Source organism: Streptomyces sp. NPDC127190, from assembly GCF_042672505.1.
In the GTDB taxonomy this organism is placed as follows: Bacteria; Actinomycetota; Actinomycetes; order Streptomycetales; family Streptomycetaceae; genus Streptomyces.
On sequence record NZ_JBHXVE010000039.1, the window covers coordinates 1 to 43,200 of the forward strand.

General features: G+C 72.1%; 41 protein-coding genes. 20 read left to right on the top strand and 21 right to left on the bottom strand.

Annotated features, from left to right (window positions below; all coding sequences use genetic code 11):
• Positions 1–91: 91 nt before the first annotated feature.
• From ACFVIU_RS36035 to ACFVIU_RS36050, 4 genes are read right to left on the bottom strand one after another with little or no spacing between them, the layout of a single operon-like run.
• A complete protein-coding gene (locus tag ACFVIU_RS36035) occupies positions 92–667 on the bottom strand; it encodes a hypothetical protein (RefSeq protein WP_385847788.1) in 576 nt (191 codons plus the stop codon).
• A 60-nt stretch (positions 668–727) separates the two neighbouring features.
• Positions 728–1,138, bottom strand: a complete 411-nt coding sequence (locus ACFVIU_RS36040) for a RidA family protein (RefSeq protein WP_385847789.1) — start codon at positions 1,136–1,138, stop codon at positions 728–730.
• A complete protein-coding gene (locus ACFVIU_RS36045; RefSeq protein WP_385847791.1) occupies positions 1,135–1,896 on the bottom strand; it encodes an IclR family transcriptional regulator in 762 nt (253 codons plus the stop codon). Before ACFVIU_RS36045 ends, ACFVIU_RS36040 begins: the two co-directional genes overlap by 4 nt.
• Positions 1,893–2,960: a sugar kinase gene (locus ACFVIU_RS36050; RefSeq protein WP_385847793.1), complete on the bottom strand. Its 1,068-nt coding sequence runs from the start codon at positions 2,958–2,960 to the stop codon at positions 1,893–1,895. The genes ACFVIU_RS36045 and ACFVIU_RS36050 overlap by 4 nt, the downstream gene beginning before the upstream one ends.
• A 129-nt stretch (positions 2,961–3,089) precedes the next feature.
• On the opposite strand from ACFVIU_RS36050, the gene ACFVIU_RS36055 reads away from it, so the two are divergent.
• Together ACFVIU_RS36055 and ACFVIU_RS36060 are read left to right on the top strand one after the other, a co-directional pair.
• Positions 3,090–4,361: an amino acid deaminase gene (locus ACFVIU_RS36055; RefSeq protein WP_385847794.1), complete on the top strand. Its 1,272-nt coding sequence runs from the start codon at positions 3,090–3,092 to the stop codon at positions 4,359–4,361.
• 40 nt (positions 4,362–4,401) lie between these two features.
• Positions 4,402–6,018: an amidohydrolase family protein gene (locus ACFVIU_RS36060; protein WP_385847796.1), complete on the top strand. Its 1,617-nt coding sequence runs from the start codon at positions 4,402–4,404 to the stop codon at positions 6,016–6,018.
• A 14-nt stretch (positions 6,019–6,032) separates the two neighbouring features.
• Here the strand turns inward: ACFVIU_RS36060 and ACFVIU_RS36065 are convergent, their stop codons facing one another.
• Together ACFVIU_RS36065 and ACFVIU_RS36070 are read right to left on the bottom strand one after the other, a co-directional pair.
• Positions 6,033–6,866: a serine protease gene (locus tag ACFVIU_RS36065; RefSeq protein WP_385847797.1), complete on the bottom strand. Its 834-nt coding sequence runs from the start codon at positions 6,864–6,866 to the stop codon at positions 6,033–6,035.
• 144 nt (positions 6,867–7,010) lie between these two features.
• Positions 7,011–7,766 carry a hypothetical protein gene (locus tag ACFVIU_RS36070; RefSeq protein WP_385847799.1) on the bottom strand — a complete coding sequence of 252 codons (756 nt, stop codon included), beginning with the start codon at positions 7,764–7,766 and terminating at the stop codon, positions 7,011–7,013.
• Between the two features lie 336 nt (positions 7,767–8,102).
• On the opposite strand from ACFVIU_RS36070, the gene ACFVIU_RS36075 reads away from it, so the two are divergent.
• Both ACFVIU_RS36075 and ACFVIU_RS36080 read left to right on the top strand, forming a co-directional pair.
• Complete coding sequence (locus ACFVIU_RS36075) at positions 8,103–9,314, top strand: pyridoxal phosphate-dependent aminotransferase (protein ID WP_385847801.1); 1,212 nt, start codon at positions 8,103–8,105, stop codon at positions 9,312–9,314.
• A gap of 97 nt (positions 9,315–9,411) precedes the next feature.
• Positions 9,412–9,837 carry a hypothetical protein gene (locus ACFVIU_RS36080; RefSeq protein WP_385847803.1) on the top strand — a complete coding sequence of 142 codons (426 nt, stop codon included), beginning with the start codon at positions 9,412–9,414 and terminating at the stop codon, positions 9,835–9,837.
• 246 nt (positions 9,838–10,083) lie between these two features.
• On the opposite strand, the gene ACFVIU_RS36085 is transcribed toward ACFVIU_RS36080, so the two are convergent.
• A complete protein-coding gene (locus tag ACFVIU_RS36085) occupies positions 10,084–11,904 on the bottom strand; it encodes a phosphoenolpyruvate carboxykinase (GTP) (RefSeq protein WP_385847804.1) in 1,821 nt (606 codons plus the stop codon).
• A 288-nt stretch (positions 11,905–12,192) separates the two neighbouring features.
• Between ACFVIU_RS36085 and ACFVIU_RS36090 the strand changes: the two genes are divergently transcribed.
• From ACFVIU_RS36090 to ACFVIU_RS36100, 3 genes are all read left to right on the top strand, one after another.
• Positions 12,193–12,906 (top strand): hemolysin III family protein, encoded by a 714-nt coding sequence (locus tag ACFVIU_RS36090; RefSeq protein ID WP_385847805.1) that lies wholly within the window; start codon positions 12,193–12,195, stop codon positions 12,904–12,906.
• A gap of 100 nt (positions 12,907–13,006) precedes the next feature.
• Positions 13,007–13,651, top strand: a complete 645-nt coding sequence (locus ACFVIU_RS36095; protein ID WP_385847807.1) for a TetR/AcrR family transcriptional regulator — start codon at positions 13,007–13,009, stop codon at positions 13,649–13,651.
• 33 nt (positions 13,652–13,684) lie between these two features.
• On the top strand, positions 13,685–14,407 hold the full coding sequence (locus ACFVIU_RS36100; protein WP_385847808.1) for a Mut7-C RNAse domain-containing protein: 723 nt from the start codon (positions 13,685–13,687) through the stop codon (positions 14,405–14,407).
• 16 nt (positions 14,408–14,423) lie between these two features.
• Here ACFVIU_RS36100 and ACFVIU_RS36105 read toward each other — a convergent pair whose 3' ends face one another.
• From ACFVIU_RS36105 to ACFVIU_RS36130, 6 genes are all read right to left on the bottom strand, one after another.
• The gene (locus ACFVIU_RS36105) at positions 14,424–16,820 is read right to left on the bottom strand and encodes a galactose oxidase-like domain-containing protein (RefSeq protein WP_385847809.1); all 2,397 of its coding nucleotides are present in this window, start codon (positions 16,818–16,820) and stop codon (positions 14,424–14,426) included.
• Positions 16,817–17,995 carry a glycosyltransferase gene (locus ACFVIU_RS36110; RefSeq protein ID WP_385847810.1) on the bottom strand — a complete coding sequence of 393 codons (1,179 nt, stop codon included), beginning with the start codon at positions 17,993–17,995 and terminating at the stop codon, positions 16,817–16,819. Before ACFVIU_RS36110 ends, ACFVIU_RS36105 begins: the two co-directional genes overlap by 4 nt.
• Complete coding sequence (locus ACFVIU_RS36115; RefSeq protein WP_385847812.1) at positions 17,992–19,638, bottom strand: ArnT family glycosyltransferase; 1,647 nt, start codon at positions 19,636–19,638, stop codon at positions 17,992–17,994. Before ACFVIU_RS36115 ends, ACFVIU_RS36110 begins: the two co-directional genes overlap by 4 nt.
• Positions 19,635–20,903 (bottom strand): glycosyltransferase, encoded by a 1,269-nt coding sequence (locus tag ACFVIU_RS36120; protein ID WP_385847813.1) that lies wholly within the window; start codon positions 20,901–20,903, stop codon positions 19,635–19,637. The genes ACFVIU_RS36115 and ACFVIU_RS36120 overlap by 4 nt, the downstream gene beginning before the upstream one ends.
• A 256-nt stretch (positions 20,904–21,159) precedes the next feature.
• Positions 21,160–23,193 carry a thioredoxin domain-containing protein gene (locus ACFVIU_RS36125; protein ID WP_385847815.1) on the bottom strand — a complete coding sequence of 678 codons (2,034 nt, stop codon included), beginning with the start codon at positions 23,191–23,193 and terminating at the stop codon, positions 21,160–21,162.
• Positions 23,171–23,764, bottom strand: coding sequence for an ArsR/SmtB family transcription factor (locus ACFVIU_RS36130; RefSeq protein ID WP_385847817.1), 594 nt, complete (start codon positions 23,762–23,764; stop codon positions 23,171–23,173). Before ACFVIU_RS36130 ends, ACFVIU_RS36125 begins: the two co-directional genes overlap by 23 nt.
• 152 nt (positions 23,765–23,916) lie before the next feature.
• Here ACFVIU_RS36130 and ACFVIU_RS36135 point away from each other — a divergent pair, with 152 nt between their 5' ends.
• The gene (locus ACFVIU_RS36135; protein ID WP_385847818.1) at positions 23,917–24,333 is read left to right on the top strand and encodes a hypothetical protein; all 417 of its coding nucleotides are present in this window, start codon (positions 23,917–23,919) and stop codon (positions 24,331–24,333) included.
• A gap of 124 nt (positions 24,334–24,457) precedes the next feature.
• Here the strand turns inward: ACFVIU_RS36135 and ACFVIU_RS36140 are convergent, their stop codons facing one another.
• The gene (locus ACFVIU_RS36140; protein ID WP_385847819.1) at positions 24,458–24,706 is read right to left on the bottom strand and encodes a hypothetical protein; all 249 of its coding nucleotides are present in this window, start codon (positions 24,704–24,706) and stop codon (positions 24,458–24,460) included.
• Positions 24,699–25,580, bottom strand: a complete 882-nt coding sequence (gene mca / locus ACFVIU_RS36145; protein WP_385847821.1) for a mycothiol conjugate amidase Mca — start codon at positions 25,578–25,580, stop codon at positions 24,699–24,701. Before mca ends, ACFVIU_RS36140 begins: the two co-directional genes overlap by 8 nt.
• A 103-nt stretch (positions 25,581–25,683) precedes the next feature.
• Here mca and ACFVIU_RS36150 point away from each other — a divergent pair, with 103 nt between their 5' ends.
• Entirely contained in the window at positions 25,684–26,082 is a 399-nt protein-coding gene (locus ACFVIU_RS36150; protein WP_385847822.1) for a DUF4307 domain-containing protein, read from the top strand.
• Positions 26,083–26,282: 200 nt separating this feature from the next.
• Positions 26,283–26,783, top strand: a complete 501-nt coding sequence (greA, locus tag ACFVIU_RS36155) for a transcription elongation factor GreA (protein ID WP_385847823.1) — start codon at positions 26,283–26,285, stop codon at positions 26,781–26,783.
• A gap of 141 nt (positions 26,784–26,924) precedes the next feature.
• Here the strand turns inward: greA and ilvA are convergent, their stop codons facing one another.
• Entirely contained in the window at positions 26,925–28,154 is a 1,230-nt protein-coding gene (gene ilvA / locus ACFVIU_RS36160) for a threonine ammonia-lyase (RefSeq protein ID WP_385847825.1), read from the bottom strand.
• A gap of 162 nt (positions 28,155–28,316) precedes the next feature.
• Here ilvA and ACFVIU_RS36165 point away from each other — a divergent pair, with 162 nt between their 5' ends.
• From ACFVIU_RS36165 to ACFVIU_RS36175, 3 genes are all read left to right on the top strand, one after another.
• Entirely contained in the window at positions 28,317–28,823 is a 507-nt protein-coding gene (locus ACFVIU_RS36165) for a MarR family winged helix-turn-helix transcriptional regulator (protein WP_385847859.1), read from the top strand.
• 167 nt (positions 28,824–28,990) lie between these two features.
• Positions 28,991–29,494, top strand: a complete 504-nt coding sequence (locus ACFVIU_RS36170; protein WP_385847826.1) for a sigma factor-like helix-turn-helix DNA-binding protein — start codon at positions 28,991–28,993, stop codon at positions 29,492–29,494.
• Between the two features lie 58 nt (positions 29,495–29,552).
• Positions 29,553–29,801, top strand: a complete 249-nt coding sequence (locus ACFVIU_RS36175; RefSeq protein ID WP_385847827.1) for a hypothetical protein — start codon at positions 29,553–29,555, stop codon at positions 29,799–29,801.
• Positions 29,802–29,857: 56 nt separating this feature from the next.
• Here the strand turns inward: ACFVIU_RS36175 and ACFVIU_RS36180 are convergent, their stop codons facing one another.
• Positions 29,858–31,012: a cystathionine gamma-synthase gene (locus tag ACFVIU_RS36180; protein WP_385847828.1), complete on the bottom strand. Its 1,155-nt coding sequence runs from the start codon at positions 31,010–31,012 to the stop codon at positions 29,858–29,860.
• 201 nt (positions 31,013–31,213) lie between these two features.
• On the opposite strand from ACFVIU_RS36180, the gene ACFVIU_RS36185 reads away from it, so the two are divergent.
• The 3 genes from ACFVIU_RS36185 (at position 31,214) to ACFVIU_RS36195 (ending at position 34,091) form a co-directional block, all read left to right on the top strand.
• On the top strand, positions 31,214–32,332 hold the full coding sequence (locus tag ACFVIU_RS36185) for a hypothetical protein (RefSeq protein WP_385847830.1): 1,119 nt from the start codon (positions 31,214–31,216) through the stop codon (positions 32,330–32,332).
• A gap of 117 nt (positions 32,333–32,449) precedes the next feature.
• The gene (msrA, locus tag ACFVIU_RS36190) at positions 32,450–33,115 is read left to right on the top strand and encodes a peptide-methionine (S)-S-oxide reductase MsrA (protein WP_385847831.1); all 666 of its coding nucleotides are present in this window, start codon (positions 32,450–32,452) and stop codon (positions 33,113–33,115) included.
• Between the two features lie 109 nt (positions 33,116–33,224).
• Complete coding sequence (locus ACFVIU_RS36195) at positions 33,225–34,091, top strand: hypothetical protein (protein ID WP_385847833.1); 867 nt, start codon at positions 33,225–33,227, stop codon at positions 34,089–34,091.
• Between the two features lie 13 nt (positions 34,092–34,104).
• On the opposite strand, the gene ACFVIU_RS36200 is transcribed toward ACFVIU_RS36195, so the two are convergent.
• The gene (locus ACFVIU_RS36200; RefSeq protein ID WP_385847834.1) at positions 34,105–34,458 is read right to left on the bottom strand and encodes a MerR family transcriptional regulator; all 354 of its coding nucleotides are present in this window, start codon (positions 34,456–34,458) and stop codon (positions 34,105–34,107) included.
• Positions 34,459–34,559: 101 nt separating this feature from the next.
• Between ACFVIU_RS36200 and ACFVIU_RS36205 the strand changes: the two genes are divergently transcribed.
• Entirely contained in the window at positions 34,560–35,360 is an 801-nt protein-coding gene (locus tag ACFVIU_RS36205) for an amidohydrolase family protein (RefSeq protein ID WP_385847836.1), read from the top strand.
• Between the two features lie 74 nt (positions 35,361–35,434).
• The gene (locus ACFVIU_RS36210) at positions 35,435–36,163 is read left to right on the top strand and encodes a hypothetical protein (RefSeq protein WP_385847837.1); all 729 of its coding nucleotides are present in this window, start codon (positions 35,435–35,437) and stop codon (positions 36,161–36,163) included.
• A 49-nt stretch (positions 36,164–36,212) separates the two neighbouring features.
• On the opposite strand, the gene ACFVIU_RS36215 is transcribed toward ACFVIU_RS36210, so the two are convergent.
• Positions 36,213–37,256 (bottom strand): NAD(P)-dependent alcohol dehydrogenase, encoded by a 1,044-nt coding sequence (locus tag ACFVIU_RS36215; protein WP_385847838.1) that lies wholly within the window; start codon positions 37,254–37,256, stop codon positions 36,213–36,215.
• A 172-nt stretch (positions 37,257–37,428) separates the two neighbouring features.
• Between ACFVIU_RS36215 and ACFVIU_RS36220 the strand changes: the two genes are divergently transcribed.
• Positions 37,429–38,310 carry a helix-turn-helix domain-containing protein gene (locus ACFVIU_RS36220; protein WP_385847839.1) on the top strand — a complete coding sequence of 294 codons (882 nt, stop codon included), beginning with the start codon at positions 37,429–37,431 and terminating at the stop codon, positions 38,308–38,310.
• A gap of 3 nt (positions 38,311–38,313) precedes the next feature.
• On the opposite strand, the gene ACFVIU_RS36225 is transcribed toward ACFVIU_RS36220, so the two are convergent.
• On the bottom strand, positions 38,314–38,826 hold the full coding sequence (locus ACFVIU_RS36225) for a hypothetical protein (RefSeq protein ID WP_385847840.1): 513 nt from the start codon (positions 38,824–38,826) through the stop codon (positions 38,314–38,316).
• A 37-nt stretch (positions 38,827–38,863) separates the two neighbouring features.
• On the opposite strand from ACFVIU_RS36225, the gene ACFVIU_RS36230 reads away from it, so the two are divergent.
• A complete protein-coding gene (locus ACFVIU_RS36230; RefSeq protein WP_385847842.1) occupies positions 38,864–39,487 on the top strand; it encodes a hypothetical protein in 624 nt (207 codons plus the stop codon).
• Between the two features lie 66 nt (positions 39,488–39,553).
• On the opposite strand, the gene ACFVIU_RS36235 is transcribed toward ACFVIU_RS36230, so the two are convergent.
• Entirely contained in the window at positions 39,554–42,862 is a 3,309-nt protein-coding gene (locus ACFVIU_RS36235; protein WP_385847843.1) for a S8 family serine peptidase, read from the bottom strand.
• Positions 42,863–43,200: the final 338 nt, after the last annotated feature.

Consider the following 43,200-nt stretch of genomic DNA (forward strand, 5'->3'; position numbering starts at 1 on the left):
TAACTCACCCCGGAGCCGTTCCACTTCCCTCAACCTCATGCAGGAAAGCTGCCCACCACCAGGCGAGAACACCCGACGTAACGAAGCACTACTAGTCCCCGTCCTCGAAGTACGCGTCCAGGACCGCGTCCAGCTGCTGGTCCCACTCCGCGAAGCGGGACCGGGCCGGGGCCTCGATCTCGATGGGATACCAGCGGCGGTCGGGGGTGTGCACGGTGATCGTGAAGCGCTTGCCGAAGCGGGCGGACTCCGTCTCGACGGCCGCGATCTCGTCCCAGCGGAACTCGCAGGCCTCCTCGTCCAGGCTGAGGCGGACGCCCTTGCGGTCGGCCACGATCCGCGCGCGGCGGTCGGACGCCTCGAAGACCGGGCCGTCGGCTCCGGCCTCGTCGTCGGCCTCGTCCGTGTCTTCGACGGATTCGGCGGATTCGGCGGCTCCGGCGCCTTCGGTGTCCTCCTCCCGTTCCGCCTCCGCCTCCGGCTCCGGCCGGGCGTCCTCCGGTCCGGCGTCGGCCTGTTCGGCGTCCGCCCGCTCGGCGGGCTTGGCCGGGGCCGGGACCGTGATGCCCGGGATGTAGGCCGGGTCGAAACCGGCGCCGGTCACCGGCTCGGTCGTCAACGGCTCGGCCTCGGACGGCTTGCTGCTCGCTCCTATGCGCTGCTCCACGGCGGCAGTATGGACGACTTCCCTGTGCCGGAACCAGTCAGCCCGCCCGTCCCGCAGGCATCAGCCGAGGACCGCGAGCGCGTCGATCTCGATGAGGAGGCCGGGCGGCAGGCCGACGTACACCGTCGTGCGGGCGGCGGGCGGCTGGGTGAGGGACTGCTCCGCGAAGTAGGCGTTGTAGAGGTCGTTCATCTCGGCGAAGTGGTCGACGTCGGTGAGGTAGACCCGGATCATCATCACGTCGTCCCAGGTCGCGCCGCCCTCCTCCAGGACGGCCTTGACGTTGGCGAGGGCCTGGAGGGTCTGCTCGCGCAGCGTCGGGCCGGCGGGCGTCGGCGGCTTGCCCTCCTCGGCCGGCAGGAAACCGACCTGCCCGGCGACCTGGAGGATGTTGCCCTTCCTCACACCGTGGGAGAACCGCGCGGGCGGGGTGGTGTGGGTCTTGGGAGTGAGGGCGGTCTTGTCCGTCATACGGGGTCCTTTGCTGGGGTTCTGCCGGAGTACTCGCCGCTGACGGCGTCGGCCGTACGGCGTACCAGCGGGAGCAGGGCGAGGAGTTCCTCGGCGGTGACGACCACGTTCGGCGCGGAGAGGGACATCGCGGCGACCACCCGGCCGTCCGCGCCGCGCACCGGCGCCGCGACGCAGTTGATGGACTCCTCGTGCCCGCCGAAGTCTGTGGCCCAGCCCTGCGCGCGCACCCGCTCCAGCTCCCCGAGGAACGCGGCGGCGTCCGGCGTCGAACGGGCCGTGTAGCGCGGGTAGTCGAGCTTCTCCGCGACCGCGCGGCGCTCGGCCTCGGGAAGGTCGGCGAGGAGGAGCTTGGCGACAGCGGCCACCGTGATGGCGACCGGTCTGCCGATCCGGGAGTACATCCGGACCGGGTAGCGGCTGTCCACCTTGTCGATGTAGAGGACCTCGCCCTCCTGGTACACGGCGAGATGGACGGTGTGACCGCACTCCTCGTTCAGCCGGACCAGGTGGGGGTGGGCGATCTCGCGGACGTCCAGGTTCTCCATCGCCTCCTGGGCGAGGGCGAAGAGCCGGGCGCCGAGGCGGTAGCGCTGGTCGGACTGGCGGTAGACCAGCCCGTGTTCGTGCAGGGTGCGCAGCAGGCGCAGGGCCGTGGACTTGTGCACCCCGAGCGCGTCGGCGACCCGGCCCAGGTCGGCGGGGCCCTCGGCGAGCAGCGGCAGGACGCTCAGGGCGCGGTCGACGGACTGGCTCATGGGGTGCTCGTCTCCTCCTCGGCCGCCCCGGCCCGGGTCCAGCCGGGGCCGAGTCGCAGTCTGCCCCATGCGGCCGGGGAACGGGCGGCGAGCCGGTCGGCGTGCCCGCGGGAGGGCGGTTCGGCGAGGTCGCCGGGGGCGGTGAGGGCCGCGGCGGCGAAGAGGTGGCCGTGCCGCAGCCGGGTCTCGGCCGGCAGCCCGCGCAGGGTCGCGGAGAGGAAACCGGCGGCGAAGGCGTCGCCCGCGCCGGTCGCGGCGACGACATCGACGCGGGGGGCGGGCACAGAGGTGGCCACGTCCTGGGTGTCCGGCCGCCTGGCGAACGCCGTCGCCCCGGCGCTGCCCTGCTTGACCACCACCTCTCCCGGTTCCGGCAGCGCCGCCCGCACGGCGCGTGCGCCGTGCAGTCCCCAGAGCTGCCCCGCCTCGTCGGCGCCGACGAACACGATGTCGGCCCGGCGCGCCAGTTCCCGCAGCACGCGCGGGCCGTCCGCGTGCCGCCACAGCGCGGGCCGGTGGTTGACGTCGAAGGAGATCAGCGGGCGGCCGGGGCGGGGCGCGGTCAGCTCGTACAGCAGGCGCCGGCAGTCCTCCGAGAGGGCCGCGGTGATCCCGGACAGATGCAGCACCCGGGCCGCGAGGACCGCGTCCAGGTCCAGGTCGGCCACCGACATCGCGGAGGCCGCGGAGCCCGCCCGGTAGTACGCCACCTCGTGCCCGGCCGTCGCCCGGTCCTGCGCCGTACGGAAGTACACGCCCGTCGGCCGCACCGGATCGCGGCGCACATACGTCACGTCGACGCCGTGGGCCGCGATCGCCCCGACCAGATGGTCGCCGAAGCCGTCCGCGCCGACCCGGCCGACCCAGCGCACCGAGTGCCCGAAGGCGGCCAGCGCGCAGGCCACGTTGGACTCGGCGCCGCCGATGGCGCGGTGGAAGGCGGGCACGTCCGCGAGGCGGCCGGGCCGGGCGGGCAGGAAGGTCACCATGGACTCGCCGAGCGTCACCACGTCCACCACCCGCGGTGGGGCTGCAACGGCCGGGGCGTCAGCAGCGTCGTTCATGATGGCTCCTGTTGGACTCGCGGGTCCGGGGGCCGTTTCCGTTGACCCTGGGTCGGCGAGATGCTAGACACCGGTAGCAGTGTGCGCAACGACCGTTGCAGAGAGTGCAACGAGGAGAGGGGCGGCTCGATGAGCGGCGAAGCGCTCGCCCGGCTGGGCGAGGAACGGATCGACCACCGCTTCAAGGGCCTCCCGCCGGACGCCGACGGCCTGACCGTCGCCGAGCTGGCCGCCCAGCGCCGGAACCTCTTCCGCGCGGACGACGGCTTCACCACCCCGGTCCTCGCGCTGTCCGCCGAGCGCCTGGCGCACAACCTCGCGCTCATGGAGTCGTACACCGCCCGGCACGGCCTCGCCTTCGCCCCGCACGGCAAGACCTCCATGGCCCCACAGCTCTTCCACCGCCAGATCGAGCACGGCGCCTGGGGCATCACCCTCGCCCTGCCCCACCAGGTGCGGGTGGCCCGGGCGTTCGGGATCCGGCGGATCTTCCTCGCCCATGAGCTGGTGGACGCCGCCGCCCTGCGCTGGATCGCCGCCGAACTCGCCGCCGACCCGGAGTTCCGGTTCATCGCCTACGTCGACTCCGTGCGCGGGGTCGAGCTGATGGACGCGGCCCTGCGCGGCACCGCCCGGCCGGTGGACGTGGTGGTGGAGCTGGGCGCCGGCCCGGGCGCGCGGACCGGGGCGCGGACGGACGCGGCGGCCCGGGACGTCGCCGAGGCGGTGTCGCGCACCGGGACGCTGCGGCTGGTGGGCGTGGCGGGGTACGAGGCCCAGGTGCCGGACGCGGACCCGGAGCGGGTGCGGGACTGGCTCACGCGGCTGGTCGCGCTGGCCGTGGAGTTCGACCGGGCCGGGCTGTTCGAGGCGGCGGACGAGATCGTGCTCAGCGCCGGGGGCAGCGAGTGGTTCGACGCGGTCGCCGAGGTGTTCGCGGGCGTCCCCGGGCTGTCCGCGCCCGTGCTGAAGCTGCTGCGCTCCGGGGCGTACGTCTCGCACGACGATGTGCACTACCGCCGGCTGACCCCGTTCAACCGGGTGCCCGAGGAGGGCGCGCTGGAGCCCGCGTTCCGGCTGTGGGCCCAGGTGGTGTCCCGGCCGTCCCCCACGGAGGCCTTCGTCAACGCGGGCAAGCGGGACGCCGCCTACGACCTCGGCCTGCCGGTCGCGCACGTGGTCCGCCGGGCGGGCGCCGAGCACCCGGCGGCGGGGATCGAGGTGACCGCCCTGTCCGACCAGCACCTCTGGCTGCGCACCGGCCCCGAGGCGGACGTCGAGGTCGGCGACTGGGTCGGGTTCGGGCTGTCCCACCCGTGCACCGTCTTCGACAAGTGGCAGCTGATCCCGGTGGCCGAGGCGGACGGAACGGTGGTCGACTACATCCGGACCTTCTTCTAGACCGCCCTTCCAGACCACTCTCGCGGAGGAGGCACCGGCGGTGGAACAGCTCGTCATCCGGGACGCCGACGTCGTGGACGGCAGCGGCGCCGACTCCTACCGCGCCGATGTCGTGGTCGACCGCGGCCGGATCGTCTCCATCGTCAAGGAGGCCGCGGCGGCGGGGTGCCAGCGACCGCGGGCGATGCGGGAGCTGGACGCGGAGGGCCTGGTCCTCTCCCCCGGCTTCATCGACATGCACGCCCACTCCGACCTCGCCCTGCTGCGCGACCCCGACCACAGCGCCAAGGCCGCGCAGGGGGTCACCCTGGAGGTCATCGGCCAGGACGGGCTGTCGTACGCGCCGGTGGACGACCGCACCCTGGAGGAGGTGCGCCGGGCGATCACCGGCTGGAACGGCTACGGCGACGACCTCGACGGCGGCTTCGACTGGCGGACGGTCGGCGAGTACCTGGACCGGCTGGACCGGGGCATCGCGGTGAACGCCGCGTACCTGGTCCCGCAGGGCACCGTCCGCGCCCTCGCCGTCGGCTGGGAGGACCGCCCGGCGACCCCCGGCGAGCTGGACCGGATGCGGCGGCTGGTGGCCGAGGGGCTGGAGCAGGGCGCGGTCGGCCTGTCCTCGGGGCTGACCTACACCCCGGGCATGTATGCGCCGGACGCCGAACTCACCGAGCTGTGCCGGGTGGTGGCGTCGTACGGCGGCTACTACTGCCCGCACCACCGCTCCTACGGCGCCGGCGCCCTGGCCGCCTACGCCGAGATGATCGAGGTGGCACGGGAGGCGGGCTGCCCGCTCCATCTCACCCACGCCACCCTGAACTTCGACGTGAACAGGGGCCGGGCACCGGAGCTGCTGGACCTGCTCGACCGGGCCCTGGCCGCGGGCGCGGACATCACGCTGGACACCTACCCCTACACCTCCGGCAGCACCACCCTGGCGGCCCTGCTGCCGAGCTGGGCGGGCGAGGGCGGCCCGGAGGCGCTGGCGGCCCGGCTCGCCGCCCCGGCGACGGCCGAGCGCATCCGGTACGCGCTGGAGGTGACCGGCTCGGACGGCTGCCACGGCGTGCCCGTGGACTGGGGGACGGTCGAGATCTGCGGCGTCGCCGACCCCGCCCTCGGGGACCTCGTCGGGTGCACCGTGCGGGAGGCGGCGGACCGGCGCGGCGAGACGCCATGGACGACGGTCCGCCGGCTGCTGGCCGAGGACCGGCTCGGTACGACGGTCCTCCAGCACGTCGGCCACGAGGAGAACGTCCGCGCGATCATGCGGCACCGCGTGCACACCGGCGGCTCCGACGGCATCCTCCGGGGCGCGAAGCCGCATCCGCGCGCCTACGGCACCTTCCCGCGCTATCTCGGCCACTATGTGCGGGAGTTGGGGCTGCTGTCCCTGGAGGAGTGCGTCGCCCGGCTGACCTCCCGGCCGGCGGCCCGGCTGCGGCTGCCGGACCGCGGGCTGGTGCGCGAGGGGTACCGGGCCGACCTGGTGCTGTTCGACCCGGCCACGGTGGCGCCGGGCGCCACCTTCGCCAAGCCGCGCCGGCTGCCGACGGGGATCCCGTACGTCCTGGTCGACGGCCGGTTCGTGATCGAGGACGGCAGGCGGACGGACGTCCTCGCGGGCCGCTCCGTCCGCCGTACGCCCTGCTGACCCCTCGCCCCTCGTTACGGCTTGGGCAGGGTGCAGCCGGACGCGCCGAGGTTCAGCTTGTTGCCGGTCGTGAAGCAGGCCGGGATCTGGTAGGTCTCCTCGGCGTAGTTGGTGCCCTGGTGGACCGTGACGTTGCCGTTCTGGTCGACCTCGCACGGGTTGTTCTCGGTGCAGCGCTCACCGTCCTCGTTGCCCGTGTTGTTCACGGCGACCACCTTGCCGGTGGCGGTGTCGACGACCGGGGAGCCGGAGGTGCCGGGGATGGTGTTGCAGGCGGAGGTGTAGCGGACCGAGTCCTTCCAGGTCCAGTCGCTCTCCTGGAGGCGGTAGACGAACCCGTCGATGGAGCAGCTGTAGGTCCGCTTCCAGTAGCCGGAGGGGATCTTGATGGTGGTGCCGGCCGTGGGGTGGGTGTCCTGGACGGTCAGCGCGCTGATCCCGTACGCGCTCTTGATCTGGGCGTAGGTGGTGGTCAGCCGGTAGATCGTGACGTCCGTGTCGGTCATGGTCGAGTAGACGACCTGGTTGGCGCGCAGGGTGGCGACCTTGCTGCCGGAGGAGTTCAGCAGGCCGAAGGAACGGCTGGAGGACTGGCCGGTGACGACCTCGCCGGGCGCCGTGAAGCCCGTCTCCAGGCAGTGGCCGTTGGTCAGGACGAGCGCCGGGTCGGTGTCCGCGGAGTTCGCGAAGCGGACGAGGGAGCCGGAGCAGTCACTGAGCGAGACGGTCCCGGCGAAGTCGACGGTGACGGCGGCGGTGCGCGGGGCGTGCGGTACGGCGAGAGCGGGAGCCGCGCCCAGGCCCACCAGGGCCAGGGAGGAGAGAGCGGCAAGGAGAGGCTTGTTCATGTGGGGGTCCCCTCGTGTGTGATTGTCATGCACATCTTCAACGCGGCGGAGGGGCGGGAACAAGGACCCGGGCCGGATGGTAGGGGTTTCCCTCTGTCGGCCAACCGGGCGAGAGCAGGCGGGAGTTGGACCAGCCGGGCGCGATCAGTGGGGCCGCTTGGTCGCGCCGCGACCGTGGCCGCGCGTGGGGAACGTCGGCGCGGTGGTGCTCACGGTCGGGGCCGCACTCGTCACCGTCGGCGCGGGCGCACCGGTCGTCGCACCGGTCACGGCGGAGGCAGAGGGCGCGGCACTCTCGCTCGGCGCGTCCGTGGCCGCCGCACTGGACGCGGGCGCCGAGGACGGGCCGGTGGAGCGGGGCGGCGAGACGGTCACGGAGGTACTCCGGGAGCCGGCCGAACCGGTGGCGGACGGAGCCCCCGTGCCGGCCGTCGGCGCCTCCACGGCCGTACCGCCGCGGTCGCTGCCGCTGCCGGCGGGCCGGGAACCGCCGTCCGGCGAGCCCGAGCCGGAGCCCGCCACGGCGGCAATCACCGCGACGGCGCCGACCACGCCGGCGACCCCGGCGACGACCCCGATCCGGCGGCGCCCGCTCGCCCGCCGCCGCTCCTCCCGCCGCCGCCCGGCCCGCCCCGCACCCGGCTCGACGGGCACCACCTGCGGGGCCGTCTGCAAGGTCTCGCCGTAGGCGTCATGCCAGCCGTGGGCGGCGGCGGGGTCGGCGTACTCGTCGTACGCCGGCGCGGCGTCCGACTGGGGCAGGTACACGTTCGGCACGGCGGGGTCCGCGTGCGGCGCGGGGGCGGGATAGGGCGCTGCGGCGGCTGTGGGGAACGGCTGGGTGAGGTCGGCGTGCGACACGGCCGAGGGAAGCGGCTGGGTGAGGTCGGCGTGCGACACGCCCGGCGGAAGCGGCTGCGTGAGATCCGCTTGCGACACGACCGGCGGAAGCGGCTGCGTGAGATCGGCATGCGACACGCCCGGCAGGGGATGGGTGTGACCCGGGGGCATGCCGCCCGGTCTGTCCCCGCCGTCCGGTATCTGTCCGCCGTCCATCCCCATCCCTCTGTGCCTCCCCGCCCCGCCCAGGACCCCCGCGCCCCGACGCGGCGCACCGCATTCTAGGGAGGCGAGTGACCGCCGAGACACCCAGCTCGGATATCGGGGCAAACCGATCTGTCTCACGTGTCGGAAAACACGACCCATGAGGCGTTACCGAGCCGTAAGCTCACGTGCATGCAGGTGATCCAGTCGACCAAGCTCGCCAACGTCTGTTACGAGATCCGGGGCCCGGTGCTCGAGGAGGCGATGCGGCTTGAGGCGGCAGGGCATCGGATCCTCAAGCTGAACACCGGCAACCCGGCGGCGTTCGGCTTCGAGTGTCCGCCCGAGATCCTGGAGGACATCCTCCGCAACGTCTCCACGGCGCACGGCTACGGCGACGCCAAGGGCCTGCTCGCCGCCCGCCGCGCGGTCGTCATGCACAACCAGACGCTCGGCATCGAGACGGACGTCGAGCACGTCTTCATCGGCAACGGCGTCTCCGAGCTGATCGTGATGGCGATGCAGGGCCTGCTGGACGACGGCGACGAGGTACTCGTACCGTCCCCGGACTACCCCCTGTGGACGGCGGCCGTCTCCCTCTCCGGCGGTACGGCGGTGCACTACCGCTGTGACGAGCAGTCCGACTGGATGCCCGACCTCGCCGACATCGAGCGCAAGGTCACCGACCGGACCAAGGCCATCGTCGTCATCAACCCGAACAACCCCACCGGCGCGGTCTACGACGAGGCCGTGCTCAAGGGGCTGACGGACATCGCCCGGCGGCACAACCTGCTGGTCTGCTCCGACGAGATCTACGACAAGATCCTCTACGACGGCGCCACCCACACTCCGACCGCGAAGGTCGCCCCGGACCTCCTCACCCTCACCTTCAACGGCATGTCGAAGGCGTACCGGGTGGCCGGGTACCGCGTCGGCTGGATGGCGATCTCCGGGCCGCGCGCGCACGCCGACTCCTACATCGAGGGCCTGACGATCCTCGCGAACATGCGGCTGTGCGCCAACATGCCGGGCCAGCACGGCGTGGTCGCGGCGCTCAGCGGCCGGCAGACCATCAACGACCTGGTGCTGCCGGGCGGCCGGCTGAAGGAGCAGCTGGACACGGCATACGAGCTGCTGACGCAGATCCCGGGCGTGAGCTGTGTCCGGCCGAAGGGCGCACTGTACCTCTTCCCGCGCCTGGACCCGAAGGTCTTCAAGATCAAGGACGACCGGCAGATGGTCCTGGACCTGCTGCGGCAGGAGAAGATCATGGTCGTCCAGGGCACGGGCTTCAACTGGCCGGAGCCGGACCACTTCCGGGTGGTGACCCTGCCGTCGGTCGGCGATCTGCGGGACGCGATCGGCCGGATCGGCAACTTCCTCGAGGGCTACGGCCAGCCGTAGCGGAGCGAGCCCCCCGGACTTCATTCCGTGACTCGACTCAACTTTAGACGAAATCCAAGCTAGGATGGTTTCCTGTCAGCGCACAGGAGGCCATCCCATGTACGAACCGATCCGGACCAAGTCGGTCCACAGCACGATGGCCGGCCCCACCTCCGACTTTCCCCACCGGTCGCGCGAGGAGGAGCTGGACATCCAGCTCGCCGGCCACCTCGCCGCGCTCCTCGCGGTCACCGACGAGCTGTGCGCCCTGACGCCCTCCCCCGACCTGGACACCGCCGCGGAGCGCCTCGCCGCCCAGGTGGGCCGGCTGCGCGGCGGCCGTACGCCGCTGCGCGCGACACCGGACCCCGACCCGGCCGGTGACCCGGCGGCCCTGCACCGGCGCGCCCACGCGCTCGCCGGGCGCGCCCTGGTGGTCGCCGCGTCCCGCGCGGACACGGCCGCGGCGATCCTCGCCGCCGAGCGGATGGACGCGCACACCGCCGCCCTGGCCGACCCGAAGGAACTCAGCGCGGCCCACTGACCCCACCCGGGGTCCCCTCGACGGCCCCGGTCCGCGTGCACCCACCGAGACGCGCGGACCGGGCGCCCCACACCCGAAAAGGGCGAAGGCCCGCCGCGATTCGCGTCCGTCGGGGCAGACGGAAGCACATCGCAGCGGGCCCTGGCCACGCACGCCGTTGTGCGCGGCCTCGCCATCCGCACCGCGGCCGGCCGTGACGATCACTGGTCAGGGCGCATCCCAACCGGCCGCGGAGTCCGTACGGGCTCAGCCCAGGCGCTCGACCAGCGCCTGGTACTGCTCCCACAGCTCCTTCGGCGTGTGGTCACCGAAGGTGTTGAGGTGCTCGGGGATCAGCGCGGCCTCCTCGCGCCAGACATCCGTGTCGACCTTGAGCAGGAAGTCCAGGTCGGACTCGGACAGTTCGAGGCCGTCCGTGTCCAGCGCCTCCTTGGTCGGCAGGATGCCGATCGGGGTCTCGACGCCCTCGGCCCTGCCGTCGAGCCGCTCCACGATCCACTTCAGGACGCGGGAGTTCTCGCCGAAGCCCGGCCAGACGAACTTCCCCTCGTCGTTCTTGCGGAACCAGTTGACGTAGTAGATCTTCGGCAGCTTGGCCGCGTCCGCGGACGCGCCGACCTTGATCCAGTGGGCCATGTAGTCGCCCATGTTGTAACCGCAGAACGGCAGCATCGCGAACGGGTCGCGGCGCAGCTCGCCGACCTTGCCCTCGGCGGCGGCGGTCTTCTCGGAGGCGACGTTGGCGCCCAGGAAGACACCGTGGTTCCAGTCGAAGGACTCGGTCACCAGCGGCACCGCGCTGGCGCGCCGGCCGCCGAAGAGGATCGCGGAGATCGGCACGCCCTTGGGGTCCTCCCACTCGGGCGCGATGATCGGGCACTGCGAGGCGGGCACCGTGAAGCGGGCGTTGGGGTGGGCGGCCGGGGTCTCGGAGGCCGGCGTCCAGTCGTTGCCCTTCCAGTCGGTCAGGTGGGCCGGGGCCTCCTCGGTCATGCCCTCCCACCACACGTCGCCGTCGTCGGTCAGGGCGACGTTGGTGAAGACCGCGTTGCCCCAGAGGGTCTTCATCGCGTTGGCGTTGGTGTGCTCACCGGTGCCGGGCGCGACGCCGAAGAAGCCTGCCTCGGGGTTGATCGCGTACAGCCGGCCGTCCTCGCCGAAGCGCATCCAGGCGATGTCGTCGCCGATGGTCTCCACGGTCCAGCCGGAGACCGTGGGCTCCAGCATGGCGAGGTTGGTCTTGCCGCAGGCGGAGGGGAAGGCGGCGGCGACGTACTTGGCCTCGCCCTGCGGCGGGGTGAGCTTGAGGATCAGCATGTGCTCGGCCAGCCAGCCCTCGTCGCGGGCCATGACGGAGGCGATGCGCAGCGCGTAGCACTTCTTGCCGAGCAGGGCGTTGCCGCCGTAACCGGAGCCGTAGGACCAGATCTCGCGCGACTCGGGGAAGTGCGAGATGTACTTGGTGGAGTTGCACGGCCACGGAACGTCGTCCTGGCCCTCCTCCAGCGGCGCGCCGAGGGTGTGCACGGCCTTCACGAAGAAGCCCTCGTCACCCAGTTCGTCCAGGACGTCCTGGCCCATGCGGGTCATGGTGCGCATGGAGACGGCGACGTACGCCGAGTCCGTGATCTCCACGCCCAGCGCGGACAGCGGCGAGCCGAGCGGGCCCATGCAGAACGGGACGACGTACATGGTGCGGCCGCGCATCGAGCCGCGGAACAGGCCTTTCTCGCCTGCGAAGATCTCCCGCATCTCGGCGGGGGCCTTCCAGTGGTTGGTCGGGCCCGCGTCCTCCTCCTTCTCGGAGCAGATGAAGGTGCGGTCCTCGACGCGCGCGACGTCGGTCGGGTCGGAGGCGGCGTAGTAGGAGTTGGGGCGCTTGATCGGATCGAGTTTCCGGAAGGTCCCCTTGGCCACCAGCTCCGCACAGAGCCGGTCGTACTCGGCCTCGGAGCCGTCACACCAGACCACCCTGTCCGGCTGCGTCAGTTCGGCGATCTCGTCGACCCACGAGATCAGTTCCTGATGGTTGGTGGGAACGCCTGAAGCCGAGTTGTCGCGCGCCACGGTTGCTCCTAAGTGAGGGATTTTGTCCTTTGTTGCCCCGTGGGGGCTGCGACCCGGATGCTTCGCGATGCTCATCCGGTGCCGACCGCACTCATTTGATCATCCGACGTACATGCGCATATGTCCAGGGGGCCTCACAGGTGAGCGAGGTGAGGAAGACCACGCCTTCCAGGGGTGTTTGCATTCCCTTTGCGTACGGCTTTGCTTCACCTGAAGGTCTTTTTGCGTTCGAACGACCAAGGCCCTCGCTCACGCCTGATTTACGGCGGCGTGGGTACCATGCCCCGCATGACTGCGTCCGTCCCCGACGCGCCCACCGAGACGCCGGCCAGCGGCCGCGGTCTCGGCGCGCTCTCCTTGCCGCATCCGGTCAAGCCCAGGCTGCGCGGCTGGCTGCACCTCGGCATGTTCCCGGCCGTACTCATCGCGGGCCTGGTGCTCACCGCTCTCGCCCACTCCCCCAGAGGCCGCATCGCGTGCGGCATCTACGCCCTGACAGCCTGCCTGCTCTTCGGGGTCAGCGCGTTGTACCACCGGGGCAACTGGAGCCCCCGGATGGACGGCGTGCTCCGCCGGCTGGACCACGCCAACATCTTCCTGATCATCGCGGGCACCTACACCCCGCTGACCCTGCTGCTCCTGCCCGGCGCGCAGGGCCAGTGGCTGCTGTGGGGCATCTGGGCCGCCGCGGCGGCCGGGATCGTCTTCCGGGTCTTCTGGGTGGGCGCCCCGCGCTGGCTCTACACCCCCTGCTATCTGGCGATGGGCTGGGCCGCCGTCTTCTTCCTGCCGGACTTCATGCGCGCCGGCGGCATCGCCGTCCTGGTGCTGGTGATCGTCGGCGGACTGCTCTACAGCGCCGGCGGCGTGATCTACGGCATCAAGCGGCCGAACCCCTCCCCGCGCTGGTTCGGCTTCCACGAGGTCTTCCACTCCTTCACCCTCGCCGCGTTCGTCGTGCACTACGTCGGCATCTCCCTGGTGGCCTACCAGCACGCCTGACCCCTGCCCTGCGGCCACGGCTCACCCCGAGTCGTGGCCTTTTCTCGTGCGGCCGACACCGGTCGCCGCCGCGCGCCGCCGCCCACGGCGATGCCCGACAATGACCGGCATGACGGCCGCACGCACCCCCAGCACCTCCCCCGCCGACCGCCCCCGCCTCGGCCTGCGGGAACGCAAGAAGATCAAGACCCGCGAGGCGATCCGCGCGGCGACGTACGCACTCGTCGCCGAGCAGGGGTACGACGCCACCACGATCGACCAGATCGCCGAGCGGGCCGAGGTGTCGCCGTCGACCGTCTTCCGGTACTTCCCGACCAAGGAGGACATCGTCCTCACCGACGAGTACGACCTGCTGATGGCGGACGAACTGCGCGCCCGCCCGGCCGGCGAGCCGCTCATCCAGTCCCTGCGGTACGTCATCCACCGGGCGGTCGACCGTGCGCTGGCCGAGGACCCCGAGGTGGCCCGGCTGCGGGTGCGGCTCGGGGTCGAGGTCCCGGCCGTCCGCGGCCGGATGCTGGAGAGCATGGCGAGCACCGGCGCCCTGCTCCGCCGGGTCATCGCGGACCGCACGGGGCTCGACCCGGAGGCGCTGGAGGTGCGGGTCCACGCCATGTCGCTGATCGGCGGGCTCATGGAGGTCAACCGCTACTGGGGCGAGACCGGCCAGCAGGACGACCTGGGGGCGCTGATGGAACGCGCCCTGGACGTCCTGGAGCACGGGCTGCCCGTCGAAAACCGCTGAGGCACGGGCCGTACCGCGTGCGATGCTGACGACGTGAACCGAGCCGAGATCCGCGTCGAAGTCGCCCCCGCGCTCCATCTGTTCGTGCCGCACGCCCGGCGGGCCGGAGCCACTCCGCTCGGCACCGACGGCGTCTCGACGCTCGGCCATGTCGTCGAGTCCCTCGGCGTGCCGCTGACCGAGGTCGGCGCGCTGGTCGTGGACGGCCACGAGGTGCCGGTGTCGCACATCCCGAAGGCGGGCGAGACGGTCAGCGTCCGCGCCGTGGAACGCCCCCAGCGGGTCCCCGGCGCCCCGCTCCGCTTCCTCCTCGACGTGCATCTCGGCACCCTCGCCCGCCGGCTGCGGCTGCTCGGCGTCGACGCGGCGTACGAGTCGACCGACATCGGCGACCCGGCACTCGCCGCCCGCTCGGCCGCCGAGAAGCGGGTCATGCTCAGCCGGGACCGGGGGCTGCTGCGCCGCCGCGAGCTGTGGGCCGGGGCGTTCGTCTACAGCACCCGGCCCGACGACCAACTCCACGACGTCCTGGACCGCTTCGCCCCCGAGCTGCGCCCCTGGACCCGCTGCACCGCCTGCAACGGGCTGCTGCGCGACGCCACCAAGGACGAGGTCGCCGACCAGCTCAAGGGCGGCACGCACCGCTCGTACGACGTCTTCGCCCAGTGCACCGCGTGCGGCCGCGCCTACTGGAAGGGCGCGCACCACGACCAGCTGGTGGCCATCGTGGAGCGCGCCCTGGCAGAGCACGGCTAGAGCCTCTCAAAAGGCCCTAACGCCCGGTCAGGTCTCCTCCCTGGCAGGCGATGCCGTTGCGGTCGTGGTCCAGGCCCAGCGGGTCGTCCCCGCCGTTGACCCGCAGCCGGCCGTAGTGGTTGTGCCGCAGCCAGGCGCACCGGGCCGCCGCCGTCCTGCGCACCTCGGGCGGGAAGACCGTGGGCACGCAGACGTTGGCCGAGCCGTAGTGGCGGTCGCAGCCGGAGAGGGTGGGGCTGACCGGCTGGGCGGCGCGCCTCCTGCCGGGGCCGGTGACCTTGCCGGACAGGTCGTCGGCGAAGGCGTGGACGTGCGGGGCGGCGGCGGTCATGGCCGCCGGGCCGGTCAGATGGACCCACTGGGCCACGGACGGCACCCCGTTCGCGTCGACGGCGAACAGCATGTACCAGCCGGGCGGGGCGATGTTGGGGTTGTTCGTGACGTTGAGGTCGACGTTGTTCCCGTCCACCGACAGCGGCAGATCCACGAACCGCTGGTTCGGGTCGGAGGAGTGCGTCACCGCGGCCGGCCGGATCAGCTCGGCCCGTGCGACGGGCCGGTCCACGGTGATCCGCTGGGTGTCGCCGTACTTCCACTCCTGGCTGATCACCGAGGTGATCGTCGGGCGGGTGCCCTTGTAGAGGTAGGGCGGGGTGTAGACGGACACGTTGTGGTTCCAGCTGCCGTTGCCCGGGTTGTCGCCGGTGGCCATGACCCGGCCGTCGGGCAGCAGGAACGCGGAGGAGTGGTAGCCGCGGTCCTCGGGGTCGGCAGCGACCGGGGCGAAGGTGTTGCTGCCGGGGTCGAAGAGCGAGGACTCGTGCACCGGGTCGGCCCGGTTGTGCAGGGCGCCGCCGGTCTCCAGCACCGTGCCGTCGGGCAGCAGCACCGCGGAGACGTACATCTTGCCCTGGCCGCCGGTCTCCGGCCGGGTCCCGGTGCCGAGGTCGACCGTGCCCTGCGGGAGCGGCGGCCCGGCGACATAGGACGGGTTCGGCTGCTTGAGGTCGATCAGGTCGGTGAGGCGGCCCGCGTCGGGGTTGCTGTCGATGTTGCCGCCGCCGATGGTGAGGACCCGCTGGTCCTGGGCGGGGGGCAGCAGCACCGACGCCGACTGGTCGCGCTGGTCCTTGTTCTGGAGCCCCGGGATCTGGGTGATGGTGTTGGCGTCGTAGTCGTAGACCGCCGCGCCCGTGCCGGGGATGTTGTTGCCGAAGACATGGCTGCCCGTGTAGAAGAGGCGGCCGTCCTGCATCAGGACCATCGCCGGGTACAGGCCCCAGTAGGACCAGGTCTGGTGGACCTGGGACAGCGGCAGCCACTGGTTCTGCGCGGCGCTGAACCGCTCCGCCGTCACCGAGCCGGTGGAGTCCTCGCGGAGCCCGCCGAAGGTGATGACGTCACCGTTGCCCAGCTCGGTCGCCGACGGGTACCAGTGGCCGTCGTTGAGATCGTTGACCTTGGTGTAGGTCTCGGTCCTCGGGTCGAAGACGTAGGAGTCCCGGTAGCCCTCGTAGCCGTGGCCGCCGGGGACCGGGTACGCCTTGTTGCCGCTGAGGACGAGCACCCGCCCGTCCTGGAGCTGCACATGGCCCGCGCAGAACATGTCCTTCGGGGTGGGGACGAGCTGGTAGGTGCCGTTGGCCGGGTCGTAGACCGCCGAGGTGAAGGTCCCGGCGGCGAAGCTCTCCTGGCTGTTGCCGGATCCCGCGATCAGCAGCACCTTGCCGTTGTTCAGCACGACGGAGTGCATGGAGCGGACCGGGTTCTGCGTCGGCAGCACGGACCAGCCGCCGTTCGCGCACTGGTCGGCCGTGCCGGTGCACTGCGCGGGCGGAACGGTGTCCGGCACCTGCTCCATGGTGTAGTCGTCGGTGGTCGCCGACCCGGTGCCGTAGACGGAGACGCCCCAGGTGATGCGGTCGGTGCCGGCCGGGATCTCCGGGGTGCGGACCGCGGCCCGGGTCCAGTCGGCAGCCGTCTCCAGGGTCTTGACGTCGGTCCAGTACTGCCAGCCGGTCGTGCTGTCGTGCCGGAAGAGGGTGACGTTCGCGTCCGGGGTCGTGGTCTTGTACCAGAGCCCCAGGTCGTACTGCTTTCCGACGCTCACGGCGGGCGCGCAGTCCGTGGACTCCAGGAACATCGCCTTGCGGTCGCCGTCGACCCGGCGGGTCAGGGTGACCTTCATGGCCTTCGCGCCGGAGTGCGCGTCGGAGGTGGTCTCGTAGCTGAAGTCGTTGTCGCCCCAGCCCGCCTTCTCCCAGCAGGACGGCATGTCACCGCTGCCGGTGGTCTCGAAGCCGGGGTTCTTGATCAGGTTGGCGGCCTCGGCGCTCTGCGGCGAGGTCAGGAGCAGACCGGCGGTCAGGGCGCCCACCCCGACCAGTGCCTTCCGTCTGCGGTACGTGCTCACACGGCTCTCCTTGCGGTCGTACGATCCCCGCGGCGGCGTCGCGGGAGATAGACCAGCGCTTCGGTGCCGACGAAGCGCAGGACGAAGGTCAGCACCAGCGCCAGCGCGGTCGCGGCCAGGACGCCCATACCGAACCGGCCGACGAGCAGCGCGATCAGCGGGATGCGCAGGACGAGGTCGGCGTTGGCGAGCAGCGCGAACCGGCCGAGCCGGTCCCACCAGCGGCGGTGCGCGCGCCGGTCGCGGAACAGCAGCTGCTCGATGAGCAGGAAGTTCCAGCCGACGCCGAGCTGGTTGGCGAGGATCTCGGCGGGGACGTAGTGCACGCCCAGGGCGGTCAGCGCCCACAGACCGATCAGGTTGGGGGCGAACCCGCTCGCGCCGATCAGTCCGAAGCCGATCATCCGGGCGGCCGGGGAGGCGCTGCGCAGCCCGGCCAGGTGGCGCAGGAAGCGGAAGCCCTCCCGGGCGGTGGACTTGGACTCCCCCGCGAACCGCTCCTGGAACACGAACGGCACCTCGGCGACCCGGCGCGGCCGGCTGCGGACGGCCAGTTCGAGGAGGATCTTGTAGCCGAGCGGCCGGAGCACGTCCGCGGTGACGGCGCTGCGCCGGACGGCGAAGAAGCCGCTCATGGGGTCGCTGATGCCGTGCAGCCGGCGGGGGAAGAGGGCCTTGGCGAGCCAGGTGGCGGCGCGCGACACGGCCACCCGGTAGCCGCCGGCGAGGCCGGCCCGGCTGCCGCCCGCGGTGTAGCGGGAGGCGACGACGAGCCCGGCGTGCGTCCGTTCGCCGGTGGCCACCAGCTCGGGGATCAGGGCGGGCGGGTGCTGGCAGTCGCCGTCCATGACGACGATCCACTCCGAGGTCGCGGCCCGCAGCCCCTCCACCACCGCCCCGCCGAGTCCGCCGACCGGTTCCGCCCGGTGCAGGACGGACACCGGGAACGGGCAGTCCTGGGCGGCCTGCCGGATCACCTCGGGGGTGTCGTCGGTGGAGTCGTCCACGAAGACCACCTCGCAGGGCAGCCGGGCGGGCACCGCCTCGGTGATCCGGTGCAGCAGCTGCCGGACGTTCGCGGACTCGTTGAAGGTCGGTACGACGACGGTGACGGCCCCCGGCTCGGGCACCTCGACGGCGTCGAGACCGGGTACGGGCGCGGTGTACTCGCTCATCGGGTGCCTCCCGTGGGCTGGATCCGCCGGATCTCGATGCGGTCGGGTCCGCTGCCGAAGGCGGCGACCGGTGTGGAGTGCTTCAGGGCGGCCCGCACGGTGGGCAGGTCCTTGGCGTCGCGGCGGACGGTCGGCGAGGCGACGACGTAGTCGAGGTCCTGCCAGCCGTGCGGCAGGGTCGTGCCGACGGCCGGGTCGAGGTCGGCCTTGTAGAACCAGATCGCGCCGAGCCCGGGCCGGTATCCGGCGTGCACGAGGTCCAGCCAGAGGGCGTCGTCGACGAGGACCCGGGTGTCTGCCGGGTGGGCGACCCGGGTGCCGAGCCAGTGCGACGCCTGCCGGTAGGGCCGGTTGGCGTCGGCGGTGACGGCGGTGCGGTCGCCGTCGTACCAGCGCGGTACGACGTAGGCGCCGGCCGCGAGGGCGAGGACCGCGGCGAGCGCGTACCGGCCGCCGGTGACCCGGCGGCGCTCGTCGGGGCGCCGCCGGCGGTGCAGTACGGCGTGTGCCACGGAGGCGGTGGCGCCGGCCAGCACCAGGGCGAGGAAGGGCAGCGCGCCGATGATGTACATGGCGGGCAGATAGCCGCCCGGGCGCAGGGCGACCGCGGTGAGGACGGCGACCGCGAGGGCGGGTCCGGCGAGGGCCCGGGCGGTGACCGACCAGCGCCGGATGAGCAGCAGGAGCAGCGCCCCGGCGAGGCCGCCGAGGGGCAGCACCCGGTCGTAGTAGAGCCAGGAGTGCAGCACCCCGTAGGCGCCGGAGCCCGGGTCGAGGAGGAAGCCGGAGCCGGGCCGGGACATCTGGTAGGTGATCCCGCCCCACAGCGAGACATGTCCGGCGCCGGGCAGCAACTCGCCCTTGAGCAGCGCGAACAGCGGGTAGGACAGCCCGATCAGGGCGCAGCCGGTGACGGCTCCGGTGAGGGCGAACTTGCGGGTGTCACGGTGGCTGTGCCGCCACATGGTGACGAACAGGGCGGGCAGGACGACGAGCATCGTCTCCTTGGTGAGCACGGCCGCGGCGGCGGCGAGGCCTGCGCCGAAGTGGTGCCAGAGGTGGCGGCTGGGCGAGGCGGCGAGGCAGAACGCCAGCAGCAGCCACATCACGGCGATGTTGTCGAGGAAGATCTCGCGGCTGAGGACGACCGCGAGCGGCGACAGTCCGAACAGGGCCATGCCGAGTCCGGCGGCCCAGCGGGGCAGGCACAGGCGGCGGCCGAGGACGTAGACGAGGACCGCGCTGACTCCGCCGATGCCCAGCATGAGCAGCCGCATGGTGGCGACGGTCATGGAGCCCGGGCTGACGGCCGAGGGTATCCAGCCGAGCAGGGCTATCTGGATCCAGCCGAGCGGCGGGTGGTCGTACCAGTAGGTGTAGTGGGCCAGGCCCCGGCCCTGCTGAACGGCCCAGGCCTGGGCGAGGTAGGTGCCCTCGTCGTCGCTGAGGGCCGGGTAGTCGGCGATGTTCCAGCCCTGGACGACGAGGATCGCCGTCAGCAGGGCCCCGCAGAGCAGCAGGTCGGGCCGGGACGCGCGGAGCCGCAGCGGTGGCGTGGGCCGCTCGGTGGGGCCCGACGCGGGCGCAGGCGGGTGCTGCGCGGGGACCTGGTCGCCGGTCACCGCGGGGAGGGTGGAGGTCACGCGGGAACGTCCTCTCGGATCGGCTCGGCCGCATCCAGGTGCGCGCCGACGTGCCGGGTCAGCTCCCAGTCGGTGCGGCCGCGTTGCTCGCGCCATACGGCACGGATCGCGGCGCCGGCCAGGAGGACCTGGTAGAAGGGGCCGCCCACGAGGAGTTTCAGATAGTGGACGAGGCGCACCCGCAGGCCGTACTGCCTGCCGAAGTCGTGCAGTCCGACCACCTCGAAGACGACGGTGACGGCCGCGGTGACCAGCGGCAGGAAGGTGAGGAAGGCGACGCCGACGGGCACGTCGAGGAAGAGCGCGACGGCCGCGTTGAGCGGGATGACCAGTCCGCAGAAGGCCTGCATGAACGGTGTCATCAGGGTGTAGCGGGCGAGCAGCCGCTGGCCGTGTCCGGGCAGCTGCTTCCAGTCCTTCTTCCGGTAGACCTGGAGGAAGCCCTGGTCCCAGCGGGTGCGCTGTTTGAGCAGCGCCATCAGACTGCCCGGGGTCTCCTCGCGGGTGACCATGGCGGAGTCGTAGGCGACGACGACCTTCTTGCCGATGCTGGACAGCCGTACCCCGAGGTCGCAGTCCTCGGCGAGGCAGTCGGGGTCCCAGCCCTCCGCGTCCCGCAGCACGTCGGTGCGGACGAAGACGGTGTTGCCGCCGAGCGGGATGAACCCCTTCTGCGCGTGCAGATGGAGCCGGGAGCGGAACCAGAAGAAGTACTCCAGGCAGTTGCGCAGGCTGTACCAGCTGGAGTGGAAGTTGATGAGCTGGACCCCGCCCTGGACGACGTCCGCGCCGGTGCTGCGGAAGGCGTGGTCGACATGGGCGAGCAGCTCGGGATGGACCTGGTCCTCGGCGTCGAAGACCCCGACGACATCGCCGCGGCAGTGCGGCAGCGCCGTGTTCATGGCCTTCGGCTTGTTCTTCTTGTCGTGGGTGTCCACGACCACCCGGACCCGCGGATCGCGCCGGGCGGCCGCCTCGGCCACCTCGGTCGTCTCCGGGTCGTCGTGTCCGACGATGACGATGATCTCGAAGTCGGCGTGGCGGGAGCGGAGCAGCCGCTGGATGGTGTGGTCCAGCACCGCCTGTTCGTGGCGGGCCGGTACCAGCAGTGAGAAGGAGAGGTGTTCGGCGCCGTCGGGGCGGCCGAACCGGGTGGAGGCGAGCACCTCGGGCGTGCGCCACGCGTGCATCTGCCACCACAGAGTGAAAGCCGCCATCCAGAACAGCGCAAGCGAGACGGCAGCGATGAAGACGGACGTCAGCAAAGATCCCCCCAGATCCCCTGATAATCCCCTGAAACCCCCTGGGCGTACGACGACGGATCGACGCTGGGTCAGCATTGCGTCACCCGTCGTGTCGCTGTGCAGAGACTAGGGGGGATCTGTGAAGCGCGGGGACCGTTCCGATAAATGGCGTGTTTCGGAACGGCGGTGTGCTAAGCGGGGGCAAGCGGTATCTATCCGAACACGTAGTTCACATTCGGACAGTTGACGCGTTCCGTCGGCGTGCCGTCCGCGCCGCTCAGTGCCCGTTCAGCACGGCCCGCAGCCGCTCCGGATCGGCCGTGGGGGCGTCGCAGGTGAAGTTGCGGCAGACATAGGCGGCCGGTTCACCGCCCGGCAGCGGCCGGTCGGCGAGCAGCGGAAACTCGTCACTCCCCGGCGCGCCGACGGCGACGACGGCGCCCGGCGCGGTGCCGAGCAGCGCCGTGCGGTGCAGTACGGCCGTCCGGTCGTCGCCCTCCGGCCCGACCACGGCGACCTCCTTGGGCCCGTCGAGCAGCGCCTCGGCGACGGCGAGCCCCCAGCCGATGAACCGGGGCACCCGCGGCCCGAGGGCCTTCACCACGCCCAGCGCCCGTTCGGCGCCGGTGCGGTGGACCTCCGACCCGGTGTGGGCGGCGTACCCGAGGAGGGCGCCGGCCGCGGCGGTCCAGCCGGACGGGGTGGCGTTGTCGGTGGGGTCCTGGGGGCGGCGGATGAGCTGCTCGGCGTCGGCCGCGGTGTCGTACAGGGCGCCGGTCTCCTGGTCGGTGAAGCGGGCGAGCACCTGGTCGAGGAGGAGGCCGGCGAAGTCCAGCCAGACGCCCTCGCCGGTCACCGAGGCGAGGGCGAGGAAGCCCTCGGCGACGTCGGCGTAGTCCTCCAGGACGCCGGCGTTGCCGCCGACGCGGCCGTCCTTGCTGGTGCGGGAGAGCCGGGCGTGCTCGTCCAGGTGCACCCGGACGAGCAGGTCGGCGGCGCCGAGGGCGGCCTCGACCAGGTCGGGCCGGTCGAAGTAGGCGCCGGTCTCGGCGAGCGCGGCGACGGCGAGCCCGTTCCAGGCGGCGACGACCTTGTCGTCCCGGCCGGGCGCGGGACGCTCCGCGCGGGCGGCGAGCAGACGCCGCCGCACGGAGTCGATCCGCCCGGCCTCGACGACGCCCTCGCTCTGCGGCAGCTGGAGCACCGACTGCCCGTGCTCGAAGGTGCCCTCCACGGTCACCCCGAAGTACTGGGCGGCGAGGGCGGCGTCGTCCTCGCCCAGCACCTCGCGCAGCTGCTCCGGCGTCCAGACGTAGTACGCGCCCTCGACGTGCCGGCCGGTGCCGTCGTCGCTGTCGGCGTCGAGCGCGGAGGCGAACCCGCCCTCGGGAGTGCGCAGTTCGCGCACCATGAAGTCGGCGGTCTCCAGCGCGACCCGCCGGGCGAGATCCGAGCCGGTGGCCCGCCACAGATGCGCGTACACCCGGCAGAGCAGGGCGTTGTCGTACAGCATCTTCTCGAAGTGCGGCACGACCCAGTCGCGGTCCACGGAGTAGCGGGCGAAGCCGCCGCCGAGCTGGTCGTAGATGCCGCCGCGGGCCATCCGCTCGCAGGTGTCCCGCGCCATCTGGAGGGCGCCCTCGGCGCCGGTGCGGGCGTGGTGGCGCAGCAGGAACTCGATCACCATGGACGGCGGGAACTTGGGCGCCCCGCCGAACCCGCCGCGCTGGGGGTCGTACTCCCGGGTGAGCCCGAGCAGCGCCTGCGCCTGCTCCTGCTCGCCGGGCGCCTGTGCGGCATGCCGGACGATCTCCCGCTGGGACAGGTCGCGGACGATCTTCCCGGCGACCTCGGTGACCTCCTCGCGGCGGCCCGACCAGGCCTGCTGGACCCCCTCCAGGACCTGCCGGAAGGAGGGCATCCCGTGCCGGGGGGCGGGCGGGAAGTAGGTGCCGAAGTAGAACGGCTCGGCGTCCGGGGTGAGGAACACGGTCATCGGCCAGCCGCCCTGCCCGGTGGCGGCCTGTACGGCCTCCATGTAGACGGCGTCGACGTCGGGCCGCTCCTCGCGGTCGACCTTGACGCTGACGAAGTGGGCGTTGAGGTACTCGGCGGTGGCCTGGTCCTCGAAGGACTCGTGGGCCATGACATGGCACCAGTGACAGCTGCTGTACCCGACGCTCAGCAGCACGGGCCGGTCGCTCCTGCGGGCCTCCTCGAAGGCCTCGGTCGACCAGGGCCACCAGTCGACCGGGTTGTCGGCGTGCTGGAGGAGGTACGGGGAGGTCTCATGCGCCAGTCGGTTCACCACGCTCCCACTCTCCCACGGGCTCCGGCACCGCGTAGAAACGCACCAGGACCGGGCGTGCCTCGGGGGGCGCCGCCTCGCGCGGGTGGCCGTACCGGCCGAGCAGCTCGTGGTACTCCCGCAGGAAGGCGAGGAGTTCCTCCCTGGTCATCCAGGTGTTGTGGCGCTGGACCTGGGCCCATCCCTCGGGGCCGCGGTACTCCTCGTGGGCGCGGCGGTAGAGGGCCGTGTCGAACTCGATCTTCAGGTGCGCGAGTTCGGCGGCGGCCGCGTACTCCTCGCGGGTCATGGTGGCCGGGTCGGGGGTGGTGTGGCTGAACGGCAGGGTCCGCCACCAGCGCTCCCGCCCGCCCGACTTCTCCGGGATCTCCTCGATGAGCCGCTGCTCGGCGAGTTTGCGCAGGTGGTAGCTGGTGGTGCCGGAGCTTTCCCCGAGTTCGCGGGCGAGGACGGTCGAGTTGGCCTCGCCGTGCCGGCCGAGGTAGTCGAGGATGCGGCGGCGCAGCGGATTGCCGAGGGACTTGTAGAGGGCGGTGCGCTCCAGGCTGGTCATCTCGGGCATGCCGTCGGTCATGCCGCCCACCGTATCCCCGAGGACCCTGAGAAGCCCCGGAGATCTGCCGAATTTTCTTTGCAGAGATTTCTCTGCGGTCTAGGGTGGAGGCAGTCGGAGGAGGCACGGGCTGCGAGGGGATCGCTGTGCGAAATGAGGGAATCCGGGCGTTCATGGGATTCAGGCGGAGGTGGGCCTTGGTGGCGCTGGGCGGGGCAGCGGTGCTGCTCGTGCCGTGGATGGCGGTGCTGGCGGTGACACTCCCGGGCAGCACCCGGGTGGAGAACTGGCCGCTGGCCTGGATCGGCCTCGACGTGCTGATGGCGGCCGGCTGCGCGGCCACGGCCCTGCTGGGCCTGCGCGCCGATCCGCGCGGCCGCCTCACCGCGTCCGCGACGGCCTCGGTGGCGGTCCTGGACGCCTGGTTCGACCTCACCACGGCCGGCACCGGCGGCGCCCTGCTCCAGGCGACGCTGTGCGCGCTGGCGGAGGCGGCACTGGCGGCGGTCTGCGTCCACCTGGCGATATCCCGGCGCCGGAGCGGGAGCCGGGGCGGCGCGGACCGCGGGACGCGGGGCAGCGCCCGTTAGCCCGACGGCTTACAGGACAAGGGCATGCGGGGACGGCGGGCGTCGCGACGCGCGAGCCCGGCGGTGCCGAACCGCCGGACCCGTCGGCGGACCGCTGCCGCTCCCGCCCCTGTTACCGGTACTGCTACTGCTTGACGCGCCCGGAAGCCTCGCTCTTCGCGCCGGCCTCCTCGCCGGAGGGCTCCGCCTCCTTGAAGTCGACCTTGTTCATGTGCTTGCTCATCGACTTCATCAGGCCCCACACCGCCAGGGCCATCACCGCGAAGACGATGAAGCCGAGGACGCCGGGGGTGACCTTGTTCTGGTCCAGGTCCTTGGCGAGGGGGACGAGGTGCGTCACTGCCAGGCTCACGCTTGCGCTCATGTCAGGCATTGTCCCGGATGCCCGCGAAGAGGTCGTCCTCGGGGAGGGAGGTATCGACGAGCGACTTCGCCAGCTCGTACTCCTCCGTCGGCCAGACCTCCTTCTGGACGTCCAGCGGCACCTTGAACCAGCCGCCGTCCGGGTCGATCTGCGTGGCGTGCGCGATCAGCGCCTTGTCACGGATCTCGTAGAAGTCCGCGCAGGGGATGTGCGTGGTCAGGGTGCGTTCGGTGCGCTGGATCTCGTCCCACCGCTTGAGCCACTCCGCGTACGGCGACTCCAGGCCGCGGTCGAGCATCGCCTGGTGCAGGGCCAGGGTGCGGGGGCGGTTGAAGCCCTGGTTGTAGTAGAGCTTCAGCGGCTGGTAGGCGGGCCCGTACTCGCTCTCGGGGTACTTCTCGGTGTCCGCCGCGCCCTCGAACGCCACCATGGAGATCTTGTGGGTCATGATGTGGTCGGGGTGCGGGTAGCCGCCGTTCTCGTCATAGGTGGTGATCACCTGGGGGCGGAAGGCGCGGATCTTCCGCACCAGCTCGCCGGCCGCCTTGTCGACGTCCTCCAGGGCGAAGCAGCCCTCGGGCAGCGGCGGCAGCGGGTCGCCCTCCGGGAGACCGGAGTCGACGAAGCCCAGCCACTCCTGCTTCACCCCGAGGATCTCGCGGGCCTCGTCCATCTCCTTCTTGCGCACCTCGTGGATGTGCTCCTCGATGTACGCGTCGCCTTGCAGCTTGGGATTGAGGATGGACCCGCGCTCTCCGCCGGTGCAGGTCACCACCAGCACGTCCACCCCCTCGGACACGTACTTCGCCATGGTCGCCGCGCCCTTGCTCGACTCGTCGTCGGGGTGCGCGTGAACGGCCATCAGTCGCAGCTGGTCAGTCAAGACTCAATCCTCGGATAGTCGGCGCCCCCGTGGCTCAGGGCGCAATCGCCGGCTTCTATAGTGACCGAATCGGGGGGCGATTAATTCCGCGGAGAGGACGATCATGGGTACGGCGAGCACCCGGCTGCCCGAGGGCCGCTACGGCCGCTCCTCGGACGAGCGCGCCGACCGCAGGCTCAGGGTCGCCGCGGCGGTGTTCGGCGCGGCTCTGCTCGCGCTGGTCGGCTACTTCGCCTACCACTATGTCGCCGAGAGCAAGATCAGCGCCCAGGTGATCACCTTCCAGGCCACGGACAACGCGGTGAAGATCCATCTGGAGGTCCACAAGGACTCCGGCACTGACGGCTACTGCACCCTGCGTTCCCAGGCGGCGGACGGCGCCGAGGTGGGCCGGGCCGACTTCCGGTTCAGCGGACCGGACACCCGGATCGACAAGGTCGTCACGCTGCGTACGACGGCCAAGGGCACGACGGCGGAGCTGCTGGGCTGCCACACCAGCTGACCGGCTCCGGTCCTCGCCGGACACCGCCCGACTTCACCCGGAATACGTAGGCGCTGACCTGCGTTGATGAGATTCTGATGGCTTATGTCCTCCCCCTTGCGGCCTTGAATTGTTAGGCTCGTGGTTTCGCCCATCCGAGAGGGAACATTCTTCTGGGTAGGGCGATGCTTTGTATTCCCAGTACCGACGAGGAGCACCCTGTGACCCAGACCAGCGAGAACGTCACCTGGCTGACCCAGGAGGCGTACAACAAGCTCAAGGACGAGCTTGCGTACCTTACTGGTCCTGCGCGCACGGAGATCGCCGCAAAGATCGCGGCCGCGCGCGAGGAGGGCGACCTGCGTGAGAACGGCGGGTACCACGCGGCCAAGGAGGAGCAGGGCAAGCAGGAGCTGCGCGTGCGCCAGCTCACCCAGCTCCTTGAGAACGCCCAGGTGGGCGAGGCTCCGGCCTCCGCCGACGGTACCGTCGCGCCGGGCATGGTCGTCACGATCGCCTTCGACGGTGACGAGGACGACACGCTGACGTTCCTGCTCGCCTCCCGTGAGTACGCGAGCACCGACATCGAGACCTACTCGCCGCAGTCGCCGCTCGGCTCCGGCGTCATCGGCCACAAGGTCGGCGAGGACGCCGAGTACGAGCTGCCGAACGGCAAGAAGGCCTCGGTCCGCATCCTGAAGGCCGAGCCCTACACGGGCTGACCGGGCCTTCCCCCAACCCAGACATCCGCCCCCGGCGCCCCTCGGCACCGGGGGCTCTGTCATGCCCGGGGGCGCCGGCCGGCGGCGCGGAGCCGCTGGGCGGGCGATGGGACGCCGGCGCACGGCAGTGCGGCCGCGGCCTCAGCGCCTGACCGTGTAGCCCGCGTCCCGCAGCGCCTGCTCGACCTCGGTGCAGTGCACCGGGCCCATGGTCTCCAGGTGCAGCTCCACCTCGGCCTCGGTCAGTCCGAGCCGGGGGTCGGTGCGGACATGGCTGACGTCGAGCACGTTCGCGTCGGCCGCGGACAGCACGCCGAGCAGGGTGGCGAGCGCGCCCGGCCGGTCCACGAGCCGCAGCCGTACGGCCAGATACCGGCCCTGCGCCGCCATGCCGTGCCGCAGGACGCGTTGCATCAGCACCGGGTCGACGTTCCCGCCGGAGAGGACCGCGACCACCGGGCCCTCGAAGGCGTCCGGGGCCGCCAGCAGCGCCGCGACCGAGCTCGCCCCGGCCGGTTCCACGACCAGCTTGGCCCGCTCCAGGCACAGCAGCAGCGCGGCCGACAGCTGGTCCTCGCCGACCGTGCGCACCTCGTCGACCAGCTCGCTGACGATCCCGAACGGCACCACGCCCGGCCGCCCCACCTTGATGCCGTCCGCCATCGTCGCCGGGTCGCGCACGGACACCGGGTGGCCGGCGGCCAGCGAGGGCGGGTAGGCCGCCGCGCCCTCCGCCTGCACCCCGACGATCCTGACGTCCGGCCGCAGCGCCTTCACCGCGACCGCGATACCGGCCGCCAGCCCGCCGCCGCCGACACCGACCACGATCGTGCGCACCTCCGGGCACTGCTCCAGGATCTCCAGGCCCACCGTGCCCTGGCCCGCGATGACGTCCGGGTGGTCGAAGGGGTGGATGAACACCGCGCCGGTCCGGTCCGCGTAGTCCTGGGCGGCGGCCAGCGTCTCGTCGACGACCTGGCCGTGCAGGCGCACCTCCGCGCCGTACTCCCGGGTCGCACTGATCTTCGGCAGGGGCGCGCCCTTCGGCATGAACACCGTGGCGTGCACGCCCAGGAGCGCGGAGGCCAGCGCCACGCCCTGTGCGTGGTTCCCGGCGCTCGCCGCGACCACACCGGCCGCCCGCTCCTCCGGCAGCAGCCCGGCGATCCGCACATAGGCGCCGCGCAGCTTGAACGAGCCGGTCCGCTGGAGGTTCTCGCACTTCAGATGGACCGGCGCGCCGACCAGCTGGGACAGGTGCCGGCTGCCCTCCATCGCGGTCACCCGTGCCACGCCCGAGAGCATCTTCTGGGCTCCGCGCACATCGTCGAGGGTGACGGAACGCAAGGAGTCAGCGGTGCCGTAGCTCATGACTCCAGCATCGCAGTTCACAGCCGCACACGGCGGACGTGACCAAGCTGCGAGACCGGTTTGCGCAGCGCCGGTACGGTGCGCCGCCGGGCCGCGTAACCTGTCCCCCACACCAGCAGCCCTTCATGAAGTGAGCCTCCGGCCATGCCCACAACACCTGATATGTCGATGGACATGAGGACCGTCGGTGACCCCGGTCTTCTCGACGTCCTCCAGCACGAGGTGGCGTTGTTCGCCCGTCGCGCGGAACAGACGCGGCTCGGCGGTGTCGGGCAGGTGCGCAACTCCATGGACCGCGCCGCGTATCTGCTGCTCAACCGCCTCGACAAGGAAGGCCCGATGGGCGTCAAGGCGCTCGCCGCGAGCATGGGCATCGACTCCTCGACGGTCACCCGGCAGGTGGCTCCGCTGGTCGACACCGGGCTCGTCAAGCGCACCTCGCACCCCGAGGACGGCCGCGCGGTGGTGCTCCAGCTGTCCCCGCGCGGGTCCACCCGGCTGGAGGAGGTGCGCTCCTCCAGGCGTCAGCTGATGGCCGAGCTGACCCAGGACTGGGCGCCCGAGGAGCGCGAGCAGTTCTGCTCCCTGCTGACGCGCTTCAACCACGCGCTCTCCGCGCGGATGTCGGTTCCGGCCGGGCCGGCCGCGGAGCAGCCGCCCGCTTCCTGAGCCCCGGCCGCGCCCGCTCGGCCGGCCGGAGGATGCCGGCCGCGCCGATCGGTTCCGGCCTCTTGACCCCCGGGCCCCGCTGGCCTCATATGAGACCGGGCCCTGAGTCGTACGCGGTTCACCCGTCCGTACCGGACAGGGTCCCGTCAGCGTCAGGGGGAGGCGTGGTGCGCGATCGGCAGGTGTCCCACGGTGCCCGCCGGGCCCAGGAGTTCGAGGCGTTCGTCGCGGGCGCGGCCGGGCGGCTGCTGCACGCCGCCACGCTGGTCACCGCGGAGCCGCCGGACGCCAACCCGCGCGCGCGGCGCCTGCTGACCCTGGCCCTCGGCCACACCTACGCCCGCTGGGACCGGTTGCGCGGCGAGGACCCGTACGACTGCGCCCGCCAGTACCTCGCCACCCGCTTCGCCCGCGCGACCTGGCACCGGTACGGCGCGCTCGGCCGGACCCGGCCCGACCCGAGCGGTCCGCTGGCCGCGCTGGGGCCGCAGGAACGGCTGATCCTGGTGCTGCGGCTGTACGAGGGGGTCGCCGAGGAGCAGGCGGCGGCGCTGCTCGGCCTGCCCCTCGAACGGGTGCGCACCGTCTGCGACCGGGCGACGGCCACCGTGCTGCATCCGGTCCGGCCGGCCGGCCCGCGCGCGCCAGGCACGAAGGTGGCCCCGTCGTGAACCGGGCCCAGGACTCCGGCCGTACCGCCCGTTGCGACCGGCGCTTCGGCGGTCCGCGGTGAACCGGGCCGAGCGCGAGGCCGCCGTGCGGCGGATCATGGAGCGGACACCGGTGCCGGTGCCACCGGACCTGCACGCCGAAGCGGTGCGCCGCGGTGAACGCCTGCTGCGCCGCGGCCGGCTCGTCCGCCGGGTGCTGTGGACGCTGGCGCTCGCCGCGGCGGTCGCGTTCACCGTGTGGGCGGCACAGGTGCACCCGTGGGTGGAGCCGCCGTCGCGGACGACCCCACCGGTGGGCGGCTGGTGAGCCTCGTACCGACCAGGTCGTACGACCGAGCCGGTAGGAGACCCGGGACGGCGGCCCTAGCTCAGGGCCTGCTGAAGGTCTTCCAGCAGGTCGTCGACGTTCTCGATGCCGACGGACAGGCGGACCAGGTCGCCCGGGACCTCCAGGGCCGAGCCGGCCGCGGAGGCGTGCGTCATCCGGCCGGGGTGCTCGATCAGCGACTCGACACCGCCCAGGGACTCGCCGAGGGTGAAGACCTGGGCGCGGTTGCACACCTCGACCGCGGCCGCCTCGCCGCCCTCGACGCGGAAGGACACCATGCCGCCGAAGGCCCGCATCTGCTTGGCGGCGACCTCGTGGCCGGGGTGCTCGGGCAGGCCCGGGTAGAGGACCTTCGTCACGCGCGGGTGCCGGGTCAGCATGTCGGCGATCTTCGTGGCGTTCTCGCTGTGCCGGTCCATGCGCACCGCGAGGGTCTTGGTGCCGCGCAGCACCAGCCAGGAGTCGAAGGGGCCGGCGACGGCGCCCATCGCGTTCTGGTGGTACGTCAGTTCCTCGCCGAGCGCCTGGTCGGAGACGATCAGCGCACCCCCGACCACGTCCGAGTGGCCGCCCATGTACTTGGTCAGCGAGTGCACGACGACGTCCGCGCCGAGCGACAGCGGCTGCTGGAGATAGGGCGTGGCGAAGGTGTTGTCGACGACGAGCTTCGCGCCCGCGTCGTGCGCGACCTGAGCGACGGCGGCGATGTCGGTGATGCCGAGCAGCGGGTTGGAGGGGGTCTCCACCCAGACCGCCTTGGTCTTCGGGGTGATCGCGGCCCGGACCGCGGACGGGTCGCTGGTGTCGGCGACGGACCACTCCACGCCCCAGCGGGTGGCGACCTTGGCGAAGAGCCGGAAGGTGCCGCCGTACGCGTCGTTCGGGATCACCACGTGGTCGCCGGGGGTCAGCAGCGTACGCAGCAGGGTGTCCTCGGCCGCCAGGCCGGACGCGAAGGCGAGGCCGCGGCGGCCGCCCTCGAGCGCGGCGAGGTTCTCCTCGAGGGCGGTGCGGGTCGGGTTGGCGCTGCGGCTGTACTCGTAGCCGCCGCGCAGCCCGCCGACGCCGTCCTGCTTGTAGGTCGAGACCTGGTAGATCGGCGGGACGACCGCGCCGGTGAGGGGATCCGCGGTGTTGCCCGCGTGGATCGCGAGTGTCTCGAAGTGCTGACTGATGTGCCTGTCGCTCATGTGCACCGAGCGTAGTGCGCTTGGCCGGATGCTGGCGCCCGCCGGGCACGGGGAGCACCGGAAGAAGGGTTTTCCCTGCACGCGGCAACCGGCCCTGGGGCAGGTCTGTCATGCTCCGGTCTGTCATGCTCCGGCCGGGAGTTTTCCACAGCCCCGCGGCGGGGTTGGCCAAGTGTCGGCGGCGTCTGGTTCGCTTGACGCATGGCGATTCTCTGGCTGCTCTTGGCGCTGCTCATGCTGGGCTGCGCGCTGCTCCCGCTCGTGCGGCGCAGGCGCGGGCTGATCGAGCAGGTTCCCCCGGGTCACCCGGACGCCGCCGACCCGGCGGCCTACGGCTTCGTGCGCCAGGAGGAGCTGGACATCCGCATGCCGGGGGCGGACGAGGACCTGCTGGACGTCCTGGACCTGGTGCAGCGCACCCAGGACTACCGCGCGGCGGCCCAGCTGCTGGCCGGCACCGAGACCGCGGGCGAGCTGCGCTGGCAGCGGGTGCAGGCCTTCGCGGGCGCGGCCGCGCTGGAGCTCCAGCAGCGGCCCGGCGGGGTGCATGAGACGCCGGGCGGCCAGTGGCTGCGGGTGTGGCGGGCCGAGCAGTCCAAGGACGCGGGCGCCGCCGCCGTCCACGCGGAGTTCCTGGTGCAGCAGGCCTGGCGGACGTCGACGCCGGGCACGGACGACTTCCGGATCATCATGGAGGAGGCCCGGGAGGCCTGCGGTCAGGCGGCGCTGCTGTCGCCCGGCGACCCGGTGCCGTACATCGTCGAGCTGTCGATCGCCCGCGGACTGGGCTACTCGCAGGCCGAGTTCGAGCAGCTGTGGCTGAAGATCCTCGACCGCGCCCCGCACCACATGGGCGCGCATCTGGCCGCGCTGCACTACTGGTGCGAGAAGTGGCACGGCTCGCGCGAGCAGGCGTACTCCTTCGCCGAGGCGGCCGCCGCCCGCGCCCCGGAGGGCTCGCTGCTCGCCGCGCTGCCGCTGTTCGCGGTGTTCGAGCACCTGCCCGAGGTGGACCTGGTCCGGAGCTTCTACCAGAGCGAGGTCGTCACCAGAGCGGTGCACGGCGCGCTGCACGCGGTGCACGCGGCCCGCCCCGACGACCCGGTGCTCGCCCATGTCCGGCATCTGCTGGTCTTCTTCCTGGTCCAAGCCGAGCGCTGGGCCGAGGCGATGCACCAGCTGATACACATCGACGGCCATGTCGGCGCACTGCCGTGGTCCCTCTCCGCCGACCCCGCCGCCGCGTTCGCGGTCTACCGCGCGCTGGCCGTGGCGGGCTACGAGGCCAACGGCGGCAGCCCGGCGACCCTGCCCGGCTGACCGGCCCGGCGCCGCCCGCCGGCCGGAATGCACCGGCCGGCCCATCCGTTGTACGGCTGTACGACGTACCGGGTGCCATACCGGCCCGTCCCGCACCGAGACCGACAGGGAGTCCCCATGCTCTTCGGCCGCACCCCTCAACTGCCCACGTCCGAGCAGGCGCTCACGGGCCGCCCGGCGCCCGCCTACAAGGTCCCGGACCGCCACACCGTCCTCGGCACCCCCCTCCTCGGCCCCTACCCGGAGGGACTGGAGACCGCCGACTTCGGGCTGGGCTGCTTCTGGGGCGCCGAGCGCAGGTTCTGGCAGCTTCCGGCGGGCGTGTACACGACCCTGGTGGGCTACCAGGGCGGTTACACGGAGAACCCCACCTACGAGGAGGTCTGCTCGGGCCTGACCGGCCACACGGAAGCGGTCCGCGTGGTCTACGACCCGAAGGTGATCTCCTACGACCGCCTGCTGAAGACCTTCTGGGAGTCCCACGACCCCACCCAGGGCTTCCGCCAGGGCAACGACGTCGGCACGCAGTACCGCTCGGCGATCTACACCCACACCCCCGGGCAGGCGGCCGCCGCGGAAGCCTCCCGGGAGGCCTACCAGAAGGTCCTGACCTCCTCCGGCCACGGCACGATCACCACGGAGATCCTCCCGGCCGCCGACCGCCCCTTCTACCCGGCGGAGGCCTACCACCAGCAGTACCTGGACAAGAACCCCGCGGGCTACTGCGGCCTGGGCGGGACCGGAGTGTCCTGCCCGATCGGAGTCGCCCCGGCCGGGGAGTGACCCCAGGGGCCCGGGGTGGATTCCTCGGCGTCATCCGGCGGCCGGCGGTCTTGCGCTAGTCTTCGGCCGCTCAGCCACGGGGCGAGCGGCCAGGCGGCGAGGGGGCTTCATGCGGGGTGGGTCGGTGCGGGTCGTCGGGGCTGTCCTGGTGGCCGCCGGGATGGTCGCCGGGTGTGCCGGGGGCGGTGGCTCGCCGGAGCGGCACGCGGATGTGGGGCGGCCGTCGGGGGCCATGGCGTTGACGGCCGCTCTCGTCAAGGTCGAGGACGCCAGCGCCAGGGCGCACACGGCCCGCGTGGTGGAGACCCGGACGGTCGGCGGGGCACAGCCGTCGCGGATGTCCGGTGTCATGGACTGGTCGCACGGCGTACAGGGCAACTTCACGCTCACCCGGCCCACGTCGACGGCCATACGCACCGCGCGGTTCGAGTTCCGCCGGGACGCGATCTACATGCGCGTACCTGCGGACTTCTCCGCCATGGCGGGCGGAAAGCACTGGCTGAAGACACCGATGAGCGCGATCGCCGCGCAGAGTCCGGTCCACAAGGCCCAGGTCGACTCGATGCGGCAGGCCGATCCCACGCTGTCCGTGCGGCTGCTGATCGCGAGCGGCGATGTGGACCGGGTGGGGACGCAGCGGGTCGGCGGGGCGGCCACCACGCACTACACGGGCACGCTGGACGTGGACCGGATGGCGGCCCTGCGCGGCCGGGGCCTGAGCCCCGAGGACGCCGCGCACCTCAAGGAGGACCTGGTGGCGCAAGGCGTCCGCAGTGCCCGTGTCGACCTCTGGGTCGACGGCGACGACCTGGTCGTGAAACGGCAGGTGCGGATGCGGACGGCCGCCGGCGAACGCACCACCGTGGTCCGCTACTCCGACTACGGCGTCGCCGTCGACCTCTCGGTCCCCCGGCCCTCCGACACCACCCTGCTCCCTCCGGCGGCGGACCAGAGGCAGTCGGCCGGCCGGGGCTGAGCCGCCGCGCGCCTCAGCTCAACTCGGCCAGCAGGCGGCGCAGTTCGTCGCGTTCCGCGGCCAGGCGCCGGGCCCTCTCGTCCAGTTCGGCCAGGCGCCGGCGCAGGGCTTCCGGCACTCCGGGGCAGGCGGTGAGGCCGGTGCCGGTGCCCGTGTCCGTCGTACAGGGGAGCAGGGACGCGACGACGCGGGTCGGCAGGCCCGCGGTCAGCAGGGTGCGGATGCGGTGGACGCGGGGGATGTCCGACTCGGTGTACTCGCGGTAGCCGTTGGCGCGGCGGTGCGGGGTGAGCAGCCCGGTGGCCTCGTAGTGGCGCAGCAGGCGGGGGCTGATGCCGGTGCGGGTGGCCAGCTCTCCGATCAGCATGCCGCTCCCCGTCCGTCGTAAGGACCGCTTGACCTTGCCACTGTGTCAGGCTGCCACTCTCTCCCGGCACGCAGTGTTCCGCCCACCCCGGGGGAGAGAAAGTGATCATTGACGCACACGGGCATGTGCACGACCCGGTCGGTCCGCACCTCGCCGCTCTGGACGCCGCCGGTGTCGACCGGGCCGTCCTGTTCCCGACCCGCCCGCATCCCGAGCGGGCCACCGACATCCCTGCGCTGCGGCGGGAGTTCGCGGTGCTGGACGGCGCGCTCGGCGGCGAGGGCGGGTCACGGGAGGGCTTCGCCCGGGCACTGGACGAGGTGAGCGCGGCGGTCGCCGCGTACCCGGAGCGGTTCATCGGGTTCGGGTCGGTGCCCCTGGAGCTGCCCGACGCGGAGATCGAGCGGGCCGTCGCCGAGGACGTGGTGGGACGGGGGTTCCACGGGATCGGCGAGCTGACCCCGGCGCCGGGGCGGGCCGGGCGGCTGGAGCCCGTGCTGCGGGCCGCGGCCGACCACGGCGGGCTGCCGGTGGTGGTGCACGGCTTCGCGCCCACCACCGCCGAGGATCTGCGCACGCTGGCCGCGCTGGCCCGCCGGCATCCGCGCGTCCCGCTGGTGGTGAGCCAGCTCGGCGGGCTGAACTGGATGGAGGCCGTCGAGCTGGTCCGGGACACGCCGAGCATGTATCTGGAGCTGTCCACGGCCTTCCTGGTCATCGCCGTACGCCTGGCCGTCCGGGAGCTTCCCGAGCGCACGCTCTTCGGCTCGGACGCTCCTTACGGCGATCCGGTGGTGGCCCGGGCGATGGTGGAGCGGGCGACGGCGTCCGGCGAGGTCCGGTCCCGCGTCCTCGGCGGCACCGCGGCGAAGCTCCTGGGCCTCGGTGCGGGCCTCGGGTAATTCCGGCGACGGGACCGGCCGCGGCCCCGTACATTCGCCCCTCGCGTAACGAGCACGGGACGGGAGTGACGAGGGTGCGGACGTTTCTGATCGGCGGGGGCTGGGACACGGCCGAGGTGTATGTGCCGTTCCTGCGGGCGGCGGGCGGTGCGGAGCGGCCGCCGCGGGTCGGGTGCCTGGTCCTGGACGAGGGGGACGGACCGGCCGAGTTCGACCGGTACGCGGGGGCGCTGCGGGCCGCGGGGCCGTGCACGCCGGTGCCGCTGCTGGTGCCGCTCGGCGGGCGGTTCGTGCCGGAGACCGCGCTGGACGGGATCGACGGGCTGCTGGTCTGCGGCGGGCTGACGCCCGCCTACCAGGAGGTGCTCGCCGGGTGTCTGGACCGGCTGCCCGGGCTGCTGGCGGCGCGCGGGATACCGTACGCGGGCTTCTCCGCCGGTGCGGTGGTCGCGGCGCGGCGGGCCGTGGTCGGCGGGTGGCTGGCGGACGGGGTTCCGGTCTGCCCGCCGGAGACCGGGGAGGATCTCGACGAGATCGAGGTCCGGGCGGGGCTCGGGCTGGTGCCGTTCGCCGTGGACGTGCACGCGGCCCAGTGGGGGACGCTGGCCCGGCTGGTGACGGCGGTCGGGCGGGGCCAGGTGCCGTACGGGGTGGCCGTCGACGGGAACACGCTGGTCACCGTGGAGGACGGGGAGGCGCGGGTCTCCGGGCTCGGGCGGGTGCATGTGGTGCGGCCCGGGGCGGACGGGGACGGCGTGGCCGTGCGCGCGTACGGAGCCGGGGAGGGCTTCTCCGTGGCCTAGCGGTGGAGAAGCCCTCCCGGACCCGGCCGGATCGCGGTGCTCCCGCGCGTCAGATGGTCGCCGTGTCGATCACGAAGCGGTAGCGGACGTCGCTGGCCAGCACCCGCTCGTACGCCTCGTTGATCTCCTCGGCACGGATCACCTCGATCTCCGCGCCCAGCCCGTGCTCCGCGCAGAAGTCGAGCATCTCCTGGGTCTCGGCGATGCCGCCGATGCTGGAGCTGCTCATGCTGCGGCGGTTGCCCATGAGGCTCTGGAGCACGATCTGAACCGGCTCCTCCGGCAGGCCCACGTTGACCATCGCGCCGGCGGTGCGCAGCAGGGAGAAGTACGCGGCGAAGTCCAGCGGGGCCGAGACGGTGTTCAGGATCAGGTCGAAGGTGCCCGCCAGTTCCTCGAAGGTCTTCGGGTCGCTGGTGGCGTAGTAGTGGTCGGCGCCCAGCTTCAGACCGTCGTCCTTCTTGCGCAGCGACTGGGAGAGGACGGTGACCTCGGCGCCGAGCGCGTGCGCGATCTTCACGCCCATGTGGCCGAGACCGCCGAGGCCGACCACGGCGACCTTCTTGCCGGGGCCCGCGTTCCAGTGCCGGAGCGGCGAGTAGGTGGTGATGCCGGCGCAGAGCAGCGGGGCCGCCACGTCCAGGGCGAGGCCGTCGGGGATGCGGACGACGAAGTCCTGGTCGACGACGATCTTCTGGGCGTAGCCGCCGAGGGTGGGCTGCCCGTCCTTGTCGGTGTCGTTGTACGTCCAGGTCGGGCCGCCGTTGGAGCAGTGCTGCTCCAGGCCTGCCCGGCAGTTGTCACAGGTGCGGCAGGAGTCGACCATGCAGCCGACGCCCACCCGGTCGCCGACGGCGAACTTCGTCACACCGGGGCCGACCTCGGTGACGACGCCGGCGATCTCGTGGCCCGGCACCATCGGGAAGGTGCCCGGCCGCCAGCCGTCCCGCACCTGGTGGATGTCGGAGTGGCAGATGCCGGCGAACTTGATGTCGATCAGAACGTCGGACTCGCCTACCGCGCGCCGCTCGATGGTGGTCCGCTCCAGCGGAGCCTTCGCGGCAGGCGCGGCGTACGCAGCAACAGTGGTCATCCGGGGGGTTCTCCTCGCAGGGTCCAGCGCGCCCGGCTCTCTTCCGCCGGGCACGGTTCCAAGCCTGCCTCATGCCCGCGCGGGTCACCCAGTCCACGCTCTTGCGTACGACCGCTGTGCGTACCACTGGCGGGGTCAGGCTGCTGTGCGTACGACCAGGAATACTGGACGTATGGAGCACACCGCGCTGCCGCTGGACCGGCGGGCCGAGCTGAGCGAGTTCCTGCGCAGCCGGCGGGCCCGGCTGAAGCCGGAGGACGTCGGTCTGCCCGACTTCGGCAGGCACCGGCGGGTGCCGGGGCTGCGCCGCGAGGAGCTGGCGCAGCTGGCCGGGGTGTCGGTCGCGTACTACACCCGGCTGGAGCAGGGCAACGGCCGGAACGTCTCGGCGGAGGTGCTGGACGCGATCGCCCGCGCCCTGCGGCTGACGGACGCCGAGCACGCGCATCTGACGCATCTGGCGAAGCCGAAGGCGCACAAGAAGAAGCCGGCGGCGCGCCGGCAGCAGGTGCGGACCTCGCTGCGGCAGCTGCTGGACTCGCTGGACGGCGTGCCGGCGTACATCGTCGGGCGCCGCTCGGAGATCCTCGCCTGGAACCGGATGGCGGCGGCGGTCTTCGGCGACTGGGGGGAACTGCCGCCGGACGAGCGGAACTGGGCCCGGCTGGTGTTCCTGCGGCCCGAGTACCGCGAGCTGTTCGTGGACTGGGAGCAGAAGGCGATCGACATCGTGTGCGCGCTGCGCATGCACGCGGGCTGCTATCCGGACGATCCCCGGCTGGCGGCTCTGGTGGGCGAGCTGTCGGTGAAGAGCGAGGAGTTCCGCCGGCTGTGGGCGACGCATGACGTGAAGGAGAAGAGCCACGGGCTGAAGCGGCTGCACCATCCGCTGGTCGGCGATCTCTCCCTGAACTTCGAGTCCTTCCGGCTGTCGGACGACGCGGACCAGTCCCTGGTCACCTACCACGCGGAACCGGGCTCACCGTCCGCCGACTCCCTCCGGCTGCTGGCCAGTTGGGGCACGGACGCGACCCGCGCGGTGCCCTCCGCCTGACCCTCACTCCGCCACCCCAAGGTCGTCCCGCATCAGCCTCCGCATGGCGGTCAGCAGCGGCTCGGCCTGCTTCAGGTCCAGCAGCGCCTCCCCGGCGCACTCGCCGTCCCGGGCGATGCCCCGGTCGAGCCGCTTGAGGACGGCGTCGATCCCGGCGAGCACCTGGTTCACCGCGCGCGAGGCCTCCAGGATGCGCTCCGGGACGATCATCTGGGCCTCGGCGTAGTGGTCCCGGTACTCCCGCCGGGCGTCCTCCAGCTGCTCCCGGTCCCGGTCGGTGTAGACGCCGTCCCGGAGCCGGTGCAGGGCGTCCTTGAGCAGGGTGTGGAACTGCCGCGAGGACCGGTTCATCGCGGTGTACGCCCGCCTGCGCTCCTCGAACGTCCGCCGCTGCGCGTCCCGTTCGGCTTCCTCGGCCCGCTGCCGGACGGCCCGCCGCTCGCTGATGACGGGCGCGAGGAGCGTGCCGAGCACACCGACGACAGCGGTGATCATGGTGCTGATGGCTTCGGTCACGGACGGACAGCCTAGGCCTGCTGGATAGCCTGCCGGTATGAGTGACGAGACTTGGGATGCCCTCAGGGCGACTCCGCTGGGTGAGGTGCGGCGGCGGGCCGCGATCGTCGACCGGGTGGCGGAGGTCGCGCCGGTGGAGGTGGCCGGTGCGCAGCGGTACGCCTGGAACGACGGTGGGGGCCAGTCGGCCGTCTGGTACTTCACGCCCGACGACCGCGCCCTGCTGCTCACCTTCGACCACGAGTCCCCGCTGAACCTCTACGCCGAGGACGAGGACACCGCCTACCCGCTCCAGCGGTCGTTCTACGACGGTGTCCCGGAGGAGCTGCTGCGCCTGGTGCGCAACCAGCCCGAGAACTACGAGTCGCTCAACATCAGGGACCCGAAGTCCGGCGACACGCTTCTCTACGCCGGCGGGGTGTTCTGGTACGACGGCTCACGGTGGCAGCTGCCGGAGGGGCTGACCGGGTACTGCGAGCGCGAACACCTGGATCTGTTCAACGACTCCGGCTTCGACTACTGCCTGGACACCTATCTCTTCGGCCGTGACTTCACCCCGGAGAGCCTGGTGGACCATCTGGCGGAGGAGGGCTGGTACGAGGACGAGCGGGAGAAGCAGGAGGCGCTGGCCGGCATCCGGGAGATCTTCGCCCGGCAGTGAGCGCCGGAAGGGGCACCCCGGACCTGCCGGAGTGCCCCCGTTCACCGCTTACGTGCCAAAGGCGTCCTACTTGCCGAAGTAGGCGTCGTAGACCGTGATCTGCGACGTGTTGCCCTTCTTGTCGGTGACCTTGGCGCGGAAGGAGACGGACCGTCCCTGGTCCGGGTTCTCCATGGCGATCTTTCCGTTCACCACGACGAACTCCTTCCAGGTCTTCCCGGAGTCGTACGACAGCCACACCGTGAGCGACTTGAGGTTGCCGCCCGCGGCCGCGCCCTCGACCTTGACCGGGACGGTGATCCGCTTGCCGGCCTCGGCACGGCTGTCCAGCCCGGTCGGGGCGCCGAAGGCCACGCTGGAGGCGGGCAGCTCGGTGGTGCCGTGGGCCGGCTTCTGGGAGCGGAAGGTCCAGGTCGCGTCGATCCGCGAGGCGGCCTGTGCGACCTTCGCCGAGCGGGTGACCGAGGTGGTCAGCCGGTACGCGGCGGAACCGGCCGGGACCTTGAAGGTGCCGTCACCGAGCAGCGGGTCGTCGTTGGAGCCGACCTCGGTGCCGTCGCGGTACAGGGTCGTACGCGCCGAGGTGAAGGCCGAGTAGCCGGCGTTCCTGGCGGAGTCGGCGAACAGCGGCAGCGCGCCGTAGATCCGGTTGCCGTCCCGGAACAGGCCCATCTCCGAGGTGATGTGCGGGGAGAAGACGGCGGTGTCGACGGTCCGGGTGTAGGTCTTGCCGGCCGCGAAGGACTCCGGCTTGAGCTGGTAGGAGGCGTCCGTCACCGGGAAGCCGTCCTTGTCCTTGCCGCCGAACTGGTCGTACTCCAGCTGCCAGGTCGCCCCGCCCTTGGCGGACAGGTGCAGGGTGCGGGTGGCGGGCACCTGCTGCGGGATGCCGATGGCGGAGGAGCCGGAGCCGTCGGGCAGCCAGCCGGAGGCGCTGATCGCGCCGGTCTTGCCACCGGCGGGGGCACCGAGCCGGGCCTTCACCGTGGCCAGGTCGGATGCCTTGAAGTGCCGGGTGTAGCCGGTGGCGACCCGGTTCACCCAGCCGCCGACGGTGACGTCGTACTCCTCGTGCGCGCCCTTGGTCCAGTGGCCGTCCCACTGCTGGTACAGCGACCGGGCGGGCATCTTCGGGCCGAGGTGGGCGGTGCGGACGTTGCGGTACGAGTCCAGCCACATGCCGTAGCCGTACTGGCCGTTGCCGGCCGTGACGTCGTACTCCGGCGCGGCGAACTCGGACTTCAGCCCCTTGGCGGGGACGGTGATGTCCACCGGCCTGGCCTTGCGGGCGTCGACCGTGATCGTCTGCTTCCCGGTGACCGTCAGCTTCGGCTGGGCGATCCAGTCGATGCCCTTGGCGGCGTTCTTCGGGTCGGCGTAGACCATGGTGTTGAGGATGTACGTGCCCTTGAGCGCGCGCACCTTCACCGTGCCGGACTTGTCGTACGGGGTCAGCCAGCTGTTGGTCGCGAGCCCGGCCACGCCGGTCAGGTCGGCGCTGTAGCTCGGGGCCGGCTTGCCGTCGCGGCCGATGAACTTCAGCGTGAGGTCGTACGACTCCTTCTCGCGCTGGACCGCGGCGGCCGTGCGGACGGTCTGTCCGCCGCCGGTCGCCGTCACATACGCGGAGTAGCCGCCGTCGAGGCTGCCCAGCCGGGTGTTGACGGTCAGGTTCACCGACGCCTTGCCGTGCGCGGGGACCGTCACCTTGGTCGCGCCGGGCGTGAAGAAGCCCGCCGGTGCCGCCTTGCCCTTCGGGTCGGTGCCCGTGACGGACAGGGTGAGGGTGACGTCCTTGTCGCCGAGGTTGCGGTAGACGACCTTCTTGGTGACCGGCTTGTCGTCGGTGTGCGGCCACAGCTGGGTGCCGAAGCTCACCGACACCGGGTCGGCGACCACCGACTGCTTGATCGCCTTGTCGACGGCGATCCGGCCCGCGCCCTGCTGGAACGCCGAGTAGGGGCCGCCCTTGGCGGAGCCGGTGAGCGCGCCCTTCAGCTCGGCGTAACCCCAGTCGGGGTGCTCCTGCTTGAGGATCGCGGCGGCGCCCGCGACATGCGGGGTGGCCATCGAGGTACCGGAGATGGTCAGGTACCCGTCGGGCTTCTCGCCGACCTCCTTGTCGATGACGCTGCCCTTGGCCGCGGCGGCGGTGATGTCCACGCCGGGCGCGGTGACGTCCGGCTTGATGGCGCCGTCGCCGACGCGCGGGCCGGTGGAGGAGAAGTCGGCGAGCTTGTCCTTCTTGTCGACCGCGCCGACGGTGAGCGCGGCGTCCGCGCTGCCCGGTGAACCGATCGACTGGGGGCCGTCGTTGCCCGCGGCGATCGCGAACAGGATGCCCTTCTCGGCGGACAGCTTGTTCACCTCGGCCTCGAGCGGGTCGATGCCGGGCGAGTCCTGGCCGCCGAGGCTCAGGTTGACGACGTCGGCGCCCTGTGCGGCCGCCCACTCCATGCCGGCGAGGATCCCGGAGTCGTCACCGGAGCCGCTGTCGTCCAGCACCTTGCCGTTGAGGAGCTTGGCGTCCGGGGCCACGCCCCGGTACTTCCCGCCGGACTTGGCGCCGGTGCCCGCCACGATGGAGGCGACGTGCGTGCCGTGGCCGAAGTGGTCCATGGCGTCGGTGGCGCCGGAGAAGTTCCTGGAGGCGATCACCTGGTCCTTCAGGTCCGGGTGGCGGGTGTCCACACCGGTGTCCAGGACGGCGACCTTCACGCCCTTGCCGGTGTATCCGGCCTTCCAGGCGACCGGGGCGCCGATCTGCGGCACGGACGTGTCGAGGGCGGCCTTGCGGACGCCGTCGAGCCAGACGTGCGCGATCCCGGAGGCGGTCCGGTCTCCCTGGGTGACCGCGGCCCACAGCTGGGCGGTGTCCTTGACGGGCGTCTGCACGGCGTCCGCGTTCAGCGCGGACAGGCTGTGCCGGAGCCGGCCGGCCTCGCGGACGCCGGCCCGGGCGGCGGTGGCGGTGCCGCGGTAGCCGACGATGACCTTCAGGCCGTTCTTCTGGTCCTTGCGGGTGGCGGCCTTGTTCAGCTCGGTGACGTCGAACAGCCGCTGGTCCAGCGTGCCGGCGGCAAGGAGCCGGGCGGCGTCGGCCGGGATCACCAGTGTGTGTCCGCCGGCCTTGCGGATCTGGACGGGTATGCGCTCCCGGCCCTTGGCCCGCTGGAAGCCGACGACCCGGCCCCCGGCGTCGAGGACGACGCGGTCACCGGTGATGAGGGTGACATGGTGCCGGGCGGTGCGGGCGGACGCGTCGGCCGAGGCGGGTCCGTGGTCCGCGGTGGTCGCCGACGCCGGGCTGGTCATACCCGCTGCGAGGGCGACGGCTGCGGCGGTCGCGACGGTGGCCGCAGCCGCTCTCTTCACTTGTCTGCGCAAGATCTCCCCCTGGAGATGGTGTACCGGGCGAATTCCCCGTTCACCCGGCCGGAGGGGGCGTCATACACGTCGGACCCCCCGGATCACGGAGTATGCCGGGGGGTGATCAGAAGGCTCAACGGATGAGAGGACGGTAAGAAAGAAGTGCCGGGAAACTGTTACGTCGTAGCCGGGCGACCGTTACAGAAGCCGTCGGGCGCCGACGCTTCGGCCCCAAAACGCCGATGGCGCCCCCGGGGGGGGGGCCGCGCGGGGGTGGTGCGCCCGAGCGTCGGCGGCGCCCGCCCCCCACAGCGGCCCCGCCCCGTGAACGCGCGGTGGGGCGG

Bases quoted from the DNA above. Each gene is read 5' to 3' on its own strand.
- ACFVIU_RS36065 (WP_385847797.1), bottom strand. From the start codon at position 6,866: ATGAACAAGCCTCTCCTTGCCGCTCTCTCCTCCCTGGCCCTGGTGGGC.
- ACFVIU_RS36220 (WP_385847839.1), top strand. From the start codon at position 37,429: ATGGAGCACACCGCGCTGCCGCTGGACCGGCGGGCCGAGCTGAGCGAG.
- ilvA (WP_385847825.1), bottom strand. From the start codon at position 28,154: ATGAGCTACGGCACCGCTGACTCCTTGCGTTCCGTCACCCTCGACGAT.
- ACFVIU_RS36150 (WP_385847822.1), top strand. From the start codon at position 25,684: ATGGGTACGGCGAGCACCCGGCTGCCCGAGGGCCGCTACGGCCGCTCC.
- ACFVIU_RS36200 (WP_385847834.1), bottom strand. From the start codon at position 34,458: ATGCTGATCGGAGAGCTGGCCACCCGCACCGGCATCAGCCCCCGCCTG.
- ACFVIU_RS36075 (WP_385847801.1), top strand. From the start codon at position 8,103: ATGCAGGTGATCCAGTCGACCAAGCTCGCCAACGTCTGTTACGAGATC.
- ACFVIU_RS36195 (WP_385847833.1), top strand. From the start codon at position 33,225: ATGCGGGGTGGGTCGGTGCGGGTCGTCGGGGCTGTCCTGGTGGCCGCC.
- ACFVIU_RS36185 (WP_385847830.1), top strand. From the start codon at position 31,214: ATGGCGATTCTCTGGCTGCTCTTGGCGCTGCTCATGCTGGGCTGCGCG.
- ACFVIU_RS36140 (WP_385847819.1), bottom strand. From the start codon at position 24,706: ATGCCTGACATGAGCGCAAGCGTGAGCCTGGCAGTGACGCACCTCGTC.
- msrA (WP_385847831.1), top strand. From the start codon at position 32,450: ATGCTCTTCGGCCGCACCCCTCAACTGCCCACGTCCGAGCAGGCGCTC.
- ACFVIU_RS36040 (WP_385847789.1), bottom strand. From the start codon at position 1,138: ATGACGGACAAGACCGCCCTCACTCCCAAGACCCACACCACCCCGCCC.
- ACFVIU_RS36095 (WP_385847807.1), top strand. From the start codon at position 13,007: ATGACCGGCATGACGGCCGCACGCACCCCCAGCACCTCCCCCGCCGAC.
- ACFVIU_RS36050 (WP_385847793.1), bottom strand. From the start codon at position 2,960: ATGAACGACGCTGCTGACGCCCCGGCCGTTGCAGCCCCACCGCGGGTG.
- ACFVIU_RS36135 (WP_385847818.1), top strand. From the start codon at position 23,917: ATGGGATTCAGGCGGAGGTGGGCCTTGGTGGCGCTGGGCGGGGCAGCG.
- ACFVIU_RS36090 (WP_385847805.1), top strand. From the start codon at position 12,193: ATGACTGCGTCCGTCCCCGACGCGCCCACCGAGACGCCGGCCAGCGGC.
- ACFVIU_RS36180 (WP_385847828.1), bottom strand. From the start codon at position 31,012: ATGAGCGACAGGCACATCAGTCAGCACTTCGAGACACTCGCGATCCAC.
- ACFVIU_RS36165 (WP_385847859.1), top strand. From the start codon at position 28,317: ATGTCGATGGACATGAGGACCGTCGGTGACCCCGGTCTTCTCGACGTC.
- ACFVIU_RS36055 (WP_385847794.1), top strand. From the start codon at position 3,090: ATGAGCGGCGAAGCGCTCGCCCGGCTGGGCGAGGAACGGATCGACCAC.
- ACFVIU_RS36045 (WP_385847791.1), bottom strand. From the start codon at position 1,896: ATGAGCCAGTCCGTCGACCGCGCCCTGAGCGTCCTGCCGCTGCTCGCC.
- ACFVIU_RS36230 (WP_385847842.1), top strand. From the start codon at position 38,864: ATGAGTGACGAGACTTGGGATGCCCTCAGGGCGACTCCGCTGGGTGAG.
- ACFVIU_RS36130 (WP_385847817.1), bottom strand. From the start codon at position 23,764: ATGACCGACGGCATGCCCGAGATGACCAGCCTGGAGCGCACCGCCCTC.
- ACFVIU_RS36080 (WP_385847803.1), top strand. From the start codon at position 9,412: ATGTACGAACCGATCCGGACCAAGTCGGTCCACAGCACGATGGCCGGC.
- ACFVIU_RS36110 (WP_385847810.1), bottom strand. From the start codon at position 17,995: ATGAGCGAGTACACCGCGCCCGTACCCGGTCTCGACGCCGTCGAGGTG.
- ACFVIU_RS36215 (WP_385847838.1), bottom strand. From the start codon at position 37,256: ATGACCACTGTTGCTGCGTACGCCGCGCCTGCCGCGAAGGCTCCGCTG.